The organism is Microcystis sp. T1-4, assembly GCF_000297435.1.
Classification (GTDB): Bacteria; Cyanobacteriota; Cyanobacteriia; order Cyanobacteriales; family Microcystaceae; genus Microcystis.
The window spans coordinates 1-42,401 of sequence record NZ_CAIP01000413.1; the positions used below are offsets into that span (position 1 = coordinate 1).

31 protein-coding genes, 2 pseudogenes and 1 riboswitch are annotated in these 42,401 nt (G+C 42.4%); of the genes and pseudogenes, 15 read left to right on the forward strand and 18 right to left on the reverse strand.

The window, feature by feature from the left end; all coding sequences use genetic code 11:
• Positions 1-827: 827 nt before the first annotated feature.
• On the forward strand, positions 828-3,380 hold the full coding sequence (gene leuS / locus MICAI_RS19735; protein WP_008206335.1) for a leucine--tRNA ligase: 2,553 nt from the start codon (positions 828-830) through the stop codon (positions 3,378-3,380).
• Between the two features lie 128 nt (positions 3,381-3,508).
• Complete coding sequence (locus MICAI_RS27610; RefSeq protein ID WP_255348763.1) at positions 3,509-3,637, forward strand: hypothetical protein; 129 nt, start codon at positions 3,509-3,511, stop codon at positions 3,635-3,637.
• Here MICAI_RS27610 and MICAI_RS19740 read toward each other — a convergent pair.
• The 5 genes and pseudogenes from MICAI_RS19740 to MICAI_RS19760 all read right to left on the reverse strand — a co-directional run.
• The gene (locus MICAI_RS19740) at positions 3,619-4,875 is read right to left on the reverse strand and encodes an ATP-binding protein (RefSeq protein WP_002775660.1); all 1,257 of its coding nucleotides are present in this window, start codon (positions 4,873-4,875) and stop codon (positions 3,619-3,621) included. The two genes, MICAI_RS27610 and MICAI_RS19740, sit on opposite strands and share 19 nt — an antisense overlap.
• Complete coding sequence (locus MICAI_RS19745) at positions 4,872-6,269, reverse strand: tetratricopeptide repeat protein (RefSeq protein WP_008206339.1); 1,398 nt, start codon at positions 6,267-6,269, stop codon at positions 4,872-4,874. The genes MICAI_RS19740 and MICAI_RS19745 overlap by 4 nt, the downstream gene beginning before the upstream one ends.
• Positions 6,270-6,277: 8 nt before the next feature.
• Positions 6,278-6,556, reverse strand: coding sequence for a hemolysin XhlA family protein (locus MICAI_RS19750; protein WP_004162819.1), 279 nt, complete (start codon positions 6,554-6,556; stop codon positions 6,278-6,280).
• A gap of 224 nt (positions 6,557-6,780) precedes the next feature.
• Positions 6,781-7,749, reverse strand: a complete 969-nt coding sequence (locus MICAI_RS19755) for a cysteine synthase A (protein WP_008206341.1) — start codon at positions 7,747-7,749, stop codon at positions 6,781-6,783.
• A gap of 24 nt (positions 7,750-7,773) precedes the next feature.
• Positions 7,774-7,974 (reverse strand): annotated as a pseudogene (locus MICAI_RS19760) (PhoH family protein); the annotation flags it as partial.
• 165 nt (positions 7,975-8,139) lie between these two features.
• On the opposite strand from MICAI_RS19760, the gene MICAI_RS19765 reads away from it, so the two are divergent.
• Complete coding sequence (locus tag MICAI_RS19765; RefSeq protein ID WP_008206346.1) at positions 8,140-9,060, forward strand: hypothetical protein; 921 nt, start codon at positions 8,140-8,142, stop codon at positions 9,058-9,060.
• Positions 9,061-9,222: 162 nt separating this feature from the next.
• Here the strand turns inward: MICAI_RS19765 and MICAI_RS19770 are convergent, their stop codons facing one another.
• Genes MICAI_RS19770 through rpmI form a run of 3 tightly spaced genes read right to left on the reverse strand, consistent with a single transcriptional unit; the run spans position 9,223 to position 10,775 of the window.
• Complete coding sequence (locus MICAI_RS19770) at positions 9,223-10,179, reverse strand: PhoH family protein (RefSeq protein ID WP_002786759.1); 957 nt, start codon at positions 10,177-10,179, stop codon at positions 9,223-9,225.
• Between the two features lie 13 nt (positions 10,180-10,192).
• Positions 10,193-10,540 (reverse strand): 50S ribosomal protein L20, encoded by a 348-nt coding sequence (rplT, locus tag MICAI_RS19775; RefSeq protein ID WP_002739593.1) that lies wholly within the window; start codon positions 10,538-10,540, stop codon positions 10,193-10,195.
• Between the two features lie 31 nt (positions 10,541-10,571).
• The gene (rpmI, locus tag MICAI_RS19780; RefSeq protein ID WP_002781071.1) at positions 10,572-10,775 is read right to left on the reverse strand and encodes a 50S ribosomal protein L35; all 204 of its coding nucleotides are present in this window, start codon (positions 10,773-10,775) and stop codon (positions 10,572-10,574) included.
• Positions 10,776-10,984: 209 nt separating this feature from the next.
• Here rpmI and MICAI_RS19785 point away from each other — a divergent pair, with 209 nt between their 5' ends.
• Positions 10,985-12,160, forward strand: a complete 1,176-nt coding sequence (locus tag MICAI_RS19785) for a transaldolase (RefSeq protein WP_008206347.1) — start codon at positions 10,985-10,987, stop codon at positions 12,158-12,160.
• Positions 12,161-12,207: 47 nt separating this feature from the next.
• On the opposite strand, the gene MICAI_RS19790 is transcribed toward MICAI_RS19785, so the two are convergent.
• On the reverse strand, positions 12,208-13,431 hold the full coding sequence (locus tag MICAI_RS19790) for an RNA-guided endonuclease InsQ/TnpB family protein (RefSeq protein ID WP_008206348.1): 1,224 nt from the start codon (positions 13,429-13,431) through the stop codon (positions 12,208-12,210).
• Between the two features lie 316 nt (positions 13,432-13,747).
• Here MICAI_RS19790 and MICAI_RS24530 point away from each other — a divergent pair.
• Together MICAI_RS24530 and thiC are read left to right on the forward strand one after the other, a co-directional pair.
• A pseudogene (locus MICAI_RS24530) lies at positions 13,748-13,954 on the forward strand (transposase); the annotation flags it as partial.
• Positions 13,955-14,171: 217 nt separating this feature from the next.
• A riboswitch (TPP riboswitch) is annotated at positions 14,172-14,268 on the forward strand.
• Between the two features lie 8 nt (positions 14,269-14,276).
• On the forward strand, positions 14,277-15,659 hold the full coding sequence (thiC, locus tag MICAI_RS19795; protein ID WP_002781074.1) for a phosphomethylpyrimidine synthase: 1,383 nt from the start codon (positions 14,277-14,279) through the stop codon (positions 15,657-15,659).
• A gap of 87 nt (positions 15,660-15,746) precedes the next feature.
• Here thiC and MICAI_RS19800 read toward each other — a convergent pair whose 3' ends face one another.
• Positions 15,747-16,286 (reverse strand): phycobiliprotein lyase, encoded by a 540-nt coding sequence (locus MICAI_RS19800; protein ID WP_002738011.1) that lies wholly within the window; start codon positions 16,284-16,286, stop codon positions 15,747-15,749.
• 379 nt (positions 16,287-16,665) lie between these two features.
• Here MICAI_RS19800 and MICAI_RS19805 point away from each other — a divergent pair, with 379 nt between their 5' ends.
• Entirely contained in the window at positions 16,666-17,586 is a 921-nt protein-coding gene (locus tag MICAI_RS19805) for an NAD(+) kinase (RefSeq protein WP_008206349.1), read from the forward strand.
• Positions 17,587-18,018: 432 nt separating this feature from the next.
• Here MICAI_RS19805 and MICAI_RS19810 read toward each other — a convergent pair whose 3' ends face one another.
• From MICAI_RS19810 to MICAI_RS19830, 5 genes are read right to left on the reverse strand one after another with little or no spacing between them, the layout of a single operon-like run.
• On the reverse strand, positions 18,019-19,086 hold the full coding sequence (locus MICAI_RS19810) for a ribonucleotide-diphosphate reductase subunit beta (protein WP_008206350.1): 1,068 nt from the start codon (positions 19,084-19,086) through the stop codon (positions 18,019-18,021).
• A 53-nt stretch (positions 19,087-19,139) separates the two neighbouring features.
• Positions 19,140-19,586, reverse strand: a complete 447-nt coding sequence (locus MICAI_RS19815) for a DUF29 domain-containing protein (RefSeq protein ID WP_008206352.1) — start codon at positions 19,584-19,586, stop codon at positions 19,140-19,142.
• Positions 19,587-19,623: 37 nt separating this feature from the next.
• A complete protein-coding gene (locus MICAI_RS19820; protein WP_008206355.1) occupies positions 19,624-20,076 on the reverse strand; it encodes a DUF29 domain-containing protein in 453 nt (150 codons plus the stop codon).
• A gap of 3 nt (positions 20,077-20,079) precedes the next feature.
• Positions 20,080-20,556, reverse strand: a complete 477-nt coding sequence (locus MICAI_RS19825; RefSeq protein ID WP_008206356.1) for a DUF29 domain-containing protein — start codon at positions 20,554-20,556, stop codon at positions 20,080-20,082.
• A 38-nt stretch (positions 20,557-20,594) separates the two neighbouring features.
• Complete coding sequence (locus MICAI_RS19830; RefSeq protein WP_008206357.1) at positions 20,595-22,907, reverse strand: ribonucleoside-diphosphate reductase subunit alpha; 2,313 nt, start codon at positions 22,905-22,907, stop codon at positions 20,595-20,597.
• Positions 22,908-23,364: 457 nt separating this feature from the next.
• On the opposite strand from MICAI_RS19830, the gene MICAI_RS19835 reads away from it, so the two are divergent.
• Positions 23,365-26,358 (forward strand): plasmid replication protein, CyRepA1 family, encoded by a 2,994-nt coding sequence (locus MICAI_RS19835; protein ID WP_008206358.1) that lies wholly within the window; start codon positions 23,365-23,367, stop codon positions 26,356-26,358.
• A 1-nt stretch (position 26,359) separates the two neighbouring features.
• On the opposite strand, the gene MICAI_RS19840 is transcribed toward MICAI_RS19835, so the two are convergent.
• Both MICAI_RS19840 and MICAI_RS19845 read right to left on the reverse strand, forming a co-directional pair.
• Complete coding sequence (locus MICAI_RS19840) at positions 26,360-26,875, reverse strand: GNAT family N-acetyltransferase (RefSeq protein WP_008206368.1); 516 nt, start codon at positions 26,873-26,875, stop codon at positions 26,360-26,362.
• 126 nt (positions 26,876-27,001) lie between these two features.
• Entirely contained in the window at positions 27,002-33,139 is a 6,138-nt protein-coding gene (locus MICAI_RS19845; RefSeq protein WP_008206371.1) for a translocation/assembly module TamB domain-containing protein, read from the reverse strand.
• 457 nt (positions 33,140-33,596) lie between these two features.
• Between MICAI_RS19845 and MICAI_RS19850 the strand changes: the two genes are divergently transcribed.
• The 4 genes from MICAI_RS19850 (at position 33,597) to MICAI_RS19865 (ending at position 39,153) form a co-directional block, all read left to right on the forward strand.
• Entirely contained in the window at positions 33,597-34,787 is a 1,191-nt protein-coding gene (locus MICAI_RS19850; RefSeq protein ID WP_008206373.1) for a DUF3747 domain-containing protein, read from the forward strand.
• A gap of 377 nt (positions 34,788-35,164) precedes the next feature.
• Entirely contained in the window at positions 35,165-36,694 is a 1,530-nt protein-coding gene (gene zwf, locus MICAI_RS19855) for a glucose-6-phosphate dehydrogenase (RefSeq protein ID WP_008206375.1), read from the forward strand.
• Between the two features lie 259 nt (positions 36,695-36,953).
• Positions 36,954-38,309: a glucose-6-phosphate dehydrogenase assembly protein OpcA gene (gene opcA, locus MICAI_RS19860; RefSeq protein WP_008206382.1), complete on the forward strand. Its 1,356-nt coding sequence runs from the start codon at positions 36,954-36,956 to the stop codon at positions 38,307-38,309.
• Between the two features lie 259 nt (positions 38,310-38,568).
• The gene (locus MICAI_RS19865) at positions 38,569-39,153 is read left to right on the forward strand and encodes a Uma2 family endonuclease (protein ID WP_008206384.1); all 585 of its coding nucleotides are present in this window, start codon (positions 38,569-38,571) and stop codon (positions 39,151-39,153) included.
• A gap of 193 nt (positions 39,154-39,346) precedes the next feature.
• Here MICAI_RS19865 and pgk read toward each other — a convergent pair whose 3' ends face one another.
• Positions 39,347-40,555: a phosphoglycerate kinase gene (pgk, locus tag MICAI_RS19870; RefSeq protein ID WP_008206385.1), complete on the reverse strand. Its 1,209-nt coding sequence runs from the start codon at positions 40,553-40,555 to the stop codon at positions 39,347-39,349.
• 163 nt (positions 40,556-40,718) lie between these two features.
• Here pgk and MICAI_RS19875 point away from each other — a divergent pair, with 163 nt between their 5' ends.
• The 3 genes from MICAI_RS19875 (at position 40,719) to MICAI_RS24540 (ending at position 42,113) form a co-directional block, all read left to right on the forward strand.
• Entirely contained in the window at positions 40,719-41,129 is a 411-nt protein-coding gene (locus tag MICAI_RS19875) for a universal stress protein (RefSeq protein ID WP_008206387.1), read from the forward strand.
• A 328-nt stretch (positions 41,130-41,457) separates the two neighbouring features.
• Positions 41,458-41,940: a photosystem I reaction center protein subunit XI gene (locus MICAI_RS19880; RefSeq protein WP_002737469.1), complete on the forward strand. Its 483-nt coding sequence runs from the start codon at positions 41,458-41,460 to the stop codon at positions 41,938-41,940.
• Positions 41,941-41,996: 56 nt separating this feature from the next.
• Positions 41,997-42,113, forward strand: a complete 117-nt coding sequence (locus MICAI_RS24540; protein WP_004162778.1) for a photosystem I reaction center subunit VIII — start codon at positions 41,997-41,999, stop codon at positions 42,111-42,113.
• The last annotated feature ends 288 nt before the right edge of the window (positions 42,114-42,401 follow it).

The following is a 42,401-nucleotide window of genomic DNA, read 5'->3' on the forward strand; positions in this document are numbered from 1 at the left end:
GCCAAAATCAAAAATTGTTGTTAGGGTTAGGAGTCAGTCCTGATGCAACAAGTTACACCGCCAAACATGAAAATATTCTGATCCTAAATCTGGTTATTAAAAACGGATTATTTATTCCCCCTTTTGCATGAGTGCCTCTCCTGATATGTAGCCTAGACTCAAGGGATTTAGTATTACTTCCGACTTTATCGCTCAATCCAAGCTTTTGGGGGGTTCTACCCCCCAAACCCCCCGTTGGGGGCGTGGCGCCGCCCCCAAACCCCCCGCGCATTAGTTTTTCGGTGGGATGCTTACACGCAGCTGCTGACACATCTGTAATAATTTAAGAGTCACTCCACTTGCAGGAGTACCTCTCCTGATATGTAGCTTATACTCAACGGATTTAGTAAGCTGTTAAGCATTTAAATTGCTTGTTGATACGAGGCAAGAGGCAAGAGGCAAGAGGCAACAGTAAAGGGATTGGGGGAGATTCGGCTAATCTTAAGAATAAGTGCTTTAAATGCGTCTTAGCTTATGATCGACGAATTGGCGTTATTTCAGCTTCTATTTTCTAGTCAGTAGTCAGTAGTCAGTAGTCAGGAGAATTAAGAATAAATAATAATCAGTTAAATGGTCTATTTACAGATTTTATGCAATTTAATCCTTATTTTTGACGTTTTTGAACCCTCAAAAGTTAATTATGCAAGAGGTTTAATATTCCCCGTGCAAATTAACCACTAAAACCGAGAGGGTTTTTGCTAGGGTGGATAGCCCCAAGACTGGCAATCGCCCCCAGCCGGCTGCTGTAAAATAGGAAGGATAGATAAAACTCAGGAGAAAAGACCCCAGTGCCGTACAACCCCGCAGAAATCGAACAGAAATGGCAGAAGATTTGGCAGCAAATGGGATTGGACAAAACCCCAGAAAACGCCGATAAACCGAAATTTTACGCCCTCTCCATGTTCCCCTATCCATCGGGCAACCTGCACATGGGTCACGTTCGCAACTATACTATTACCGATGTGATTGCCCGTCTGAAAAGAATGCAGGGTTATCGCGTGCTGCATCCCATGGGGTGGGATGCTTTCGGATTACCCGCAGAAAATGCCGCTATTGAAAGGGGAGTTCCTCCGGCAAAATGGACAGACCAAAATATTGCCCAGATGAAACGGCAATTACAACAGTTAGGATTATCTATCGATTGGGAAAGAGAAGTTGCCACCTGTTCCCCGGAATATTATCGTTGGACCCAATGGCTATTTTTACAGTTTTTTGAATCAGGATTAGCCTACCAAAAAGAAGCGGCAGTGAATTGGGATCCTATCGATCAAACTGTCTTGGCCAATGAACAGGTAGATAGTGAAGGAAAATCTTGGCGATCGGGTGCTAAAGTAGAAAGAAAATTACTCCGGCAATGGTTCCTAAAAATCACCGATTATGCCGAACAATTACTCACTGATTTAGATAAGCTTACCGGTTGGCCGGAACGGGTTAAAACCATGCAGGCGAACTGGATTGGTAAATCGGTAGGTGCTTATTTAGAATTTCCTCTTGTTAACTCCACAGAAAAAATTGCTGTTTTTACCACTCGTCCCGATACGGTTTATGGAGTGACTTATGTGGTACTTGCTCCCGAACATCCCTTAACTTTACAAGTTACCACTCCCGAACAAAAATCGGCCGTAGAAACTTTTATTCAAGAGATAGCCAGCGAAAGCGAATTAGAAAGAACTGCCGAAGATAAACCCAAACGCGGTATTAAAACCGGAGGACTGGCAATTAATCCTTTTACTGGTGAAGAAATTCCGATTTTAATTGCTGATTATGTCCTCTACGAATACGGTACTGGTGCAGTAATGGGAGTCCCGGCTCACGACAGTCGCGATTTTAAATTTGCTCGGGAAAATAACCTGCCAATTAAGATAGTTATTACTCCAGAAAGTGGCGAAATTGAGTTAAAAGATGCTTACACAGAAGCGGGAATTATGATTAATTCCGCTCAATTTAATGGTCTGCATTCTACAGCAGGAAAAACCGCTATTATTGATTATGCCACTGCCCAAGGTTACGGCAAAGCTAGAATACAATATCGTCTCCGGGATTGGTTAATTTCCCGTCAAAGATATTGGGGTTGTCCGATTCCTGTTATCCACTGTCCTAACTGTGGAACCGTACCAGTACCTATCGATAATTTACCCGTTACTTTACCGGAAAATGTCGAATTTAGCGGTCGAGGTGCTTCCCCTTTAGCCAAATTAGAAGACTGGGTAAATGTGGATTGTCCTCGCTGTGGCACTCCCGCAAAACGGGAAACGGACACCATGGATACTTTCATCGATTCTAGTTGGTATTTCCTCCGTTATACCGATGCTAAAAATGAAGATATACCCTTTCAATTCGAGAAGGTTAATGATTGGATGCCCGTGGATCAATACGTCGGAGGAATCGAACACGCTATCCTACATTTACTCTATTCTCGTTTCTTTACCAAAGTTTTAAGGGACCGAGGTTTAGTTAATGTCGATGAACCTTTTAACCGTCTGTTAACCCAGGGAATGGTACAGGGATTAACCTACAAAAATCCCGAAACTGGCAAATATGTCCCCGCAGAAAATGTTATCTATAAAGAGGATAAATATTGCGATAAAGACACGGGAGAAGTTCTATCTTTCTTCTTTGAAAAAATGTCTAAGTCGAAATATAACGGCGTTGATCCTCTGAAAGTTCTCGAAAAATATGGGGCTGATACTGCCCGAATGTTTATACTTTTTACTGCACCCCCAGAAAAAGATTTACAGTGGGATGATGCGGGGGTAGAAGGACAATTTCGCTTTCTTAATCGGGTGTGGCGTTTAGTCAGCGAATATATTGAAAATAAACCCAAGCAAGTCAAAAAAATAGAAACTTTCTCGAAAACTGACAAGGATTTAAGACGGGCAATTCACACCGCTATTAAAGAAATCTCCGAGGATTTAGAAGGAGATTATCAATTTAATACCGCCATTTCCGAATTGATGAAACTCAGTAACGCTTTAGGGGATAATAAGTGTTTTGCATCCCCCATTTATCGGGAAGGAATGGAAACCCTATTAATCTTACTTTCCCTTTTTGCCCCCCATCTTAGCGAAGAATTATGGCAAGCTTTAGGCCATAGCCAATCAATTCACCTGCAACCCTGGCCAAAAGTTGATCCCACTGCCCTGATTGTGGACGAGATTACCCTTGTCATCCAAATTTTGGGAAAAACCAGAGGCACGATACAAGTTCCCGCTAGTGCCGATAAAAGCACCCTAGAAACCCTCGCCCTGGAATCAGAAATCGCCCAACGTTATTTAGAGGGTAAGGAAATCAAAAAAGTGATTGTTGTCCCGGGCAAATTAGTTAATTTTGTCGTGGTTTAAATGACAGTAATTATCACAATGGTAGGGAATTAAGAACCTTTTCAGTTATCAGTGACCAGTTAGATTAACACTTTAGATGGCAAAATAGAAACTATACAATCAGTATTGTCTGTAAATAAGAACAACCTATGGATATTGAATCAACTAAAGTTACTCCCGAAGAAATTGCCCAGTTTCGCGCTGAATTGGCAGATAATCTAAGTGCGATCGCTGCTTTAGATGGCGACGATATGGCGATTTATTTTTGCGTTTCTTGAGAAGGTAATAATAATGGAGTTAAGGCAAATTCTATAGCTTGGTCATTAGGCAATCTTCTAATTAAATCTAATTCTACTAATTTGTCAATAATTGGAAGTAATTCACTAAATTCTTGAACTTGCAACTTTTGTAAATCTTCTAAAGTAATATTTTCATCTGATAATTTATCCCTTTCTAGAATTAAATCTATCAACATAAAATCTGCTGGGGTTAATCCTGGCAGACCTCGCATTTGTTGGTCAGCATAAATAAATCCTTCTTCTAAGATTTGAGGTGTAATAGTTTCGGCATTTAATTCAGATGCTTTCTGTAAAATATAGCTACCTAAACGATTTAAATAACGCGGAACACCATTAGATCTCTCACACAACATCTTAGCTGTATCTGGTGTAAAAGGTTTAACTGCTTGGGGATCTTTTACCGAATATTGACAATCTTGAGAACGTACACTGTTAAGGTAATTAACCAGCATTTCATACATAACAGATTGTTCAAGAGGTTCTAATTTAATCGCAAAATCAAATAATCCTCTTTCACTAATTAAAATATCTCTGGTTAAACCCGAAGGATGACCGGTCAAAATAAACCATGCTCCTGATTTTAGCATTCCTTGAGCGTTTAAAAGTAATTGTTTTACAGTTGCAGGATCTTGTTTATCTAAGTCATCAACAGCAATAATCACTCGCTCATATTTTTTTAATGCTCTTTTTAATAAGTCTTCAAAACTAAGTTCAGGAAAGAGTGGTTTATTAATATCAATACTTTTTTCTTTTAATTCTGCACCAATTCCTGCAATTCCAAATTTAGCTGTATTCTCTCGTTGTCTTAAAGGTTGGGCTGAAATTAATCCCATTTGATTTAAGAATTGTTGCGCCCATTCATCTTCTTTCATTTCACGAGCTAAAGCAATTAATGCAATCGTAGCTAAATCTGTATTAGCTGGCAAACTGATATAGGCAGTTAAAGTCTTAGTTGCTTTACGTTTTAGAACATCTAAAATTTCTAAAATAAATGCCGTTTTCCCAATACCAATCAAACCGTAAACTAACAATCTTTTACGCTCTTTTCCTTTTAATAAGCTGAAAACTGGTTTTAATTCTTGACTTCTCCCAGTAAAAACTTTTCTTAACTGCGATTCCCTCAATGTTGAAGCACTTTCAGAAAAAGGAATTTCTGTTATTCCCCATTGAGAATAGATATTATCTAATTCATCCCAAATGCGATCTGCTTCATTCATACAGCTTGTTTCTCCTTAATTTTGGCAAGGCAATTCAGAACTTCTGCTATTTTAGCAATTTCTTGTTCATTATTCAGTTCTTTAAAAATAAAAGTAGCCTTCTTTAATAATTCTTCAGCTTTTTCGACAAAACCAATTTGCAACATGAGTCTTCCTAAACTTGCTTGACAAAAGGCAACACCTCTATCATGTTTTAGATATTCATAAAAGCGCAAAGCATCCCGATAATAAATAGAGGCTTTTTCATGGTTTCCAATTAGGTGATGGGTATGAGCAATTTGATAAATGGTATCAGCACGACTTTTGAGATCGTCAAATTGACGATAAATTTTAAGACTTTTTTCTAAATAAGCTAATCCTTGATACCATTCTCCTCGATCTACTTTAATTTTACCTAATGTTAACCCCATCTCTGCGGCATTCAGGAAATCTCCTGCGGTTTCATATCCTTGTAAAGCGTTTTGATAACACATGACTGCTTGTTTTATATTCTCAGCTTTGTCCCCTCTGATTCTGTTACTGTAAGCTAAGGCAAGATTATTCTGTGTCATTGCCCATTGTTGGGGAAATGCGTCAAAAGTATAAACTTTCAAAGCCTCCTGGTAAGCGGCGATCGCCATTTCTAAATTCTCAGCTTTCTCCCCTCTGATTCTGTCACTGTAAGCTAAGGCAAGATTATTCTGTGTCATTGCCCAATCTTGGGGAAATGCGTCAAAAGTCAACACTTTTAAGGCTTCTTGGTAAGCGGCGATCGCCATTTCTAAATTATCAGCTTTGTCCCCTCTGATTCTGTTACTGTAAGCTAAGGCAAGATTATTCTGTGTCGCTGCCCATTCTTGGGGAAATGCGTCAAAAGTAAAGATATTTAAAGCTATTTCATAACCCGTGATGGCAATTTCTTTGTGGGTGGCGATGTTACCGAGGGGAAATTGTGCAATTAAGTTACTGAAATTGGCAATAATAAAAGCGATAGAATGGGCTTGTTCTGGCGTGACTTGCGTTAATATCTCTCTCACCCGACTGTCTAGAATTTGCGCTAAATTATCATCCAATTTATCAAGATTTTGCGCCCAAAAGGGATAAATTACTTGAGGGTTGGAATTTTCTGAGATTTTTTGTAATGTCTCGATTAAGAAATTGAGATAGTTAGTTTCCGTCTTTATAGAGGAAGAGGAATAGCTTTGTAGCAAATTTCCTGCAATATTCATTAAACGATTCGCATTATTGAGATCGCTTCTTAGCCTTAGATTATCCGCTACTTTTAATAATTCTGTCACCAAACTCTGATCCAATAGTTCCCGATTTTCCTGTAATATTCGGGGTTCATCGCCATCATTGCAGGATAATAGCTGATTAATCAGGTTTAGGTAGGCTTGGCTACTTTCTTCGTTCATTGTCTTAATTATGATTGAGGAAAAGGGAGAATAATATAGCGAATCACTGTTCCTATTAAAGCTGTTCCCAAGATGCCGATTAACGTCCAAATCTGGGCTTTCTGAGAGCCTTTTAATTCTTTTGTATCTTCTTTTACTCCTTCAATATCTTTTTCTAAACTATCGACTTTTTCCTCTAATCTTGCCTGTACTATTTTAATATCCATAACATCTTTTTGCAGATTATCTAACTTCTGATTAATTGAACCTAAAATTTCCTTGAGGTCTTGTTCAATAGTAACTGACATCTAATGATTCTCCTAATAATGATAGTTATCAGTATTATTGTCTATCTTGTCTCAAGTGCTTGCCAAACATTGCGCCTCATTTTCCCTTGCTGCCTTCCCTCATTGTTGCCCTCCCCCTCCCATGATCTCCACTAATCCCCGCTGGGATAATTCTTTATTGTCCTGTAAGATTCGGGTTTCATCGCCTTAATCTAGCTGAAGGCTGACTTAACCCTAACAACAATTTAAGCCAATCCTTTCTCAGCCAACCATTGAGGATTATATAAACGAGATTGATAACGGGCCCCACCATCACAAAGAACAGTAACTATGGTGTGGCCCGGCCCCATTTGTTTAGCTAAAGCCACCGCAGCACCAACATTAATACCCACAGAACCTCCCATAAATAAACCATCTTTTTGTAATAGTTGATAAACAACTTTAATAGCAGTGGGATCATCAATTTGAATGGCATCATCTATGGGTGCGCCTTCCATATTAGCCGTAATACGACTATTACCAATCCCTTCAGTAATTGAACTACCTTCCAGGGTAATTGTCCCGGTTTTCACATAACTATATAAACCGCTACCCATCGGATCCGCCACCACACAACGCACCTGCGGATTTTGGTCTTTTAAAAACATCGCCACCCCCGCGTAGGTTCCCCCGGTTCCCGTGGCAGCCACCCAAGCGTCAATTTTACCGTCGGTTTGTTCCCAGATTTCCCGGCCGGTGGTTTCGTAGTGAGCGCGACGATTAGCCAGATTATCGAATTGATTGGCCCAGATAGCATTTTCCATCTCGCTGGCCAATCTCCCCGATAATTTAACGTAATTATTGGCATCTCGGTAGGGAACGGCGGGAACAGTACGCACTTCTGCACCCAATGTTCTCAATAGGTCGATTTTCTCTTGGGATTGGGTATCGGGAATGATAATCAGGCATTTATAACCTTTAGCATTGCAGATATGGGCCAAACCGATGCCAGTATTGCCGGCGGTTCCTTCGACAACGGTTCCCCCCGGTTGGAGAGTACCGGCTTTTTCCGCTTCTTGAATAATATATAAAGCGGCCCGATCCTTGACCGAACCACCGGGGTTAAGAAATTCGGCCTTACCGAGAATCTCGCAGCCAGTTTCCTCGCTAAAACTATTGAGACGAATTAGGGGAGTATGACCCACCGCATCGACGAAACCATGTTTAATATCCATAATCTGTTATTTTTCGTGCTGTTCCTAGGCTGAGACGATTTTTTGTACTAGGGGATGACGCACCACATCGGCCCGCGATAGGTAAGAAAAAGCGATCCCTTCTACTGATTTTAGGATTTTTTGAGCGGCAATTAACCCCGATTCTTGTTGTTGCGGTAAATCGGTTTGGGTGACATCTCCGGTTACTACCATGCGCAAACCGAATCCCAAGCGAGTTAAGACCATCAATGCGATCGCACTTTCTCCACTGGGGAATTGAATCGTTGGTCAATTTCTACCACTTTAGCAAAATTGTTGTCTTTGCTGGAAATATTGATTAAATTGGAAGTTTTTAGCTGTTATTAGTTACTTAACCTAATATAGTGGTGGCGTTCTGTAAGGAGTCCCGCCGTGACTAACAATTCCCTCGATCCTTTGAATATTGGCAATACGATTAATACTGCCCTCCGTCTTTATCGTGATCGCTTCCCAACTTATGTATTCTTTGCTGTCCGCGCCTGTTTGTGGTCGCTTCTTCCCTTAGTTTTGCAATTAATTCTCAGTCAATTACTTTATCAAACAATTACCCCCGAACAAGGCAGCGATATGGGTTTACGTTTATTTATTTTCCCGATACAAATTTTCTCGGCTGCTAAGTATCTTTTCAATAATGCGGTTATCTCACGATTAGCTTTTCAAGACATCATTTATCAGCCAGAAACTGCCGGACAAGCGGAAAAAAAAGTTAAGCCTAAAATGTGGCGCTTGTGGTGGATGCAGGTTTTGATCGGTTTGTTAGGAGCGGCAATAATCTTGCCGATAATGCTGCCTCTGATGCTAGTCAGTTTTATCCCCATCCTTGGTGTATTGCTTATTTTACTGGCTTCTTTCTGTCTTCCTTTTTTCTTCCTTTGGTTATCTGCTCGCATTTGCATTGCCGAATTGCCCTTAATAATTGAAGATAATTTAGGCAGTTGGCAAGCAATCAAGAGAGCTTGGCATTTAACTAAAAACTCGGCGTGGAGAATTGTGGGAGTGATATTTATTGCCAGTTTATTAATTATTCCAGTTTATCTTCTGTCAGTAGCTTTGGCTTCAATTCCCCTTTGGGTTAATTTTTCCTCTTTTTATAGTAGTTTGGAATCGGTAGAGGACTGGCAAACGCTCACGGAAAATCCTCTTTTTTTCCGACAAATGGCGATGTTTTCCTATGGTCTGATTACTATTTTCTTACTTCTGAGTATTTTATTAGTTCCTTTTTGGCAATCTCTCAAAAGTGTGATCTATAATCATCTTTTAGACCAGAAAAAAAATGATGGGGGAGAATACTAATAACTGAGCGGCTGTTGGTGTATCTAAATTACTTGTTAAGACTGTCTATGAGCAGGGGGTGGGGTAGTGGGGAGAGGGGAGAAAAAAGCTGACTCCTGAATTCTGTCTCCTCAATAATGACTTCTAACCCAATGGTAGATGTGGGACTATCTCAACAATCGGTTATTTTTCGTGCTGTTCGTAGGCTGAGACGATTTTTTGTACTAGGGGATGACGCACCACATCGGCCCGGGATAGGTAACAAAAAGCAATCCCTTCTACTGATTTGAGGATTTTTTGAGCGGCAATTAACCCCGATTCCTGTGGTTGGGGTAAATCGGTTTGGGTGACATCTCCAGTTACTACCATGCGCGAACCGAATCCCAAGCGAGTTAAGACCATTTTTAACTGTGCTGGGGTGGTATTTTGGGCCTCATCAACGATAACAAAAGCATTAGCTAGGGTTCGTCCCCGCATATAAGCTAAGGGTGCGATTTCGATTTTACCCCGTTCCATCAGGTCGGGAATTTTGGCCGCTTCGATAAATTCGTATAAAGCATCGTAGAGGGGACGCAAAAAAGGATCGACTTTTTGCTGTAAATCCCCCGGGAGAAAGCCTAATTTTTCCCCCGCTTCCACGGCTGGCCGGGTGAGGATAATCCGTTCTACTTTATCTTCTAATAAAGCCTGTACGGCCAAAACGGCGGCTAAAAAGGTTTTCCCCGTGCCAGCCGGTCCAATACAAAAGGTGATATCGTGACTTTGAATCGCTTGAATATATTGACGCTGACGGAAGGTTTTCGCCCGAATTAGCTCCCCGCGACGGGTACGGGCGAGAATATCCTGCTGTAGTTCTTTATACTCGCTAGAACGCCCCGTATCGAGGGCATGGATAGCGGTCATAATATCGGCTTCGGCGATTAACTTGGCCTCTTGCCATAAAATACTTAAGGAGCGCACAATCGCTGTGGCACGCTCCACCGGGGTTGGTTGTCCCGCAATCCGCAATTCCATGCCTCTGAGGACTAAATTCGCCCCAGTTTGCCTGGCTATCAATTTGAGGTTAGCTTCTTGATGACCCGCTAAAGCGATCGCACTTTCTGAACTGGGGAATTGAATCGTTTGCCAAGTTTCCGTCATGCTCGGGGCTAAATTATCCTTTGGCTGTTTCTACCACTTTAGCAAAAGCGACGGGATCGAGGACGGCTAATTGGGCTAACATTTTCCGATTGAGGAGGATATTAGCTTTCTTTAATTGTCCGGTTAGTTGGCTGTAACTGATGCCCTGTTGACGAGCAGCGGCGTTAATGCGGGTAATCCAAAGACGACGAAAATCGCGTTTACGTTTGCGACGGTCTCTATAGGCATTCCGCAAGGCCTTCATTACCTGTTGGTTAGCGGTACGGAATAAGCGCGAGTGGGAACCGCGAAAACCTTTGGCTAATTTGAGAACTTTTTTGCGTCGCTTGCGGGCGACATTCCCCCGTTTTACTCTAGACATGATAATCCTTTAGACAATTTTTCTGGAAAATTTACAAATAGGGCAACATTAAGCGCACTTCCTTCTCGTCGCGCTCGTGTACCAAGGTAATCTGGGACAAACGACGGCGCTTGCGTTCGGCACTCTTATGATCGAGTAGGTGATTTTTGAAGGCTTTGCGACGTTTGATTTTTTTGCCGCTTCCCGTGGCCTCAAATCGTTTGGCCGCCGCCTTTCGCGTTTTTAGCTTGGGCATAAACTCCCTTTTATTAAATCGACACAATCACTAATAATATCACAAATAGAGGACTTTGGGCAAGAAGTGGCCCCAAGATTGCTGCGCTTATCCCCACTTTGGCCTGGTTCATGCTTGGGAATTAAATCAATCGGGAATTTTCCCCTTCCTTTCGATCGAATCGCTAAGATCCAGATAATGTCTCGCGTTAACACGCATCTGGAGAAGTTATGGCTAAAACCCTACTAGAACAATTACGCCAATTTACAGTGGTTGTTGCCGATACCGGCGATATCCAAGCGATCGAAGCTTTTACCCCCCAGGATACCACCACTAACCCCTCCCTGATTACGGCCGCGGCCCAAATGCCCCCATATCGGCCGATTGTCGATCAAACCCTGCAAGCGGCCAGAAAAGAATTGGGAAAGCAGGCCACCCCGGAAGATGTGGCCACATTAGCTTTTGATCGCCTAGCCATCGGTTTTGGTCTGCAAATCCTGCAAATCGTCCCCGGCCGCGTCTCCACCGAAGTAGATGCCCGTCTTTCCTACGATACCCAAGCTACCATCGACAAGGCCCGTTATCTCATTTCCCAGTATGAACAAGCGGGTATCTCTAGAGAAAGAGTCTTAATTAAAATTGCCTCGACTTGGGAAGGGATTAAAGCCGCAGAAGTCCTCGAAAAAGAGGGCATTCACTGTAATTTAACCCTATTATTCGGGTTCCATCAGGCGATCGCCTGTGCGGAGGCGGGAGTAACCTTAATTTCTCCCTTTGTCGGTCGGATTCTCGATTGGTATAAAAAAGAAACTGGTAAAGACTACGTTGGCGCTGAAGATCCAGGAGTCCAATCCGTTACCCAGATCTATAACTACTATAAAAAGTTTGGCTATAAAACCGAAGTTATGGGGGCAAGTTTCCGCAATATCGGCGAAATTTGCGAGTTAGCTGGTTGTGATCTTTTAACCATTTCCCCGAAACTTCTCGAACAATTGCAAGGGACAGAAGCCGATTTACCCCGTAAGCTCGATCCAGCACAGGCCGCAACCCTTGATATTGTCAAAATTGCCATGGATCAAGCGACTTTTGCGAAAATGCACGCCGAAGATGCCATGGCTTCCGAAAAACTAACGGAAGGTATTCAAGGTTTTACCAAAGCTTTAGAATTATTGGAACAATTGCTGATTCAACGTTTAACCCAGTTGGAAGGTCAGTCAACCCTCGAACACGCCGCCGAAGATATTTTCCGAGTCTATGATCATGATGGGGATGGTTTCATCACCCGGGAAGAATGGGCGGGAACCGATGCGGTATTCGATGCGATCGATATTAACCATGATGGCAGAATTTCTCCCGATGAGATCGCTGTCGGTTTGGGTGCGGCTTTTCGTTTAGTGGAAGCTTGACTCTCCCCCGCTAAACCGCGCGAGCGGTTTAGCGTGGGATTCTTGGTTCATCTGCTCTTGACTAGATCAAACAGGTTTAACTGAACGACCCCCAACCGACCGCCTCCGCGAGCGTTTTCTAACACGGTCAGTCCGACCGCGTTTTTTCCTCGGTTCTCGATTACCTTTGCTGATGCCGTATCTCTCGGTTCAATGTGGCCGCAAGAATCACACCGGTGAACTCTTTCCGATAACGCTTTTTTGCCAGTAATTGCGCCACAATTCGGACACTCCTGGGAAGTTCCGTTTTTATCGACTTTAAGATAATATTTTCCCCGTTTCCAAGCGACAAACGGTAGTATCTCGTTAATAAAACTACCGATACCCGAATCCAGAGATTGTTTTCTAACGATCCCTCTAGACCAGGAAATGAAGTTAATATCCTCAACGAAGATATTATCAGCAAGATCACCAAGATAATGAGCTAGTTTAAAGTGCCAATCTCTGCGAGTATTAGACACTTTTTCGTGTAATCTTGCTATCTTCTCTTGGAGTTTTAACCAATTGTTTGAGCCTTTGACTTGATGTTTCAAGCGTCTTTGTAGCAATTTAAGCTGACTCTGTACTTTTAACAAAAATCGAGGGGCTTTGATTAAATCTCCCCGTGAAGTAGCGACAAAACTCTCAATCCCCGCGTCAATTCCTAAACAGGTTTTCCCAACTGTCATATCGGGAACTAATTCCGTAGATTGGAAGGAAACCGAAACGTAAAATCCCGACGCTTTTTGGATAATTCGAGCTTGTTTAGGCTCGAACCAGGGCGGGTACTTTCTGGATTTCCTAATCCGAATTTTTCCCAATTGTGGAAAATTTAAGTATTCGTCACCTAGAAAGCTTTTTGAGAGCGCGGGGAAAACAAAACTTCGCATCTTTTTCTTAAATCTAGGAAAGCCGAAGCCTTTCGATTTTATCTGGTCAAAAGCTTTATCTACAGTTTTTAAGACTTGCTGTAAGACTTGAGCGTTAATCGTCTTTAATATCGGGTAAACTTTTTTAGCTTCCGTTATATTTTTAGCTTGAACGAAGTAATTTGGATAGGGTTCATCCGCAGGAATTATGTACTCGGAAACTAACGAACAGCGATCCGCAAGACACTTTCGAGAGTTTAACCAATCTTTCCGTTCTGAAAGAGCGTAATTATAAACGCTTTTGCAAACATCAAGAATGTGGATTATCTCCCGTTCCTGTTGTCTGTTTACCTTTAGTTTGTACTGGTAGGTAAGCGTTATCACTGTCTTTCGTGAGCGTGATGTATAGTTAAATGGCTCTTCTAGGTTCTGTGTGATCAGTTTAACTTACATAGGATCGATCTTTGTGTCCTCTGTGTCTCTGTGGTTCCTTCCACTCCCTCGCTAGAAGGAATGTATCTTAGAATACATTTTACCCACCAAACCTGGGAGAGCCGTTAAATTGTAACACTTACTGCCTAGGATATCAACTATAGCGGTTCTCACACCTGTGTGGCACAGTTTAACCTTTGCTAATTAAGCTTTTCACCATCGATAATGTATCTCTTGCGAACAGGAAACGCTATAATTACAATCATGGACCAAACTAATCGCTAACCTTAAAACAGTTAGTAGTCGCTTAATTAGAAAAGAATTTCCTTACTTAGCGGCAAAGTATTTCGACAACAAACCCTATTTTTGGACGGGAGCTTATTTCGTGGCTAGTTGTGGCGGCGTTACCGTCGAACAACTAAAAAAATACGTCGAGAACCAAAACTCCCGGAAAGTGGAGACCCTACCGCGTTAGTTTCATTCTGGTGGCGATTCATATCCAGTTAACCGCGTAGCGGTTTAACGGGAGTCCTCTCGCGACCTTGAGACAGGGAACTGCTTCTGAATCACCGGGGATTTTTCTAAAATTACTATTTCTAGTGTAGGGGGTCTAAGTGGGTTTTAGCCTAACTGCCCAATCAAACAACAATCTTAAGCTTTATCTCCTCAGTCCTCAACAGTGGTACAATTGCCGTCATAGCTAGGGGTGTCTGGGATAATCAGGCTGAGAAAGACCCTTAGAACCTGAGACTGGGTAATTCCAGCGTAGGGAAGCTGTTTACAGAGGAAATAAAATTATGAGACAAGAATGGGTTGCCCCCCGGCGCGGACAGGCAAATGTATCGCAAATGCACTACGCCCGTCAGGGGATAATTACCGAAGAGATGGCTTATGTGGCAAAACGGGAAAATCTCTCTCCCGAATTGATTCGCAGCGAAATCGCCCGAGGAAGACTGATTATTCCCGCTAATATCAATCACCTCAACCTCGAACCCATGGCGATCGGTATTGCTTCTAAGTGTAAAGTTAATGCTAATATAGGGGCTTCGCCTAACTCCTCGAATATTAACGAAGAACTGGAAAAATTACACCTAGCGGTCAAATACGGCGCCGATACGGTGATGGATCTCTCCACTGGGGGCGGTAATTTGGACGAAATTCGCACCGCGATTATCAATGCTTCTCCCGTCCCCATCGGTACTGTACCCATCTATCAAGCGGTGGAAAGTGTTCACGGCAATATTGAAAAACTCACCGCCGAAGATTTCCTCCACATTATCGAAAAACACGCCCAGCAAGGGGTGGATTACATGACGATTCACGCGGGAATCCTCATCGAACATCTGCCTTTAGTCAAAACTCGTCTGACTGGGATTGTCTCCCGGGGTGGTGGTATTATTGCCAAGTGGATGCTGCACCACCACAAGCAAAATCCTCTCTACACCCATTTCGATGAAATTATCGAGATTTTCAAGCGTTATGACGTTTCTTTTAGTCTTGGTGACTCCCTGCGTCCCGGTTGTACCCACGATGCTTCCGATGCGGCCCAATTAGCGGAATTGAAAACCCTCGGGCAACTGACGCGCCGCGCTTGGGAACACGATGTACAGGTGATGGTGGAAGGACCTGGCCATGTTCCCATGGATCAAATTGAGTTTAATGTGAAAAAACAAATGGAGGAGTGTAGCGAAGCACCTTTCTATGTTCTCGGTCCCCTTGTCACTGATATTGCCCCAGGATACGATCATATCACTTCGGCGATCGGGGCGGCTCTGGCGGGTTGGTACGGGACGGCGATGTTATGTTATGTCACCCCGAAAGAACATCTCGGTTTACCCAACGCTGAAGATGTGCGAAATGGCTTAATTGCCTACAAAATAGCGGCTCATGCGGCAGATATCGCCCGTCATCGTCCCGGGGCGCGCGATCGTGATGACGAACTCTCCATTGCTCGTTATAATTTTGATTGGAATCGTCAATTTCAGTTATCTTTGGATCCCGATCGCGCTAAGGAATACCACGATGAGACTTTACCCGCAGATATCTATAAGACTGCGGAGTTTTGTTCGATGTGTGGACCGAAATTCTGTCCGATGCAAACTAAGGTCGATGCCGATGCAATTACGGAATTAGAGAAGTTTCTCGCTAGTCAGAATCAGGACAATTTAACCCCAGTTTAAAGGGGAGTTATTGGAAGGGCTGACTTGATTTCAGCCCTATTCCTAGGATAAAAGTCAAAATTATGGGAATAGCCGCCATTTTTTTGATTAATTGACCCGTTTTTCTAGATATTGACCGATCATCAATTCTTGACCGGCGCGAGAGATAATCGTTTGTCGGGTGCGATATTGTTGACCGATGAGTTTAATTTCTTCTTCAAAGACAGAACCGGCGTATTCTGTTCTCAGACAGAGAGTAGAGGGGTTAGGAAAGGTATAAATGGCACTAACGGGTTTATCCGTCGCAAATCCCCGATCGCGATAGAGAATATTATCTAAAATACCGAATATAGTGGAACCGTTGGAGGGTTTTTTACTCTGGGGACGGAGATAATTACTTTGCCAAGTCACTTCCGTGCCACCTAATAAGGTTGTATCTTCCAGATTATGTAAACGGGCCAGTTGAATTAATGGTTCGCTGCCTTGGGGTAAATATTTAATCTCGATGGCACTGATAACTTCTTGGGGTTCCGTTTCTTGGGTGAGGGTGTAATAACGTCTCTGGGATTGCCAGCGTCCTTCTGTCTGCTTAAAAAAGGCTAAAGCCAAAGTTTCTAGCGATAATTGGGCGGTTTGAATTAATGTCATAGAAATAAAACCTTTCCTGTTTTTTGGGAGAGCAGATTTGTTATCCTTTGTCAAGAACTTGCCAGAGAATTGTTACACATCTTAATAGAATTATAACCCTGCATGGAAATTAAGTGGTAGGTGTGTTGAGAGAGATAATTGGGAAAAAGCCGCATAGATACAGCATTTACAGGGAAAAAACGGGATAACATTGCTAAAACCTGCGAGCTTATCCTAGTTACTTCCATCTACCCCTATCTATCGATTAATTCTGTCAAATTGGCTACAGTGAGGCCGAGGTGATTCCCCCAATCCCCTTTTTTACCTGTTACTTTTCACCCGATCTGCCCAGTCTTGGTATTGTTAAAAATATAGAACCTCCGAACAAGGTCTCAACTCCGTGCAGTTAAAACAAGTAATCATTGCCCATAAGGCCAACCATCCCCAAAGTAAAGCATGGGCGGAAAAATGCGCTAAACAGTTAGAAGCCCGTCAGTGTAAAGTTTTAATGGGACCCAGTGGCTTTAAAGATAATCCCTATCCAGTATTTTTAGCCTCAGCATCGGAAAAAATCGACCTCGCCATCGTTTTGGGCGGAGATGGAACCATTTTAGCCGCCGCTCGCTATTTAGCTCACGAAGACATTCCGATTTTAGCGGTGAATGTCGGCGGCCATCTGGGATTTTTAACGGAACCTTTTGAGATTTTCCAAGATACGGAGACGGTCTGGGAGCGTTTACAATCCGATCACTATGCGGTACAACAACGGATGATGTTAAAGGCCAGAATCTATGAAGGGGATAAAAGAAACCCCCAGGCAGTGAGCGAGGCATTTTATGCCCTGAATGAGATGTGTGTGAAACCCGCTAGTATCGATAGGATGCCCACCTCGATCCTGGAAATCGAGGTGGACGGGGAAATAGTAGATCAGTACCAAGGAGACGGTTTATTAGTGGCTACTCCCACGGGGTCCACCTGTTACACCGCTTCCGCTAATGGCCCGATTATACACCCCGGCATGGAAGCGATTGCTGTCACCCCGATTTGTCCCTTGAGTCTCTCCAGTCGGCCGATTGTCATTCCCCCGGCATCCCTGGTCAGTATTTGGCCTCTGGGAGACTACGAATTAAATACTAAACTCTGGATGGATGGCGCTTTGGCCACTTCCATTTGGCCTGGGCAATGGGTGGGAGTTACCAAAGCTGAAAAATTCGCCCAATTTATTATCCTGCGGGAAAGCTATTCTTTTTATCAGACTCTACAGGAAAAATTGCAATGGGCCGGGGCGAGAATTCATTATGATGGCAATCGTCATAATTAGGGTTTGCGGCAAAAAGTTTTTCGTGGGGACAGGGTGTGGCCCCCCCAACCCCCCCGACATCGGGGGGGCAAGTGGGGTGTAGGGTTTTACCGATTTTGAGGGGGTCAATTACCTAATTTTCAGGGAAAAAGTCCCTGAATTTTCCCCCCAATCACTCCAAAGGTCGGCACTTTTTGAGGTCAAAAAAGTCTAAAAACCTTATCCAACAAGGTTTTTAGATTTATTGAACAAGCCCTAAGTATATCTTCTAAAATTGGTCATTACTTCCGATTTTATCAGTCAATCTAGGCTTTTGGGGGGTTCTACCCCCAAACCCAGAAACGCATTTGCTGATTGTCGGTATTTCTGCAAGAGAGGGTCAAAAGTTGTCAAAATATTTGACAAAGTTGCCACTTTATGGTAATAAATTCGGTTATTCTTGTCCTGTAAATTTTAAATTTCATCCCATCCCGTTAAGCCAGAAGACATAACATAACTGGTAACGGTTGCTTCAAAAAAGTTCGCTTTGGTGTGGCCTTCTTTTTTGGTATCGGAGAAGCGTTCCAGATGGTTATAGGGACTTTTGTTATACTTTTCTTCCCTGTATAAAGGCTCAAGTCCGATCGCTTTTAGCCGAATATTAGCGAGGTATTTAGTGTACTGTTCGGTACTGTATTCGGTAATACCTAAAATGTCGTTGCCAACGATGTGATTTGTCCAGCGACATTCGTGTTTAACGGCACTATCGAACATCTCATAAATCTGTTCAACGGAATGGGGAAAAATTGCCATGGCTTCGGGAATAAGTTTTTGATACAAACGGACGTGACTTAATTCGTCCCGGTTGATCATTTTGAAAACGTCAGCACTACCGGACATTAGCTGTCGAGAAGCAAGATTATAGAAAAAGATAAAGCCGTTATAAAAATACAAACTCTCCAGTAAATAGTCGGCAAGAAGGGCGATAAAATAGCTTTCAGTAGTTTGTTTGTCGATGTATTGCTGGTAGAGACTAGCAATAAATTCACAGCGATCCCTGAGAACTTTATCGGTGCGCCAAAAGTCATAAACTTCACCTCTGCGATCCGAGGGAATAATGGTTTCAATTAAGTATTGATAACTTTGATTGTGCATGGCTTCTTGGGAAATTTGTTCCGCCATACAAAGACTAATTTCTGGCGCAGTGACGCTACCTTTTAGGTGGGGAATATTACAGGTTTGTACGGAATCAAGAAAAGTTAGATAGGACAAAATACCATCATAAGCATATCTTTCTTCATCGGTAAGATGCCCGTATTCAGTCACGTCTTGAGTGATATCTAAGCGTTGCGGAATCCAGAAATTTTCGCGCATTTGTTGATATAAACCCACCGCCCAGGTGTAGCGGACATCGTTTAATTGCATCAGGTTAGTGGTGTTACCAAACCAGATCGAACGGTTTTCGATCGCATCATCTCCCGCTGGATTGAAGATCGGGGAAATGGGCATCGAATGGCAAGAATTAACTAAATGTAAGGACATGATTACTTGGATATTATGGCACTTTTAGGTTATAATAGATTTTCGGTAAAAAGTCAAATGGTTTGATTAGGAATAAATTCAAAATCTAGGGCTTCTGCCAAAGTAAATGGGCAGTCCTTCGGGAATTTATCGAGGTTTATCCCTGTTTCAATAGCGGCTTTTTTTCTGGCTTTGTTATAGCATTTTTTTAAATTTTCTTCTGTTAAAAAAATCTTAAGACTAGGGCTAGTTTCTAAATCTTCTTCGATTCTTTCGCGATGCTCAAAAAGGGTTAATGCCCAGCTTCTGGTTTGTTTTTCTGGCTCTTGTAAGTATTTTAGTAAATGCCATAAAATTACGATCAGATTGCTTTTTAATGCTTTCTGTTGACTGATAGACATAGATTTGATTTCTTCAATTAAATTCTCTAAATCTAAATCGGAAAACTGGCGATTTTCCAGTAAATTAATTGTTTTCTCTAGCCAGAGATAGTAGTCCTTTTCGTATAATTTCTTTTCCATAATTACCCACTTCACTTGCTTTTATACTCTGTCAATATTATTTTGAGATTTCAGGAAACCAATCCTCATTTAAAGCCTGTTCTATAGTGCAAATTGGAGCTAAACTGACCAAATTTTCAGCCATTCCAGATAATTCGATCAAAGAAATACGAGCTTCTTGAAAAGAGTTGTTAAAAATTTCAATTAGATAAGGCTGTAAACTAGGACTATCGGCAATAATTCTTTTTATGGCACGACGGAAATTCCTAATTTCATTTTTCCATCCTCTTTGATTATATTCTAATTCCGACTGCCAGTAAGCTAGTTTCAGCAAATGTTCTAATAACCGAGTTAAATAACTTTCTAAACTTCGTTTCTCACTTTTCCCCATACTACTAATTTCATCAATTAAATTTTCTAAATCCAACTCAGAAAATTGACGATTTTCTAGTAAAGATATGGTTTTATCTAACCAGAGATAGTAATCTTTTTCGTATAAATCACTCTTCATTGCTTAATCCTCTCCGAGAAACTCAGGAAACCAATTTTCATCTAAAATTTGGTCGATTGATCCAATAGGTGTAGCACTTAAAAGTCTTTTATCGATGCCAGAACCTTCGACAAATAGATGGCAAGCATCCTCATAACATGGCTCAAGAATCTCGGTGAGGTAAGATGCTAAGTTTGTATTATAAGTTCCATCCTTTTTGTTGCTAATAATTCTTTTTATTTGAATGCGAAAATTTAAAATCTCACGTCGCCACTTGTTTTTATTGTAATCGCGCTTAGATTGCCAATAAGTTAATTTAAGTAAATGCTCCAAGAGTTTAGTTAGTAAACTCTCTAACTTCTGACGTTCTCTTCTGGACATATCTTTTATTTCATCAATTAAATTTTCTAAATCCAACTCAGAAAACTGGCGATTTTCTAGCAAAGATATGGTTTTATCTAACCAGAGATAGTAATCCTGTTCGTATAAAGTCTTATCCATAGCTGTGATTATATTGATGAATAAGACTTATCTTAACCTTAATTAGCGCAACTAGAACAACTATCGTCAGACTCTCGAAAATTGTCCTTTTGTACGGTGCGGACATAATAAATCGCTTTACACCCCAATTCCCACGCCATGATTAGAGTATCAAAGATATCTTTAGCAGTGAGACAACGGTTAGGTTCTGCGGGGAAATAAACCCCTTCATTGAGGTTGAATAATAACTCCATAGAAATCCCCGTATCGATCCATTCTTGCATAGTGGCGATCGCTTTCACCACTTGCTGCTGTTCGAGGTTTTTATTCTCCGGATAAAACCAGAAAGCTTCTTCAATAAAAGGTGGCGCGATGGGAACGGTTCCCTTTGCCCATTTATCGTAGAAAAAGCGACTATAAACCGGCAAAACACTAGCGGTACATCCCTGTACCAAACTAGAGGAGGTATTAGGAGCAATGGCGGTAATATGGGAGTTACGGATGCCAAATCGTTGAATATCTGCGGCTAATTGTTGCCATCTTTGTGGTTGCACTGCGTTATTTAAAAACCATGCCACTGGTTTGGCACCGATTAATTTACCTTGACTCCATTCGCTACCCAAGAAAGCTTGATAAGCGCCGCGTTCTTTGGCTAATTCCATCGAGGAATAGGTACACCAATAGCCAATTTCTTCAAATAAATTACTAATTTCTGACAGGTTATTGTAGGATAACTTCCGTTTCGCTAACCAGTCAGCCAATCCCATCGCTCCTACCCCAATAGTGCGATATTTATCGTTGTGGTTTTTAGCATTATCAAAGGGAGGATTAGTGATATCGATAGTATTGTCGAGAATCCTGACAGCGATTTGACAATTAGACTCGATTTCTTCCCCGTCGATATTGGCTAAATTAAGGCTAACTAAATTACAGCAATGGGCAGTTTTATCGGGGGTGACATTCGAGAAACTCTCCGTGCATAAATTTACACCGGGGATATAGCCATCGTGTTTATTAGGATTAGCGCGATTGATGGTATCTTTGAAGGCAATGTAGGGCATTCCTGTTTCCACTTGGGAACGCATGATACTTTTAAATAAGTCCCGGGCATTGATTTTTTTATAGAGGACAATCTCTCTATCTAAATTAGCCTCTACTAAACGATAAGCCTCTTCAAATGCTTCCCCCCATAGTTCCGCTAATTCTATACCTAATTTATTGCGAACTTCGTAGGGATCTACTAATGTCCACTCGGCTTTATTTATCACCCGACGCATGAATTCATCGGTGATAACTAATTGGGGAAAAACATCATAAGCTTTGCGTCTTTGATCACCGTTTTCTGTCTGCATTTCCAGAAATTCTGGCACATCTAAATGCCAGATGTCAACACCGATGGTAACAGCCCCGGCCCGTCTTCCCCCCTGATTTACTGCAATAGCTGTATCGTTAAGTAACTTAATCCAGGGAATAATCCCACCGGAAGCATTAGCTTTCCCCATTACCCAGCTACCAGTGGCGCGAATCCTACTCACATTCACCCCGACACCGCCACCATTTTTTGAGATGCGGGCAGCATTAGTAATCTCGCCGAAAATGCTTTCTAAACTGTCGTCAATGGAGAGGATAAAACAACTGGTTAGGGAACCTTTGGGCGTGCGTAAATTGGCTAAAATTGGGGTGGCAAGAGAGATTTTTCTTTGGGCAATCGCCTGATAAAATTTCTTCGCCCAGGGGAGTCTATTAGCCGGTTCTTCCACAATGGCAAGCAGTAGGGAACAGGTTAATAATGCCTCTTGGGGTAACTCATTTTTGAGTAAATAACGGCTAGTGATTAACAAGGCCCCAGCGTAGTCATAATCGATATCCCAATCGGGATTAATCCAAGAACCGGCTTCTTTTAATTCTGCCTCGGAATAGATGAGAATCCTTTCGTCGTACAGGCGATTTTTAACTTGAGTTTTGACGGTTTTCTCGTAATTTCCGTACTGATAACCCCGCACTACCAAGGTATCTTTCCAAAGACTCCAAATATGCAATCTTCCCGCCACATAGCGCCAATCCGGTTCCTCGGGACTACACATTTCTAGAGCGCAATTGATTAAATTATCCTGTATTTCCCTAGTGGTAATCCCATCCCGCAGGCGTGTGGTTAAACCCGCTTCTAAGGCAATAGAATTGACTTTTTTGCCCTCACAAGCCCACTCTACCACGTCGCGAATTTTGCCGATATTTAAGCTTGTGGTGGAACCATCGCGCCGAATCACTCTAATTGCATGGCTGCCCATATTCGCTAAAGGGGTAGAACGAAAGGGTATTACTTCGTTATTTTTGTGAATGGAAACGGCAGTAGTCAAGGGCTTCGATTGCATAATTAGGAAGTTGCGGCGTTAAAAAATTTGACAAATTAATCTATTTGTACTAGAGTATTCTATCAGATTTTCTAGGAAAACACAACATCTAGCGTCTTAAATAATCCTATCACTCTATATATGGTATAGCGAGGATTGTTTTGTTCCCCAAAACAGTGTTTTAGGTGACATTTTCTGGCAAAAATTCTGGATTTTTCCTAGAAAAAAATAGTTCTTTTGTATGCTTGACAAAAAGCTTTTTCTTTGATAGAAAAACAGGCTGACTGCTGAGGAGGTTGTGGTGAGATTTTATTTGTTCTTAACTTTTCGATAATTTAAGACAAGAGTGGATTAAAAGTCAAATTTCCTCGGAGAACCTCTGAGAGAGTAAAATTTCTCTTTTCGCTATTTAGTGTCTTACCGCTAGAATAATAGGACAAAAACGCTATATATAGCGTCTAGCCAGCAGAGGACAAGGATGAAATATTTAGAAGAATGGCGTGATAGCGGGGTGGATGCGGAGTTAATCGCTCTCAATGTCACCGGTTTAGCGGGGCTATCTCCCAGTGAATACCTACTCTACTCCCAAGAATTACCGCGACGCAATGATGGCAGGGTTAGGGATAGTATTCTCAAGCGTTATGAACATACCAGTCAAGGCGGTTGGTGGTGTTCAGGAATTGACCTATTAACGGGTAATTATGACCTTTGGGGCTGTTTTAAGCCCGATTTTCCCCGTTTAAGCTTCGATAAGGCTAAACCGATTAAGTACGAACATCCCCCCCAAACCCCTACGGGAGTCTTTGCTTTGCGGGTTCCCCAGAAAATTTGGCAAAGGATAGCCCAGTCTATCAGTGTTAATATTTTAACTGAAGAAGTGGATAATAAGCAAGAGGATCTCGGTTTTTGGTCTTGGGTAATCAAACATCCAGAGATACCTATTTGTATTACGGAAGGGGCGAAAAAAGCGGGAGCATTACTAACAGCAGGTTATGTGACAATTGCCTTACCTGGAATTCACAATGGTTATCGAACTCCTAAGAACGAATTAGGCAGGAGAATCGGCAAATCTCATCTAATTCCGCAGCTAGAAAAATTAGCTAATTCGGGACGAAAGATTTATCTAGTTTTTGATCAAGAAACTAAACCAAAAACCCAACAAGCGGTTAATTTAGCTTTACAGAGAATGGGTTATCTATTCAGTCAGGCTAACTGTGAGGTAAAGGTAGTTACTTGGGATGCTGCTGACGGTAAAGGGGTGGATGATTTACTAATCAATCGAGGAGAAGACTACTTTCAACAAGTCTATCAAAAAGCCACCTCTTGGGAAATTTGGAAGGCAGCGAGTTTAAATAGGTTAACCCTCTCACCTCATCTAGAGTTAAATAGCCGTTACTTGCCAGATATGTCTATCCCGACATCAGCGCAGTTAATGGCGATTAAATCAGCTAAAGGTACGGGAAAAACTGAGTTTTTAGCCAAGATAGTTAAACAGGCTATTGCCAATCAACAAAAAGTTTTGGTTATCGGTCATCGAGTCAAACTGGTGGAGGAGTTGTGTCAACGCTTTGGTTTAAACTATATCAGTCAAGTTAGGGACAATCCTTCGGCACAAATTTACGGTTATGGTTTATGTATTGACTCTCTCCATCCCCAATCACAAGCTAAATTTAAAGCGGAAGATTGGCAAGGAGCTATTATTATTATCGATGAGATCGAACAGGTTCTATGGCATGGGTTAAATGGGGATACTTGTAAAACTAATCGTGTGGCAATTTTAAAATCCCTAAAGTCCCTGCTGCAAACTGTGGTCAGCAGTGGGGGAAAAATCCTAGTTGCCGATGCTGATTTAAGTGATATTTCCCTAGAATACTTAACTTCTCTAGCGGCGATTGAAATAGAAAATTTCTTGATTAATAACGAGTGGAAACCCAGTTATCAGGAAGCTTGGCGAGTTTATAACTACTCTGATAATACTCCCCAACAGCTAGTTAAGGATTTAGTTAAACATATTAAAGATGGAGGAAAACCCTTTGTTTGTCTATCAGCACAAAAATTAACCAGCAAATGGGGAACAATTACCCTAGAATCCTATCTAAAAAAGCAATTTCCTCAAAAGAAAATTCTGCGGATAGATTCAGAGTCATTGCAGGATTCTAGTCACGCTGCTTATCAGGCGATTGGCAATTTAAATCAGTTGTTAATTAACTATGATATAGTTCTAGCTAGTCCTGCGATCGAAACGGGAATTAGTATTGATATTCAGCAACACTTTACCTCAGTTTGGTGTTTAGCACAGGGGATTCAGACTCCCACCTCTATCGCTCAATTTTTAGGGAGAATTAGAGAGAATATTCCTCGTTATATTTGGTCAGCAGCCTACGGATTTAATCAGGTGGGCAATGGTTCCACTTCTATCCCCAAACTTCTCACCTCTGGACACCGATTAACCGAGGTGAATATTCGCTTACTACACCAATCAGATTTAGAATCTCTGGAGGATTTAGATACAAGTTTTCAAGCGGAATCTCTCCTCTGCTGGGCTAAAATGGCCGTGCGAGTCAATGCTTATATGCTTAACTATCGTCAGTCAATTCTAGGAATTTTACAAGCAGAAGGTCATAGAATTAAAGAACGGAATCAGGAAGAAGAAATAGAAACAACTAATCAGTTAACGGCAGCAATTGAGGAAATTAGGGAACATAATTATCGTTCTGAATGCGAGGCCATTGCCAGCGCAGCCGAGATCACGGAATCAGAATATCGTTGGCTAAAAAAACAGTTAATTAAGTCAGTGAAAGAAAGGCGAATTCTCAGGAAATATGACCTATACAAACGCTATGGAATTCCCGTCACTCCGCAATTAGTGATTAAAGATGATCGGGGATGGTATCAAGAACTACGCTTACATTACTTTTTGACAATTGGGCGACAATTTTTGTGTGATCGAGATGCTTTAATTGCGCGTAAACTGATAGAATCAGGTCACGGAAGTTTATTTATTCCCGATTTTAATGGTAGTCAATTAGGAGTGATTATCGGGACGTTAGAAGTGTTAGGAATTGCCGTATTATTAGCTAATCCTGAAAGAGAATTAAATAATCATGATGCCGATTTACAAAAAATGGCCGCCATCGCCATTAAAAACCGCAACGAGATTAAAACTATCACCAAGATTAATCTCTCTGATACTTCCCGTCCTCTGACGATTATTCGTAATTGTTTAAACTTGTTAGGTTATGAATTAACCAGCAAGGGCAGCCAGAGAATTGCTAAAAAATCTCTAAAAGTTTATCAGATTGTTGCCCCCCAGGATGGTAGAGAACAAGTGTTTCAGCAATGGTTGTTTAGAGATGAAAAATGTGCGGGAAGTTCTGAGATTTGGTATGAAGACTATCTCTTTTCTCTCCCCCAGAAACCATCTCTAGGCGAACCGGAAAATGCTTATATTCAATTAAGTCTAGAATTATAGTCTAGCTATGGGGAGAATTGCCTATTTCAGCGATTTTTTTGCCTAAAATGACCACATCAGCCAGAAAATCTTCTAGATCGGCGATTTGAGGTAAATAACCCCATCGTTGAAAGCCGAATTTTTCAAAGAGACGAATACTGGCTTGATTGTGGGCAAAAATAATACAGATAAGATTAGATATACCCAGTTTGGGACAGCGCTCCAAGGCATATTCTACTAATAATTTACCGATTCCACGACCTTGATAATCGGAGGCAATGTATAAACTAACCTCTGCGGTTTTTTGGTAAGCGACACGACCATAAAACATCTGTAAACTGAGCCAGCCCACCACCCGACCTTCGAGTGCTATTACCCAGATGGGATACTGTTCAGGATCGTGCTTTTTAAACCATTCTCGCCGACTTTCGAGGGAAATAGGCTTTAAATCTGCGGTTGCCTTGCGAGTGGGAACAGCAGCATTATAGATCTCGATAATTGTTAGTAAATCTGTCTCTTTAGCCTCGCGAATAATCATGGAAGGTCAAGTAAAAAGGAAAAAAATAATATTGCTTATTTTCTATCTATCTATCTATCTATCTATCGTGTTGATTCTCAGGATCAAGTATAATCCAATTTTGCCGCTTTATCCAGGCATATTACTTTAAAATTGAGTTTGATAGCGGACGGTAAACTCATTCAAATTGTAATCGTAGGAAAAGCGGATAAAAGACTGGGAATTGACTCGATAGACGGTTTCCAAATTGGGAAGAATATTAAAATCCGTTGCCCCGATCGCATTACTAACCGCATTCTCCACATCATACACGACTCCTTGGGCCAAGAGGGGAATCGCTAACTGAACCACTCCAAATTGAATTAATTGTTCTGTATTTTTCCCCTGTAAACCATTAAAAACTGACAGCAATTGTTCCCCCAAAAGTCGCACGATTTCCCCTTGGCTGCGGGGGGGAGTGCTGGTTAATTTAACTAGAGGAGTATTAAGCAATCCCTCATCTTCACCCCCAGCAAAAGCTACGGCTTGCAGACAATTAGCAGCTTTTTGTAATTCTGTATCTGTATAGTTTTCCTCTAGGGGAAAAGGGGGACTATCGGGACGAATTTGGCACACTTCATTGATATTACGTCCTAAATTTGGTAGCAAGCGGTTTAATTCCCCTTCAACGCTGAGGGTGACATCGATCCTTTGAATGCGATTGAGGCTATCATCGGGAATTTCATTGCTAGGAAAATCCCCCCCCGGACGGGAGATAGCAAAATCGCGAGATTGAGAAAATTCGCTGAGAATTGTTCGCAGTTGAATATCAACAAAGGGATTAAAAAGTCCCAACCCGCGACTAGAATCGAAAACAATAACATTTTGATTGCGTCGGTTAAGAAGAAAACGAGTATCGATGTAACTAACCCGTCCTCGCTCGAGATTAATCACTCCATTGGTTTGTAATTTCTCCAGTGAAGTGAGCGAACCGTTCAAGGTTAAAGCACCACTAAAATCAAATTGATACAAAGGTTCTTGTTCGATGGATAATCCCGCTAAGGACACTTGGAAATTATTTAAAACTGGAGTAATATTTGTCGTCTGAGGAATGTTGAGAGGCTGCAGCCAGCGACTCACTGGTTTATCGGTTTCTTGGTTAATTTCTGCGGTGCGAGGAAGAAAAACTTTCCCCCTAGAAAGACGCACATTCCCCCCGATAATTGGCTGCTGAATTGTTCCCGTTACCATGGCATTCCCAGCAATTAATCCCCGATAAAGACCATTAATTGCTATATCTCCCTCTTGAATATTAACTGTTAAGGGATTAGGATTATTTGTGATGGCTTGAAAGAAAGGTAAAACTCCCACCACAGAAATTTGTCTGTCAGCGATCGAGCCTTGTAATTCCTGTACTGTTAAGCTTTCAGGGGTTAAACCAATGCGGCCATTTACGGTTAAAATCTCTGGAAAAGCAACACTGCGGATAGCGGCATTATCGAGAGTAACTATACCATTTGCTTCTAAATCTTTGATTTTTAAACCCTCTTTTATATCTAATCTTCCCGTCGCTGAAAGAACTACCTCTCCCTCACCGTTAACCCATTCGATGGCGTTTTGACTGATAGCTTCAATTAATTTGATTGCATCGGTTCCCAATTTTGCTTGGATTTTTAATTGATCATTACCCGGTAAGGGAGGATAGGGAATGCTGGCATAGATTTGGATTGATTCGGAGGAGGTTGTCCGCAAATCAAAACGATACTGATTATAGGTAAATAAACCAATTATATCCTGATTAATATTTTGGGCATTAATTGCACCGTCAATAAAGGCAAAATTACCCTGAATACGAGGATTTAATAAGGTTCCTGCAATTTGTCCTTGAGTTTTTAGACTACCGGATACATCCAAGGGAAACTGGATAAAATTTCTCAAGAGATCGAGAGAAAGATTTTCCACGGAAAAACTTCCCTCTACTTTTTTTAGGGAAAAATCACCCGCTAAAAATACGGAAGAATCTCGTGATTTTAATCTAATCGGTTCTATCCTGAGCAACTGACGATTTAAGTTAAGATTAATTGTTACTTCATCAATCGGAATTAATTGGGTATCAGTGGTGACAATTCCGAGAGGGTTAACAATATTTACTGTCGGTCTTTGGGGTCGCCATTCCCATCTATTGCCCTGAAATTGTAAGCTAAGATCGGGATTTTTTAAAGTCCCAGTTAAGGCTATATTCGCTTGATAACGGCCGCGAAAATCTAGTTCGGAAGGTATCCCGACCACCCCTCTTTCCCGTGCTAATTGCTGGATTATTTCTTCAATTTTTGCCCGCAAATTTACCTGTTGTGCTAGGGAAGCTTCGGGATTACCTACTCCTAGGGGACTAAGTTGAATAGCCTGGTTATCCTCGGAGGAGAAAAGGGTGATTAAACTGGTTAAATCATAGATACTAGCAACTGATAATAAATCTTGAATATAACCTTGATCTACCCTGAGTTTAGCTTCTATTGCTTGAGTTTGCAAATTAAATAAACCTTGCAGATTATATTGACTTGCACCCGCTTGTAAACTCCCCGCTTGCAGTTGAACTATGGAATCCCGATAAATTAACTCTGCCGTTAATTTTTCCCCGATTAAGTTACCTAAACTAGGTTGATTAATCTCTAGTTGTCCCTTTCCCTGTAAGTTAAATAAATTGATGTCTAGATTAGCATTCACCTGTCCGGCAATCATCCCCGGAACATTGTAGGCTGCCGCGGGAGATATTTTCAAGATTTCTAGGGGAAAATCGGCAATCTGAACATTTAAATTTTCTCCGTTTCGTTTAGCTGTTGCTAGAAAGGGAGTTTTATTCCCAAAAGCTTGGCGAATATTTATCCCTAAGGGAAGATAGGGCAGCAGACAATTATTTTGTTGACACGGATCGAAAGTTAGGTCAATAATGTCCTGATTTCCCCGCAGATTTAAACTAATATTTTGACCGATTCCTGCTTGCATACTGCCTTGTAAGACAGGTTCAAAGAGTCGCTCATTAATGCTAAAGTTAGCTAAATTTATATCTCCTTTGATTTTTATATTCCCCACTTTTTGCCAAGCAGTTAGGAGATTTTTTGCCGTGATTTGTCCTTGAAATTGTCCAATCCCAGCTAGAGTCGATTCTCTTGGTTTCAAACGAGGATCGATCGGTAAAAGCGATATAATCTCAGCTAAGGGTACAGTAGCAAGGTCAGTTGCTGCCCGCAGATTTAAGTTAACCTCAGCGATATCAGGTTGACTGGTAAGATTAGCTAAAAGAATATTTCCGCGCACATCAAAGCTATTTTCTCCCCACTGTGCCGAAAGATTATTAACCTGAATCGGTGTTACTCCCTGCCAAATTTCTTGAATGTTTCCCGCTAAATTGGCCTTAAAATCTAAGTGAGGAATCGAGATTGATTTTATTCCTGGTAATTGTCCTAGTACGGCAGCGGGATTAAGATTAGCGGCAATAATATCACTTTGCCATAAATTATTATTCAGTTGTGCCTTAGCTTTAATTTCTCCTTTAGCCACATTAATACGAGAGTTAAAAACTGCTTTAATACTGCTTAAGTTGAGTCGTTTTTCTAGCAGGGAGTCGAAAATAGTTTGGGCATTTCCAGTTGCTTGAAAACTGGTTTGATCAATATTCAAAGCTAGGGGAATATTAGTCTGAAACCGCTCTAAGCTACCGAAAATATTAAAAATCCCTTTGTTTAATTGAATAGCCGTATTAATCGGATTATTATCTACTAATAAGCGAGCATTGCCTCTAATGTTGACGGTGGACAAATTAGGGATTTTTCCCGCTAGTAAATTATTGATTGCACCAGTGAAATTGACTTGGGTTTTTCCTAGACTAACAGGAATATTTATATTGGGTAAAAATGGATTTAAGTTAATGCCAGCCGTATTAACTATACCACTTAAAATACCTTGTTCTAGTTGTGCTGTCGTTCTTAGAGATTGACTATTGACAAATAACTGTATATCCCCTTGTCCGCGCCAAGTTTGTAAATCCGTTAAAGTACCGCTAATCAGAGAATTTATTCTACCAGCAAAGTTAATTTTTGCCCTGCCTAAACTGACGGGAACTGTTAAATTTTCCACTAGAGGATTGAGACTAATTCCCCCAGTGTTGACTGTTCCTGTCAGGAAACCTCGATTCAGTTTAGCTGTGGCAGTTAAGGGATTATTATCTACTAATAACTGCATATTACCGTCACCTTGCCAACTGCTGAAAATATTATTTTTATTATTTAGTAATTCCCCTAAATAACCTTGTAAATTAATCTGTGATCGCAGTAATTTAACCTGAGTTGGTAAGTTAGGCAATAGGGAATTAATCGGCAATCCCGCTAAGAAAGCTTTAGCCTGAAGATTTCCTTGCAATACTTGACTATTGACGAAAATCGTGCCTTGTTTACCGCTAATTCCTAAGTTAGCAATTCCGTTTAAAGTATTAACATTAAGTTGGTCAATTTTGCCACTAAATTGAATATTAGCTCTCTCTAAATTTAAGGGTTCTAAGGTTTCTAGGTAGGGGCAAATACTATCTACATATTGACAAACGATAGGCAGAAAAGGAGTCAATAAAAAGTTATTGCCCGTGATTTTTGCCTGGACTAATTTGCTGGTAAAATCACCATTACCATTAACCTGTAGTCTGCCGCCATTTGTTTTAATGATCGTATCGGTTACATTTATTTTGTTGCCCCCTAAAAATACTTTGCCCTCCCCAGCAACATTGATTAATCCTGACCGATTAACCCTGGGTATTTGCCAATTCATTAATAATTGCGGCAGTCCCAAACTACCTCTAGCTTTAATATTAGCTTGCAGATCGCCTATATTAATTTGAGCGGGAATTGTTGCCAATTGAGATAATATTTTTCTCGTGGGAAAATTGGCTTGTAAATTCAAATTAATCGGCATTTTTGTCCCGTCAAGAGGTTGATTTTTTTGCAGGGATTGCAGAATATTTAACTGCAATTTTCCTTCCCCTTTAATTTCTCCACCTGCGACGGGTTTAATTTTAATTTTATCTAAACTAAGACGATTGAGATTTGTTTGAAAATTACTGGTTATTGATTGAATAGGAATTTGCTCAAAAATAATCGGTTTGCTGTTGCTAACGGTTCCTTTAATTAGAGGTTGATCTAGTTTTCCCGTCACTTGAAAAGTAGAGCGTGCTTCTCCCCGTAAATCTAGAGGTGATTGCAGATAAATAATTCTTAAAAGTTGTTGTAAATCCACCGATTCTAGAGCGACCTTGAGATGATAACCGGTTTGCCAATTTACTTCTCCCTTCACCTCAGTTTTAATCTTGCCAATACTTGCAATCGCCTGTTCAACTAATACTTTATCTCCCTGTAAATTTAACTTAGTTGTTAGCTTAATTGGATACTGGAAGGGTTGGAATTTTCCCGCTACATCTGTCACCTGAAAATTGCCATTACCTTCCGTTTGATTTAGCTTTGCCCAACTGGGAATATTGAGAGCAATATTAGCATTTACTTGTCCCCGATTTAATTGGAAATTGCGGTCGGGAATTAAAGTTAATAGTTCACTTAAGTTTAAACGGTCTATTTGAAGATTAGTTTGACTTTCGCCCGTTTTTAACGCCGTTTTTCCTTGAATTTTTACTTGACTTTTGAGGATTTCTGCGCTCAAATCGTAGCTGAGAGGTTGCTCTTGATTATCGATAAATCTTCCCTGACCATCGGCCTTAATTTCTATCGGTTTTTTCAGGGCATAGGGTTGAATAGTAATATCTCCCTTCTCCACCTGAAAACCCAGATTTAACCTGATGGGGGCCTCCCGGTCTAAGTTACTAGATATTTGAGCTAAATTATCGAGCCATTGACCATTTTTATCCTGATCGAGATAAATACTGGGATTAATTAACTTCAGATCAACTGGTAGCGGCAGACCTAAAAGTAAGGGCAGCGGATTTAATGCCAATTCGATCGCATCAATAGATAAACTATCGGCAGAATTGGCCGTAGCTGGAATTGCCGATTTACCGATACGAATGCGATTAAAATAAAAGCCCTCTATCTTACCTACCCTGACGGGTCTATGCAGCATTTCACTGAAGATATTATCTAAAATTGGGGTGAGACGTTCATAAACTAAATAACGAGTCGTAAAATAGCCAAGGGAAGTAATTCCCAGGAGAGTAATTCCCCCGACAATTAAAGTAGAAGGCCGGCGTAAAAATCGACCAATACTCAGAAAAAAATGAGGACGAGGAGAAGGATCGCCAGGGGAGTTACTCATAATTGTTGACCTCACACACACCAAAGAAAGGGCAATGGCTCACCAGAGCTAATGAACTATGATAATTCACCGCGGCACTGATAGCCTCAAATCGATTAATTGCCATTTTTTAGGCAATTATTGGGCTTAAATCCTGTGAGGAAGTCAAGGGCTGCGGCCAATTAAAAGCCTCTCCCCCCATCTTAACCTAAGACTCGAATGGCTGGCTAAAATTTTCGACAATCCGCCAAAATCTCGCCAGTTTCAACAGCCAACCGAATGAATATTGATCCCCCCACCAGTTCAAGCAGAATATTGTCAGGATAAATAGGTTCGGAAATTGAAGATTGAGAGAAAACTTGTGCAGACAGACAAGAATCCGGCGCAGTCTGGAACAACAACCAGAAGTATTCAGTCTTAGAATATTGGGACTAGCACGTCTATTTTTACTGCAAAAATCGTCTTATAGATAAAGATCATGAAAGCCAGATTATCGATCGCCCTAACCGCCCTAATGACCTTGGGCATAACTGCCACACCAGCGGCCAACTTTGACGAACAGGAGATCGAGCAGAGCCAGATAGTAGCGATCGCTCGTCCCTACGGAGGTAATAAATTTGACCTGCTAGTATTGGAACAAATCCAGGGAAAACAGAAGTGTTGGAGCGAAAACGGCTCAAATCCCGTCATGATCGACCCGCTGCTCCTCAACTTTGACTTTACCGGCATTTGTCGCCGCGCCACCGATAGTAATGGTTATTCTATCCGTCTCGATGGCCGGGATTTTGGGCTAGATTACATCCTGCGTATTGTGGAACGCAATGGCGAATTATACTTAGTGGGAACTCCCCGGGATGCTCGCAGACCGGAATTAGTGGTGGGAAGAACCCGAGGAATGCAAACGGGATTTATGAAAATTATCCTCGAACCGGGTTGGAGATTTAGCCGTCGTACTTTCCAAGGCAAAAGTTTAGGCCACTTCTACTTTAGCGGCAAAGAAGCGGAAGTTCTCGCAGCCGCCGGGAGACCGCCCATCAGCGAAACCACTCCCCCCCCCAGTTCTGCGGCCAGTTTTCGGGATATTAGCGGCGATATCTATAAAACTGAGATCGAAAAAGCGATCGCTCTTGGGGTAGTGGCCGGTTTTAAAGAAGATAACACCTTCCGCCCCGAAAACCCCGTCACCAGGGAACAATTCATCTCGATGATTATTGAAGGGATGGGAACTGTCACCAAAATTAACCTAGAAGATATTCCCCCCGGCAGCGGCAGTTTTAACGACGTAGAAGCGACGCGCTGGAGTGCCAAAAAAATCCAATGGGCCCGGGCTAATGGTATTGTTGCCGGCAAAGCTAACGGCGAATTCCGTCCTGGCGACCCCATCACCCGGGCCGAATTGATGGCGATTCTCAAACAGGCCGCCACCTACCTGAAAACTCAGCAGAAACAAGCCCCCGATTTAGCCCAAACTAAAACCCCCGTCAATTTTTCCGATACTTCCGGTCATTGGGCCGCCAGTTTAATTACCCAGATGTCGGGATTTTGCGGTGTGGCCTCTCCCTTGAACGAACAGGGTAGTGCTTTTGTACCAAACGATCCTGCCCGTCGTAACTACGCAGCAGCCGCCATCGTCCGTACCCTCGATTGTGTTAAAACCGCCAAAAAATAAGTAGGGTTTGCGGCAAAAAGTTTTTCCTAGGGGTAGGGTGTGGGGTTTCAGCCATTTTTAGGGGGTCAATTACCTAATTTTCAGGGCAAAAGTCCCCCAATTTTCCCCCCGCTGACTCCCAGTCCCGGAACTTTCAGTCTTTAATACAGCCTTTCTCGTAAAGGTGAAGCACAGAGTAATCCTTGCTCATTAAGTATTTTAGACGCAAGAACGAACCTCATCTATCTGAGAAACGCTGTAACCAGATTTAGTATGATTACTGATTACTGATCACTGATTACTGATTACTGATTGTGGTTGTTAATTTTTACTTTAGGTATGCCGTCGAGTATTCCCGCTAGACTAGGAAATAATGCACCTCGGCTAGACAAAATCCTATGGTAAAGCTGCTCGAAAATCCTCTCCGAGTGGGATTGCGACAAGAAAGAACCCCAGAACCCTTAATCTTAGTCATTTTTGGGGCATCGGGAGACTTAACCCAAAGAAAACTGGTTCCTGCCCTCTATCAACTGAAACGGGAAAGACGACTGCCGGCCGAATTAACCATCGTCGGTACAGCGCGCCGAGAGTGGAGTCATGATTATTTTCGCCAACAGATGCGCCAAGGCATCGAAGAATTTTCCGACGGGATTGGTAGTGAGGAATATTGGCAAGACTTCGCCCAAGGGTTGTACTATTTCCCCGGCAACATGGACGACCCAGAAAGTTACGCCAAAATGAAAGTCTTTCTGGAAGAACTAGACGGAATCCGGGGAACTCGCGGCAATCGAGTCTTTTATCTAGCGGTTTCTCCTAATTTCTTTCCCCCCGGTCTTAAAAACCTCGGCGCGGCCGGAATGCTGAAAGACCCGATTAAACACCGCTTAGTGATCGAAAAACCCTTTGGCAAAGACCTCAGTTCTGCCCAAGTTCTCAATCGAGTCGTACAAGAGGTTTGTCAGGAGAACCAAGTTTATCGCATTGACCACTATTTAGGCAAGGAAACCGTCCAAAACTTATTGGTGTTCCGATTTGCTAACGCTATCTTTGAACCCCTCTGGAATCGTCAATTTATCGATCACGTCCAGATTACCGTGGCCGAAACCGTGGGAGTGGAGGAGCGGGCCGGATATTACGAAAAATCGGGAGCTTTGCGCGATATGGTGCAAAATCACCTGATGCAGTTATTCTGCTTAACGGCGATGGAAGCACCCAACGCTATTAACGCTGATAGTGTCCGCGGCGAAAAAGTCAAAGTCCTGCAAGCGACTCACCTGGCCGATATTAATAACCTAGAAAAATCCGCCATCCGCGGCCAGTATAAAGCCGGTTGGATGAAAGGAAAACCCATTCCGGGCTATCGGGAAGAACCGGGGGTTAATCCGGAATCGACCACTCCCACCTACGTGGCCATGAAATTAATCGTCGATAACTGGCGTTGGCAGGGTGTCCCTTTCTATCTGCGTACTGGTAAACGTCTGCCCAAAAAAGTTTCCGAGATTGCCATCCAATTCCGCCATGTACCGTTATTAATCTTCCAATCGGCAGCCCAACAAACTAATGCAAATGTACTGAGTATGCGGATTCAGCCTAACGAAGGTATTGCCCTCCGTTTTGAGGCGAAAATGCCGGGGTCGGAATTACGCACGCGCACGGTAGAAATGGACTTTAGTTATGGTTCCTCCTTCGGTGTCACCAGTGCCGATGCCTATAATCGCCTACTTTTAGACGCTATGCTAGGAGATCAAACCCTATTTACCCGTTCTGATGAGGTAGAAGAAGCATGGCGCATCGTTACTCCCGCTCTCGCCGCTTGGGACGCTCCCGCCGATCCCGCCTCCGTACCCCAATACGAAGCGGGTACCTGGGAACCCACAGAAGCGGAATTTCTCCTTAACCGCGATGGCCGTCGTTGGCGACGACTCTAATACAGTGAACAGTAATCAGTAATCAGTAAACAGTAAACTAAAAACTCACATCTGATAACAAGGGACGAATCTAAGACCTAATTGGTTAAGCTAAAAGCTTTGATGAGCTTAGTTTCTAACCTTCTTTTTAGGTAGGAGAATTGTCAGATTCTGTCTTTTGCCTCTTGCCTGTTGCCTCTTGCCTTCAGAAGCTGATAACTGATAACTGATAACTGATAACTGATAACTGATAACTGATAACTGATAACTGATAACTGACATGACCACCCAAAGCCCCCCCATTGTCTCCCTGCAAGCACCGAAAGATGTTTCCATCGATGTGATCGAGCAGGAACTGCGCGATATCTGGCAATCCTATAATAATAATGAGGATGGTATGGCCGCCACCCGGGCCACCACCTTTAGCTTTATTGTCTATGAACCCGACGCGGTACAGGAATTGTTAACCCTTCTCGGCTATTACACCGGCCCGATTGATGGTATTGCCGGTCCGCGGACCCACGCCGCCATCAAAGTCGCCCAGAAGGACCTAGAACTAGAAGTAACTGGGCTTTCTAGCGATGAATTTGTCGCCAGGTTAAGGGCGGCCTGGGAAGCGGAAAAAAACGCCGAGGATGGGGCTAATCATCGTCAATACGCCGCCGATTTAGATGCGATTGGAGTGGCAGATGCGATCGCTGCCTCCAATCCCTGTCGCATTATTACCCTCTGTCCCACCGCCGAGGCCGATGAAGGGGTAAAAGCCTCCGTTTCTGCCTATTGTCCCGTTAACAAACGTAGTCAGAACACTTTAGTTTGCTGTGAATACGTCACTTTAAGCGGTACAGCGGAAGCCTTGGAACGAATTGGCGGCATTATTTCCGAGTTAACTATTCCCAGTTTGCCCAAATTTCTCTGGTGGAAAGCCAGTCCCGATGGCGAATATGGACTATTTAAACGTCTGGCCAGTCAATGTGATACGATTATCGTCGATTCCAGCACTTTTCGGGAACCGGAAACGGAACTGCTGCAAGTGGGAGATTTATTAGCAACAGATGTACCATTAGCTGACCTGAACTGGAGTCGTCTCGCTCCTTGGCAAGAACTAACCGCCGAGGCTTTCGATCCCCCGGAGCGCCGGGATGCTATTCTGGAAGTCGATCGCATCACTATTGATTACGAAAAGGGCAATCCTTGCCAAGCTTTTATGTTCCTCGGTTGGATGGCCAGCCGGTTACAATGGCGACCGGTGGGATATAGTCACCGGTCGGGAGATTACGCTATTCATCGGATTAGCTTCCTCGGTCAAGACCAGCGTTTAATTGAGGCAGAATTAGCCGGTGTTCCCGTGGCCGATTGGGGTGAAGTACAAGGGGATCTGATTAGTATTAAACTCAGTTCTACTAATCTTCAGGCCGATTGTTGTACGGTAATTTGTTCGGGAACTACCGGCTGTATGCGGATGGAAGCTTCGGGAGGGGCCCAATCTTGCCGCGTTGAACAAGTGTCCCATCTGGAAGACCAAAAAACAGAAACTCTGCTAGGTAAACAGTTACAGCGTTGGGGCCAGGACGTGCTTTATCAAGAAAGCATGAAAGTCACTAGCGCTATCCTCAAATTATCCCAACCGGATTAGGAAATTAGCAACAATAATCCCGCCAACTTTCAAGAGACCTTGTTAACAAGGTCTCTCAATATTTATACGGCAGTCAGCACTTAATTAAAACCGATAATTGTAAGTAGGTAGGCGTTAAAAATTATCAGACACCCCCCTTATCAAGTAGGGCAGGGGGGATCTAACCTAAAATCCATTTTTAATTTAATTATAACCAGCTACTTACCTTTTCAGAAAACAGGTTATCATAAAGACAGAGCTTTGCTTTCAAGGGGGCAATATGGTCGCAACCACTGAGAAACGCTACACAGTCGCAGAATACTTTCAACTAGAGGAAACTGCCACCGACAGACACGAGTATCGAGATGGAGAAATTATTATTATGACTGGGGGAACTCCTAACCATAATCGCATTGCCTTGAATTTCTGTAGAAAATTTCCCTTAACTATCCAGAATCAAGCCTATGATATATTTATCAACGATCTACGCTTGGCCATACCCGCCTATAATATGTACACCTATCCCGATATTATGATCGTAAAGGGGGAACCAATTCTCGAAAGAGGACGCACCGATACGATTACCAATCCACAGGTGATTATCGAGGTTTTATCAAAATCTACTCAAGACTATAATCGGGGTGATAAGTTTAAGTTTTATCGCTCTCTTGATAGTTTTGAAGAATATATTTTAATCGATCAATATGGTTATTATATAGAACAGTTTCATAAAAGAGGCGATCATTGGGCATTTCGGGATTATCACGCTCAAGAAGCGATTTTAACTTTGTTTTCTCTAGATTTTCAAATATCCCTGACAGATTTATATCAGCGAGTGGATTTTACTGCGATTGAAGTATCCTAATGATACTAAATCCGTTGAGTATAGGCTACATATCAGGACAGGCAATAGGTAATAGAGGCTATAGATAATCAGTCTTTAATAACCAGATTTGGTATTATAGTTCATAATTTATAATTCATAATTCATAATTCATAATTCATAAAAAAAGGCGGGCCAGGACCCACCTTGTTTAAACCTGAGATATTAGAGATAATTAGGCCTCATCGAGAGCGGCAATACCGGGTAAAACCTTCCCTTCGAGTAATTCCAAACTAGCGCCACCACCGGTGGAAATATGGCTCATTTTTTCCGCCACTCCCACTTTTTCCACCGCCGCTACCGAGTCACCACCACCGATAATGGTAGTTGTACCTGTAGCAGTTAAATCGGCTAAAGTGTGAGCGATCGCATCTGTACCCGCCGCAAATTTATCGAACTCGAACACCCCCATGGGGCCATTCCAGAGGACAGATTTACAGCTAGATAAAGCTTTTTGGAAAACTTTCACCGAATCCGGACCGATATCCAATCCCATCCAACCATCGGGAATATTTTCGACCTTGACGATTTGGGACTTGGCATCTTTATCGAATTTATCCGCTAAGACCACATCGGTAGGAAGGAGGAATTCCACCCCTTTTTCTTTAGCTTTTGCCTCTAGGGATTTAGCTAATTCCAGTTTGTCTTCTTCCACCAAAGACCCCCCCACATTCAAACCGCGGGCCTTGTAGAAAGTAAAGATCATACCGCCACCGATGAGCAGTTTATCGCACTTTTCCAATAAAGTTTCAATCACGCCAATTTTACTAGAAACCTTAGAACCGCCGATAATCGCCGCTAGGGGACGTTGGGGAGTTTCAATAGCTGCTTGTAGGTAGTTTAACTCTTTTTCAATCAAATAACCCGCCACCGAGGGGCTGAGATAGTGGGTAACGCCTTCCGTAGAAGCGTGGGCGCGGTGGGCGGTACCAAAAGCATCATTAACGTATAAATCGGCATTAGCGGCTAATTTTTTGGCAAAATCGGGATCATTTGCCTCCTCTTCACCGTGGAAACGCAGATTTTCTAAAAGGGCCACTTGACCGTTAGACATTTGGCTAATCGCTGCCGTAACTCCCTCACCAATACAATCGGGACACATGACTACTTCTTGGCCCAGTAATTCCGAGAGACGTTTAGCCACAGGAGTCAGACGCAAATTTTCTTTAACTTGACCGTCGGGACGACCCATGTGGCTGCATAAAATAACCTTAGCCCCTTTTTTGATTAAATCCTCAATCGTTGGTAGTGCTGCCCGAATGCGGGTATCATCGCTGATTGCCCCGGTGGCTTTGTCCATGGGAACGTTAAAATCGACCCGGACTAAGACCCGTTTGCCCGCTAAATCGGCTTCTGTCAAATTCGCTACTGTTTTTTTTGGCACAGCCCATAACCTCCTAGATTGCTTACCGTACAATAAAGATTAAATCAGGGTATCGCTACTTGCGGCAATTACTTTGACAAAGATTATTTCAGATTTGGGGATCAGTTTTGCAGTTCCAAGACTGATTTGCCCAGAAAAATTTGATTGGAGAGACTTGCTAATTATGTTTGAGACGATTTTATTTCCCATTGACCACAGCCGCGAAAGTCGTGACGCGACCAGTAGTGTGATCGAATTAGTCAAAATCTTTGACAGTCGTTTGGTCCTATTGTCGGTGGTGGAAACGACAGCCACCGGAGAAATTGCCCCCGACGATAAGATGAGTTCGATCGAAGCGGTGGATCGATTGTTACAATCGGCGCAGGCCGTTTTCGCCCAAGCTGGCATCAAGGCGGAAATGATTGAAAGGGAGGGAATGCCTTCTTTTGTCATCTGTGATGTGGCCGATGAAGTTAATGCCGACCTGATCGTTATGGGTTGTCGCGGTTTAGGATTAACCAGCGAAGGCGTGTCCGAAAGCGTCACCACCAAAGTTATTAACCTTGCCCCCTGTCCAGTGTTGATTATCCCTTAATCAGTGAGCAGTTATCAGTGATCAGTGATCAGATGTGAGTTGTCAGTTCACTGTTTACTGGACGGCTACGCCGTGCCTTTGGCAACACTGAAACAAAGCTCCCCATCTCCCCCACTCCCCACTCCCTAATTCATAATTCATAATTCATAATTCCCACTCCCCACTCCTGTCTTCTGAGAGAAATGTAACGAATTGTGAGAGTTTCAGCCGTCAACCCTTGAAAACTCGATCGATGGGGTTGCTTGAAGTAATTCTTAGGCCTAAAGTGTAATCTTAAAGTTTTATGATCAATTTTCCTGTTGATCGGAAAAAGGAGAACTCAAACACAATGGCTGAAACTGGATACAAACAGGTGGTGACACCCTACAATGATGATCCGTTCATTGGTCATCTAGCTACCCCCATTTCCGCTTCTGGTTTTACCAAAGCTTTTATTGGTAACTTACCTGCCTATCGTCCCGGTCTAGCTCCGATTCTGCGCGGTCTAGAAGTGGGTATGGCCCACGGTTATTTCCTCGGTGGTCCCTGGGTTGTCCTGGGTCCCCTGAGAGACTCGGAATACGCTAATCTCGGCGGCTTAATCCCCGCTTTGGCCATGGTTCTCTTGGCTACGGGTTGTTTAGCTAGTTATGGTCTTGTCTCTTTCCAAGGTAAGGCCGCTAGTGGTGATCCTCTGCAATCCTCCGAGGGTTGGAGTCAATTCGCCGCTGGTTTCTTTATTGGTGGTATGGGTGGTGCTTTTGTGGCCTATTTCCTCCTAGAAAATCTTGGTGTCGTTGATGGCATCATGCGCGGGGTTTTTAATCAATAATTAACCCTTGTTTTCCCTGTTATCATTTCCTTATTTTTTTACTAGGAGCGTTTGACATGACTGGTGACTACGCAGCTTCTTATCTGCCTTGGATTTTAATCCCGATCGTCTGTTGGTTAATGCCAGCCGTGGTTATGGGGTTGTTATTTATCTATATCGAGAGTGAATCCTAATTTAGCTCTAGGATTCCTACAATTAAGAGCTTGAAAATTAGCTATTTAATAGTTAGTTTTCAAGCTCTATTTTCTGAGGAAAAAGGAAAAAATTGACCAGATGAAAATGGGTAAAACCCTACACCCCACACCCTGGGGCCAGGGTGCATCCCACATTTGCAGAAATACCGACAATCAGCAATTATACTAAATCCGTTGAGTATAGGCTACTTATGAAGATAGGCAAAAGGCACTCATGCAAAAGGCAAAAGGGGGGATAAATAATCAGTCTTTAATAACCGGATTTAG

Bases quoted from the DNA above. Each gene is read 5' to 3' on its own strand.
- MICAI_RS27610 (WP_255348763.1), top strand. From the start codon at position 3,509: ATGGATATTGAATCAACTAAAGTTACTCCCGAAGAAATTGCCCAGTTT.
- MICAI_RS19740 (WP_002775660.1), bottom strand. From the start codon at position 4,875: ATGAATGAAGCAGATCGCATTTGGGATGAATTAGATAATATCTATTCT.
- MICAI_RS19745 (WP_008206339.1), bottom strand. From the start codon at position 6,269: ATGAACGAAGAAAGTAGCCAAGCCTACCTAAACCTGATTAATCAGCTA.
- MICAI_RS19750 (WP_004162819.1), bottom strand. From the start codon at position 6,556: ATGTCAGTTACTATTGAACAAGACCTCAAGGAAATTTTAGGTTCAATT.
- MICAI_RS19755 (WP_008206341.1), bottom strand. From the start codon at position 7,749: ATGGATATTAAACATGGTTTCGTCGATGCGGTGGGTCATACTCCCCTA.
- MICAI_RS19770 (WP_002786759.1), bottom strand. From the start codon at position 10,179: ATGACGGAAACTTGGCAAACGATTCAATTCCCCAGTTCAGAAAGTGCG.
- rplT (WP_002739593.1), bottom strand. From the start codon at position 10,540: ATGTCTAGAGTAAAACGGGGGAATGTCGCCCGCAAGCGACGCAAAAAA.
- rpmI (WP_002781071.1), bottom strand. From the start codon at position 10,775: ATGCCCAAGCTAAAAACGCGAAAGGCGGCGGCCAAACGATTTGAGGCC.
- MICAI_RS19785 (WP_008206347.1), top strand. From the start codon at position 10,985: ATGGCTAAAACCCTACTAGAACAATTACGCCAATTTACAGTGGTTGTT.
- thiC (WP_002781074.1), top strand. From the start codon at position 14,277: ATGAGACAAGAATGGGTTGCCCCCCGGCGCGGACAGGCAAATGTATCG.
- MICAI_RS19800 (WP_002738011.1), bottom strand. From the start codon at position 16,286: ATGACATTAATTCAAACCGCCCAATTATCGCTAGAAACTTTGGCTTTA.
- MICAI_RS19810 (WP_008206350.1), bottom strand. From the start codon at position 19,086: ATGTCCTTACATTTAGTTAATTCTTGCCATTCGATGCCCATTTCCCCG.
- MICAI_RS19815 (WP_008206352.1), bottom strand. From the start codon at position 19,586: ATGGAAAAGAAATTATACGAAAAGGACTACTATCTCTGGCTAGAGAAA.
- MICAI_RS19820 (WP_008206355.1), bottom strand. From the start codon at position 20,076: ATGAAGAGTGATTTATACGAAAAAGATTACTATCTCTGGTTAGATAAA.
- MICAI_RS19825 (WP_008206356.1), bottom strand. From the start codon at position 20,556: ATGGATAAGACTTTATACGAACAGGATTACTATCTCTGGTTAGATAAA.
- MICAI_RS19830 (WP_008206357.1), bottom strand. From the start codon at position 22,907: ATGCAATCGAAGCCCTTGACTACTGCCGTTTCCATTCACAAAAATAAC.
- MICAI_RS19835 (WP_008206358.1), top strand. From the start codon at position 23,365: ATGAAATATTTAGAAGAATGGCGTGATAGCGGGGTGGATGCGGAGTTA.
- MICAI_RS19840 (WP_008206368.1), bottom strand. From the start codon at position 26,875: ATGATTATTCGCGAGGCTAAAGAGACAGATTTACTAACAATTATCGAG.
- MICAI_RS19845 (WP_008206371.1), bottom strand. From the start codon at position 33,139: ATGAGTAACTCCCCTGGCGATCCTTCTCCTCGTCCTCATTTTTTTCTG.
- MICAI_RS19850 (WP_008206373.1), top strand. From the start codon at position 33,597: ATGAAAGCCAGATTATCGATCGCCCTAACCGCCCTAATGACCTTGGGC.
- zwf (WP_008206375.1), top strand. From the start codon at position 35,165: ATGGTAAAGCTGCTCGAAAATCCTCTCCGAGTGGGATTGCGACAAGAA.
- opcA (WP_008206382.1), top strand. From the start codon at position 36,954: ATGACCACCCAAAGCCCCCCCATTGTCTCCCTGCAAGCACCGAAAGAT.
- MICAI_RS19865 (WP_008206384.1), top strand. From the start codon at position 38,569: ATGGTCGCAACCACTGAGAAACGCTACACAGTCGCAGAATACTTTCAA.
- MICAI_RS19875 (WP_008206387.1), top strand. From the start codon at position 40,719: ATGTTTGAGACGATTTTATTTCCCATTGACCACAGCCGCGAAAGTCGT.
- MICAI_RS19880 (WP_002737469.1), top strand. From the start codon at position 41,458: ATGGCTGAAACTGGATACAAACAGGTGGTGACACCCTACAATGATGAT.
- MICAI_RS24540 (WP_004162778.1), top strand. From the start codon at position 41,997: ATGACTGGTGACTACGCAGCTTCTTATCTGCCTTGGATTTTAATCCCG.